Origin of the sequence: Lentzea sp. HUAS TT2 (assembly GCF_051853195.1) — a bacterium.
Taxonomy (GTDB): domain Bacteria; phylum Actinomycetota; class Actinomycetes; order Mycobacteriales; family Pseudonocardiaceae; genus Lentzea.
This window is the reverse complement of the sequence record NZ_CP196667.1, coordinates 7,123,287-7,179,586: the sequence shown is the minus strand read 5'-3', so window position 1 is coordinate 7,179,586 and position 56,300 is coordinate 7,123,287. Positions and strand designations below refer to the sequence as shown.

Genomic DNA, 56,300 nt, shown 5'->3' with positions numbered 1-56,300 from the left:
GGTGAGGAGATCTCCACCCACGCGGCGCCGTCGAGGTCGGGCAGGTGGTGCACGGAGACCTGCTGCGTGCGCGTCCCGTCCACGTCGAGCCGGAAGCGCAGCCAGGCGTCGGACTCCTCCAGCACCTCGTACCGCACCCGGACATAGTTGATCACTTCAACCCAGGACGTCACGCCCGGTTCCACCTCTCTCACGCCCGTTTCCATCTCCACCGTAATGCGGGAACAGGGCGTTCGTGTTGCTTTGGCGGTTCGTGTCGGGACCGGTGTCACAACGGTTCGGCCGTGCCAGTGCGCGAAACGGGTCACGCTCGGCATCTCGAAGGGCTGGGTGAGCCGGTCGAGGAGGGCCTGACCTACCCGAACTGGATGAGCAGCGACCCGGCCACGAGCAACGAGAGCCCGGTGACCCGAACGGAGGTCAGCGGCCTGACCGGCATCCGGAACAGTCCACAGTGGTCGATCACTGCCGACGCGAGCTGCTGCCCGGTGACGGTGAGCACGACCGTCGTCGCCGCGCCGATCTCCGGGATCAGCAGGAACGTCGCGATGACGTAGGCCGCCGCGCACCCGGCGCCGAGCCAGCCCCACCACGGCATGTCCTTGAGGGGCCCCGGTTTCGGCGCCGGTGTGCGGTTGAACAGCACCACCACCGAGATGGCCAGCGTCGCCACGGCGAAGCTGACCAGGGCGACTGTGATCGGCGCGTGCAGGTCGGCACGCAGCCGGGCGTTGATCGCCCCCTGCACGGGCAGCACCGCGCCCGCCACGATGCCGAGCGCGATCCAGCCGACGTTCTTCGTCTTCGGCCTCGCGATCACGGTGATGCCCGCCAGGACCGCCGCGGCACCGACCACGACCGCCGCGGAGAGCGGCTGCCGCGGCACGCCCAGCAGCCCGAACAGGTCGAGTGCCAGCGACGCGAACATCTGACCGGTCACGAAGAGCCCGACGGCTGCGAGCGCGCCCAGCCGCGGGAACAGCAGGATGCCGCTGGTGATGTAGAGCGGACTGGCCAGCCCGCCCACCAGATGCCACGGCTCGACGTCCGGCACCAGCGCCAGCGCTCCGATCGTGCCGGTCGCCGCCGCGAGCACCGCCAGCAGCACCGCGGCGAGGCCGAGCTGCAGCGCCGACGCCCCGTACGGCGAGCCGGCCGCCTTGGTCAGCTGCAGGTTCGCCGACGCCTGCACGGCGAGCAGACACCCGACGAGCAGCGCCGACGCCAGGAACACGAAGTACACGACAACAACCCCCAAGTAAGTGGACACAGTGTCCGCTAATGCAGCGTAGGCACGAAGTGGACGCGCCGTCCACTTGCTTGGTGATCGCGTACGATCCGTTCATGGTCATGAGCGAGCGGCCGCCGGCCAGGGAACGCGCCGACGCCGCACGCAACCGGGCACGGGTCCTGGCCGCCGCCGAGGAGCTGTTCGCGACCAAGGACGCCCGCCAGGTCACGATGGACGAGATCGCGCGCGCCGCCGGCGTCGGCCGCGCCACCCTCTACCGCCGCTACCCCGACCCGGCCTCCGTCGCCGCCGCGTTGCTGGACGAGCACGAACGCGTCCTGCAGGAACAACTGATGTCCGGCCCCCCACCGCTGGGCCCCGGCGCCCCGCCCGCCGAGCGGCTCGCGGCGTTCTACACGGCTATGGCGGGCCTGCTCGAACGCCACCTGCACCTGGTGCTCGGAGCGGAGACCGGTGACGCCCGGTTCGGCACGGGGGCCTACGGTTTCTGGCGGCTGCACGTGCTGACCCTGCTGCGCGAGGCGGCCGCACCGGATCCGGAAGGTCTGGTCGAGGTGCTGCTCGCACCGCTGGCTCCCAAGGTCTACCAGGAGCAACGGCGGCGCGGCCGGTCCCCGCACCAGATCACGGCCTCGCTGACGTGGCTCAGCCGGCTGCTGAACACCTGAGAACGAAGGCGGATTCACCGTGGCCACTGCCAATGAGAGCGCCGTCAAGCTGGCGGTGCTCATCGACGCGGACAACGCCCAGCCCTCGATCACCGAGGCACTGCTGGCCGAGATCGCCAAGTACGGCACCGCCCACGTCAAGCGCGCGTACGGCGACTGGACCGGCAACAACCTGAAGGGCTGGAAGGACCACCTGCTGGCCCAGTCGATCCAGCCCATCCAGCAGTTCGCCTACACGACGGGCAAGAACGCCACCGACGCGGCGATGGTCATCGACGCGATGGACCTGCTCTACTCCGACCGCTTCGACGGCTTCTGCATCGTCTCCAGCGACTCGGACTTCACCCGCCTCGCCGCCCGCCTGCGCGAGTCCGGCCTGACCGTGTACGGCTTCGGCGAACGCAAGACGCCCAAGCCGTTCGTCGCGGCCTGCGACAAGTTCATCTACGTGGAGAACCTCGCCTACCCCGAGGCCGAGGCCCCCGCCGAGACGCCGCTCGCGCGCAAGTCGACCACGTCGATCGCCCAGCTCAAGGGCGACACCACGCTCGTCAAGCTGCTGCGCAACGCCGTCGAGGCGGCGTCGGACGAGGACGGGTGGGCGTCACTCGCGGCGGTCGGCAGCATCATCACCAAGCAGCGGCCCGAGTTCGACTCGCGCACCTATGGCTACTCGAAGCTCAGCGACCTGATCACCGCCACGACGTTGTTCGAGGTCGATCGGCGCGTTCAGGGCAAGCAGTCGGCGGTCTACGTGCGGGACCGCCGCCGGTGATTCTTTTCGGTCAACACTGAAGCTATAGAGACCATCTACACCTGATCCCGTCCGGCGGCGAACGGGATCAGGTGTCCGACGTCAGCGCCAGCCCAGCGCCGGCGCCACATGCGTCAGGATGTTCTCCAGCACGTGCACGTTGAACTCGACGCCCAGCTGGTTGGGCACGGTCAGCAGCAGCGTGTCGGCCTCCGCGATCGCCTCGTCCTCGGCGAGCTGCTCGACCAGCACGTCCGGCTCCGCCGCGTAGGACCGGCCGAAGATCGCCTGCTTCGGGCCGTCGATGAAACCGATGCTGTCGGTGCTCTTGCCGTCGCCGCCGAAGTACATGCGGTCGAGGTCCGTGGTGAGCGCGAAGATGCTGCGCGACACCGAGACCCGCGGCTCGTGGGTGTGCCCGGCCTCGGTCCAGGCCTTGCGGAACGCCCTGATCTGGTCTGCCTGCTGCACGTGGAACGGCGCGCCGCCCTCGTCGAACTTCAGGGTCGAGCTCATCAGGTTCATGCCCTGCTCGGCGGCCCAGGCGGCGGTGGCGTTGGACGCCGCGCCCCACCAGATCCGGTCACGCAGACCCGGCGCGTGCGGTTCGATGCGCAGCAGGCCGGGCGGGTTCGGGAACATCGGGCGGGGATGCGGCTCCGCGAAGCCCCGGCCCTCCAGCACCTTCAGGAACAGCTCCGAGTGCAGGCGGGCCATGTCGGCGTCGGTCTGACCCTCGGACGGCTGGTAGCCGAAGTGCCGCCAGCCGTCGATGACCTGCTCGGGTGATCCCCTGGAGATGCCGAGCTGCAGCCTGCCGCCGGCGATGAGGTCCGCGGCACTCGCGTCCTCGGCCATGTACATCGGGTTCTCGTAACGCATGTCGATCACGCCGGTGCCGATCTCGATGCGGTCGGTCTTCGCGCCGATCGCGGCGAGCAGCGGGAACGGCGACGCGAGCTGACGGGCGAAGTGGTGCACGCGGAAGTAGGCGCCGTCCGCGCCCAGCTCCTCGGCGGCCACGGCCAGGTCGATCGACTGCAGCAACGTGTCGGCCGCCGACCTCGTCTGCGAGTGCGGGCTGTCCGTCCAGTGCCCGAACGACAGAAAACCGATCTTCTTCATGCCACCAAGATAGTTCAACTTTCAAGTAAACGCCCATGACGCTTGCGTCACGTGCTCACCGCTTCGGGCGGTTGTCCACGATCCGCTTCATCTTGCCGACGGACCGCTCGATCCCGCCGGGTGCGACGACGTCCACCGCCACGGTGACGCCGATCGAGTTCTTGACCAGGCGCTTCAGCGCGTCGCCCGCGTCAGCGGCCGCGGCGTCCTCGCGGTGTTCCACCAGGACGGTCAGGTCGTCGAGGTGGCCCGTGCGGCTGAGCACGCACTGGAAGTGCGGGGACAGCGCGGGGACCTGGAGGATCAGCTCCTCGATCTGCGTCGGGAAGAGGTTCACGCCGCGCAGGATGATCATGTCGTCGGTGCGGCCGGTGATCTTCTCGATCCTGCGCATGGTCCTGGCCGTGCCCGGCAGCAGGCGGGTCAGGTCGCGGGTGCGGTAGCGGAGGATCGGCATCGCCTGCTTGGTCAGCGAGGTGAAGACCAGCTCGCCCTCCTCGCCGTCGGGCAGCACCTCGCCGGTGACCGGGTCGACGACCTCCGGGTAGAAGTGGTCCTCCCAGACGTGCAGGCCGTCCTTGGTCTCCACGCACTCGCTGGCCACGCCCGGCCCGATCACCTCGGACAGCCCGTAGATGTCGACGGCGTGCATGTCGAGGCGCCGCTCCATCTCGTGCCGCATGTCGTTCGTCCACGGCTCCGCGCCGAAGATGCCGGCCTTCAACGACGTCGAGCGCGGGTCGACGCCCTGGCGCTCCATCTCGTCGATGATCGAGAGCATGTACGACGGCGTCACCATGATGATGTCCGGCTCGAAGTCGCGGATCAGCTGCACCTGGCGCTCGGTCATGCCGCCGGACACCGGGACGACCGTGCAGCCCAGCAGCTCCGCGCCCGCGTGCGCGCCGAGCCCGCCGGTGAACAGGCCGTAGCCGTAGGCGTTGTGCAGGACGTGCCCTGCCCGGCCGCCCGCCGCGCGGATGCTGCGCGCCACGACCGCCGCCCACGTGTCCAGATCGGCCTTCGTGTAGCCGACGACAGTGGGCTTGCCGGTCGTTCCCGACGAGGCGTGCACGCGGGCGACCTCTTCGCGCGGAACGGCGAACATGCCGAACGGGTAGTTGTCGCGCAGGTCGGCCTTGGTCGTGAACGGCAGCTTCGCCAGGTCCGCCAGCGACTTCACGTCGTCCGGGTGCACGCCGTGCGCGTCGAGGGAGGCGCGGTAGTGCGGCACGTTCTCGTACGCGTGCCGGACCGACCACCGCAGCCGTTCGAGCTGCAACGCCCGCAGCTCGTCGATCGAGGCGGTCTCGATGGGCTCCAGATCACCCGGCTGCGGGCTCAGGTCCAGCATCAGCCCACGGTAGAGGACGGCCCGTTCACCGTGCCTTGCGGATCAGCCGGTGCGTGCGCCGGACCGCCGCGAGGCGTTCGTCGCCGTTCATCGCGAGGGCGCGCACCACCGGGTCGTCGGGGCCCCGCCGCTGCCGGATCTCGGCCAGCCTGCCGTGCACCGTCGTCGGGTGACCGTCCGGACCGGTGCTCATGTCGCAGTACCAGAGCGCGTCCCGCAGACGGCCGCGGTGGTCGGGGAACTCCCCCAGGCCGCCCGCGAGCCCGACCAGCTCGGCCACCGCCGCCGCGCCGGAGTGGTGCGCCACCAGGCTGCAGATCCGCTCGGGGACACCCGCCCGGCGCAGGTAGCGCGCCCCGTCCAACGAGTGCAGGCCCGTGTCCTTCAGCTCGGCGGCGTAGCCGATGTCGTGCACCCAGGCCGCGGCGACGAGCAGTTCGCGTTCCTCTTCCGGCAGGACGTGAGCCACTTGTTCGGCACGACGCGCGACACCGGCCGTGTGCGCCCATCGGCGCGGTAACTCGGCGGCGAGCAGACGACGTGCCGTGTTCCGCGCCCATCCGGACAGGACCGTTCCCGCCGCCGCCTCCACCGGGAACGCACGCGCCGATGCCCGCACCTCACGGGCCACGAACAACGGCACGTAGTCCTGCAGCCGCGCACGCCCGAAGCGTGCCCGCGCCCGTTCGATCCACTCGTGCACGAGGCTCGGCGGCACGTCGCCGAACTCGCGCACCAGCTGCGATTCCAGCCGCCGGATCCGGGCGTCCGCCTGGGTCAGAACCTCCGCCGTGGTGGTCACGCCCTCCACCGTAAGCCTTCGCGCAGCGAGTGCGGAGTGGCCTGCCCGCGATGTGGACGGCTCTCAGGCGCTGCCTCGCAGAACGGTCTGGGCCCACTCGTCGAAACCGGTGAGCGGCAGGCCCAGCTCCCTGGCGTACTCCGGGCGTCCCACCATGCCCGTCTCGTTCATCCGGTCGTGCCCGGCGCCCATCTCGGGCATCCCGGCCGCGTAGGCCTGCTCCACGGTCATGTCCGGCGCGGTGAGCTCGACGCCCAGCGCGCGGGAGAGCACCTCGGCGATCTCCGTCATCGACAGGTGGTCGCTCGCCAGCTCCAGTTCCACCCGGTCGAACTTCTCCGGGTCCGCGACGGCGGCGGCGACGGCCGTGCCGATGTCCGCGACCGCGACCAGGGACAGGCGGGTGGCGGGCTTCAGCATGCTGACCAGGCCTCCCTCGACGCCGCGCGGGAACAGGTACGCCGACGACGGCAGGAAGTTCTCCATGAAGAAACCGGGCTTGAGCAGCGTCCACCGCGGGAAGCCGGCCGCGCGGACCCGGTCCTGGACGGCGGCCTTGGAGTTCATGGACGCCTCCCTGATCGGGAACCGATCGTCCACGATCCGCGGGCCCGCGCCGTCGACCGTCGTCTGGACGAACTGCGGCACGCCGGCCTCCAGCGCGGCCTCGATCAGGTTCGTGGCCTGGGCGAGCTCCCCCGCGAAGTCGAAGCCGTCGCCGGTGAACGCGGGCATCTGCACGGAGAACACCGCACGCGCCCCCTTGGCCGCGCCGACGAGCGAGTCGCGGTCGTCCAGGTCGCCGGTGACGAGCTCGACCCCCAGGGCCGTGGCGCGGTCGGACTCCGGATCGCGGACCAACGCGCGCACAGGAACCCCCGCCGCCTTCAACGCCGCAACGGCGGCGCCTCCCTGTTTTCCGGTGGCTCCGGTGACCAGCACTGGTGCGGACATGACTCTCCTAGGTGAGGAACAGCAAAACGGCGGGGCCCGCCGTTTACGTGTTCGCTACGATATGGCGGGGCCCGCCGTTTATCAACCACGAGGTGACCATGACCGATCGCCAGCGCGCCGACGCCCGGCGCAACCACGAGCGGATCCTCGCCGTGGCCGAGCAGGAGGTCGCGGTGCACGGCGCGGGAGCGTCGCTGGAACAGATCGCGCGCGTCGCCGGGGTCGGGTCGGCGACGGTGCGGCGGCACTTCCCCACCCGTCAGGCACTGCTGGAAGCCGTGCTGTGGCAACGGATCGAGGTGCTGTGCGAGCGGGCCCGCGAACAGGCGGGAGCCGCGGACGGCCGGGAGGCGTTGCTGGCGTGGCTGGGCGACGTCGTCACGTACTGCGTCGCCGCGAAGGGACTGGCGACCGCGCTGGCCTTCGAGGGCGACCCGGTCCAGGGGAACTCCTGCGCGGCCGCGATCGAGGAGGCGGCCGAACCGTTGCTGCGCAGGGCGATCGCGGACGGGGCCGTCGCGGCGGACGTCACGGTCGTCGAGCTGGTCACGCTGATCGTCGGCATCGTGACGGTGACGGAACACCACCGCGACCCTGGCCCGGCTGCCGAGCGGCTGTTCGCGCTGACCGTGGCCGGGATCAGTCCCGTGCGCTGATCAGGCCGCCCTGAGCTCCCGGATCAGTTCGCGGACCGCGAGGGAGTGCCTGGCGGCGCTCGTGGTGACGTGGACCAGTCTGCGGGTCGGGCGGTCCGGGCCGAGGTCCACGGTCTCCACGCCCGGCGGCGGCGAGAGCAGCGTCAGCCGCGGCAGGATCGCCATGCCGATGCCCTGCGCCACCATGGACAGCACCACACTGTCGTCGGCCACGTCCAGCCTCCTGGGCGGCAGCCAGTCCTGCGTCGCCCACCAGTGCCGGGTGTAGGACGAGCAGTTCTCCGGCCAGTCGAGCAACGGCAGGGCGCGCGGGTCCGGATGGCCCGCCGGGTGCGCGAGCAGGTAGGGCTCGGTGAACAGCTCGCCGTGGTGCAGGCCGGGCAGTTCCGCGTTGTCGTCGAGGGTAGCGATGGCGAGGTCCGCGCGGCCGTCCGCCACCTCGCCCGCGGCGCCCCGGCCCAGTTCGGGCACGACCAGGACCTGGGGTTTCAGCGCGGGGAAACGGCTGGTCAACCGGTCGAGCACCGGGGGCAGCAGGTGCGCGGCGGCGGTGCGGAACGTCGCGACGCGCACCGGTCCGGAGATCGACCCGGCCGCCGCGTCCCTGGCCTCCGTGCGCAGGAGCTCCAGCTGGCGCAGGATCTGCCGGGCGTGCACGAGCGCCCGTCCCCCCGCGGGCGTCGGCCGGGCACCCGATCGGCCGCGCTCGAACAGCACCGCGCCCACCCGGCGTTCGCACTCCCGCACGGCGTACGAGACCGCGGACTGCGTGAGGCCCACCTCCCGCCCCGCCGCGGTGAAGCTGCCGGTGCGGTCCACGGCGATCAGCAGGCGCAGGTCGGACGGGCTCAGATCCACGGCTCCACTATCCATGAACCCCGCTCATGGAACCCGAAGATCGATCAACTTCGCGGGCTGCCCGTACCGGCCTGATGATCCTTACGTTCTCGCCATGAGCACCTTCCTCGCCGTCCGCCAGGTCCGCCGCCCGTCAGGCGCTCCCACCTCGGACGACTTCACCGTCGTCTCCGCACCACTCCCCTCCCTCGCCGACGGGCAGGTGCTGGTCGAGAACGTCTACCTGTCGGTTGACCCGTACATGCGGCAGCTGATGGACACCGGCGAGGCAGGGCTCGAGGGCCGCGCGATCGGACGGGTCGTCGAGTCGCGGTCGGCGGAGTTCCCGACCGGCACGACCGTGTTCCACCGCGCGGGATGGGCGACGCACGCGGTGGTCGGCGCCGCGGAGATCCGGCGCGTGCACCAGGCCGACGGTGTGCCGTTGAGCGCGTACCTCGGCGTGCTGGGCGGGACCGGGCTGACCGCGTTCGTCGGGCTGACCAGGATCGCCCGGCTGCAGCCCGGCGAGGACCTCTTCATCTCCGCCGCGGCGGGCGGGGTGGGTGGCGCGGCCGGGCAGATCGCCAGGCTGATGGGCGCCGGCCGGATCATCGGCAGCACCGGGTCGGCGGCCAAGGTGGCGCACCTCAAGGAGATCGGGTTCGACGCGGCGTTCGACCACCGCGCGGGCCCGGTCGGCGAGCAGCTCGCTCAGGCCACCCCGGACGGCATCGACGTCTACCTCGACAACGTCGGCGGCGACCACCTCGACGCCCGCGAGCCGTTCGAACGCTTCCTGGTCCCGTACCTCCAGAACGGCTCGGTGCGCGTCGACGAGACCGTGGTGGACGGGTTCGGCAACCTCGTCGACGCGTTCCTCGGCGTGCTGCGCGGGGACAACATCGGGAAGATGCTGGTCCGCGTGCAGTCCTAGGCCTGTAACGCCCTGATCGCGAGCGCGGCGAAGCGCCGGGACGCGGCGGCGCGGGTGGCCGTCGAGGTGGCGTGGATGCCGTTGTTGGCCATCAGCACGAGGATCAGGTCGTCCAGCACGAAGTCCGGGCGCAGGTGGCCCGAGCGCTTCGCCTTGCGGGCGAGCTTCGCGACGGACCTCAGGGTGCGCTCACGCCGTGCCGCGAAGTCGCCCGCGTGGGGGAAGTTCGAGGTGAACGCCGCGGTGAACCCACGGTCGTGGGCGTGCAGCTCGCAGATCCTCTCGATCACCGACTGGAAGCCCTGCCACGGATCCGGGTTCGCGAGGGCCTCCTCCACGATGAGCTCGCACGCCCGCATCCGGTCGGCGAACGCCTCGGTGGCGAGGAGCTCCTTGGTCGGAAAGTGGCGGTAGAGCGTCGCGGGTCCGACTCCGGCGCGACGGGCCACCTCGCGCATCGGCGCGTTCAGGCCGTCGGCGGCGAACACCTCCCGGGCAGCGTCCAGGATGTGTTCGCGGTTGTACTGGGCATCGGAACGCACGGTCCGAGACAAACGGTCGGCCACGCTCTCACTTTAGCCAAACGGACGGGGGCGTCCGTCTAGCTTCGGCGCCATGAGAGCTGTTGTGGTGCAGAGGTTCGGCAGTCCTGACGGGATGGCGGTCGTCGACCTGGCGGCCCCGGTTCCCGCGCGGCGGCAGGTGCTGGTCGACGTCGCGGCGATCGGCGTCGGCGGTGTCGACGCCGTGATCCGGCGCGGCGATCTCGCCTCCTACGGTTTCCGGGACGGGCACGTTCCCGGCGGAGAGGTCGCGGGCACGGTGACGGCGGTGGGCGACGAGGTGGACCGCTCCTGGCTCGGCCGCCGGGTGTGGGCGCCCACCGGCACCGGCGGCGGGTACGCCGAGCAGGCGGTCGCGCCCGCCAGCGAGATCGTCGAGCTTCCCGGGGACCTGTCGGCTGTTGACGCGGTGGCGCTCGGGAGTGCAGGGGTGGTGGCGCACTTCGGCCTCGCCCACGCCCGCTTCTCCCCCGGCGAGTCGGTGCTGGTGCGGGGCGCGTCGGGCAGTCTCGGCATCACGGCCGTCCAGCTCGCGGCGCTCGGGGGCGCCGGTGCGGTCGCGGTCACCACCTCCTCGGCCGCGCGCGGCGACCGGCTGCGCGCACTCGGCGCGACGCACGTGCTGGACCGTTCCGGCGCGGGCCCGGACTCCCCCGCCGGCTACGACGTCATCATCGACGTCGTGGCCGGGAAGGATCTCCCGTCGTTCCTCGGGTTGTTGAAACCCAACGGGCGGCTCGTCGTGGTCGGGGCGGTCGGCGGCATGCCACCGGACGACTTCGGCACCGTGCTCATGGCCGCGTTCCAGAAGTCGTTGTCGTTCGGGACCTTCAGCGCCGCCACTGTGTCCGAACAGGACAGACGCGCGGTGCGCGCCGAACAGTTCGCCGCTTCCGTCCGCGGCGAGCTGCGAACCGTGGTGCACGAACAGCTGCCGCTGGAGAAGGCCGCGCTGGCGCACCACAAGATGGACGCGGGCGAGGTCTTCGGCCGGATCGTGCTGAAGACTGCGATGCGCGGCAACGACTCCGTTGAGACAATGCGGTGATGCGGATCAAACACCAGGTCATCACCTTCGACGCGGCCGATCTCGGCCGGCAGAGCCGGTTCTGGGCGGGTGTGCTCGGCGGCAAGGTCGAGGAGGACGGCGACTGGCACATGGTGATGGTCGACGGCGCACCGCGCGTCGGCGTGCAGCTCGCGCCCGACCACACGCCGCCGGAGTGGCCGGACGGGCCGACCGAGCAGCAGATCCACCTCGACCTGTGGGTGGACGACTTCGCCGAGGCGCACGAGCAGGTCGTGGCGCTGGGCGCGACGGTGCTGAGGAAGGCGGCCGGAAACACCAGCGGGGACGACTTCCAGGTGTACGCCGACCCCGCCGGCCATCCCTTCTGCCTGTGCTGGCTGGTCGCCGAGCAACGCGGATGACCCGTTGGCCGCAAGGTCGCTGCGGCAGAAGATCCAATTTCCGGGCGGTGACATCCCCAGAGCCGCCGCGTGCGTCTTCTAGGCACGAGAGGCCGCGCTGCAGCGGCCTGCGGAAAACTGGGGTTCTCATTTGCGTGCTTTGATCCTCGGTGCCGCGGTCGTGCTGACCGCGGTACTGGCACCGGGTGCCGCCCAGGCGGTGCCACCGTCCAACGACGACTTCGCCGGTGCCACCGCGATCACCTCCCTGCCCTATTCGTCCACTGTGGACACCAGCGACGGCACGGCGGCGGACGACGACCCGTTCACCTGCTCCTGGAGCACCAGCAGCGTCTGGTTCCGTTACACCGCTCCCACCGACGGTTTCGTCAGGATGACCACGGACCGGGCGAACGACCAGAAGCCGGCCATCTCCGCCTACACCGGCGAACGCGGCGCGCTGACGTGGACGCCGGGCGCCTGCCAGTACCCGCACGGCGGCGGCTCCAACACGTTCGCGGTCACGGCGGGCACCACCTACCACTTCCTGGTGCAGGACACGCGGTTCGCCGGGCCCGTCACGTTCGGTCTCGAGCTCGTGCCCAGGGCCACCAACGACGACCTCGCGTCGGCCGCGGACCTGCGCCTGGACACCGAGGTCGCGGCCGACACCGGCCCCGCCACCCTCGAGGCAGGCGAGGCGAGGCCGACGTGCGACCGGTCCTCCACCCGTTCGCTGTGGTACCGCTACACCGCGGGCAGCGCCCTGTTCGTCTCGGCGAAGGTCACCCAGAACCTCAGCACCGCCGGCGTGGCCGTGTTCCGCGGTGCCGCGCTGACCGAGGTGGCTGCCGGCAGACCGCCCACGACCCGGCGATCTTCGCCGCTGTTCCTGGTGAGACCTACTACGTCCGGGTCTCGGACGGCGTCTACGGCGCGTCACCGCTGACGTTGCTGCTGGCCGAGGCGCCGCAGATCAAGCCCACCGCGTGGTGGGTGAGCCCGCAGCGCCCCGGCGTGTTCGACGAGGTGCGGTTCAGCATCGACCCCGGTGACCCGGCCGGCCGCTGGCTCGCGGGTGGCGAGGTCCGCTTCGGCGACGGCGCGTCCGCCCCGATCCCGGCGGTGCACGGCACGGCGGACGTCTCACACCGGTACGCCGCCGACGGCGAGTACGAGGTCACGATCACCGGGTACACCGCAGACGGTCGTTCTGGCTCCACCACCCAGAAGCTGAAGGTCGAGACGCACGACGTGACGGTGTCGAACGTCGCCGCGCCCGCGACCGCGAAGGTCGGCGAGACCGGGCAGGTCGACGTGTCCGTCACCACCACCCGTTACGCCGAGGACATCGTCGTCGACCTGCTTCGTCGCAGGTCCGACGGCTACCACACGGTCGTCGGCACGGCTCGCGGCCAGGTGGCGAAGGACGGCACGGTGACCCTGCCGTTCACGTACACCTACACGGCGGACGACGCGGCACTCGGCAAGGCAACGCTCAAGGCGCGCGTGCGCATCGACGGGCACGAGGACAACAACGCCGCCGACAACGAGCGCGTCGCGGAGACAACGGTCCAGTAGTTCCTGCTCGTCAGAAGCCGCAGCCCTCCGGCGACCAGTCGCGGGCGCTCGCGTTGCTGCCGTCGGCGCGCACGACCCGCACCTCGACGCACAACGTGCCCGACGCGGGCAGCTCGACCGACGGCACGGTGACGGTCCCGGTCTTCAGCTCGTCGTTGGTGCGCCAGGCGAACGTGTCGCCGGGCTGCGGTGACGGGTAGGTCCACGAGAAGCGGAGTGTCTGCGGGTTCACACGGGTCGCGGTGACCGCCGCGTTGCCGGTGGGCCCGCGCTCCGCCGTGTTCTCCGGCTGCGCGCCGGCCGTCATCTGCTGAGAACTGTTGCCCCGCAAGAGAAGCGCGCTCGTGACACCGACCACGGCCACCGCTCCGGCCACCCCGACGTACAACGGCCAGCGAGACCTGCCACGTACCGACGGACCTTCCTCACCCGCCGGAACGACGAGGGCCGCCAGCGCCGCGGTGGGAGCCGTCTCCTCGTGGATCCTCCGCAGCAGCCGGGCGAACTCCCCCGCCGACGCCGGACGCGCGCCGGGATCGGCGGACATCGCCTGGCGCAGCAGGGTTTCCAGCGACTGGGGCGCCCGCCCCGACGGCCGCGAGGCGCCGAGCAACACCCGTTGCTCGATCGCCGTGCGGGTGTTGTCGCCACGCGGCACCACGAACGGCGAGTGGCCGACCAGCAGATGCCACAACGTCGCGCCGAGCGAGAACACGTCCGCACGAACGGAGTGCGCCCCACTGCTGATCACCTCAGGCGCCGTCCACAACAGCCGGTCGCCGCCGGTGGTGCCGAAGTCGGTCAGGTACACCTGCCCCTGCGCGTCGCGCAGAACGTTGGCGGGCTTGACATCCCGGTGCACGACACCGGCCTGGTGCGCGGCCTGCAGTGCGTCCGCGACACCGATCCCGATCTCCAGCACCCGCGCGAACGGCAACGGTGCTGCCGCGGCCAGGTCGCCGTCCGGGAAGTACCTCATCACCAGGTAGGGCAACCCCGCCCTGGTCCGTCCGGCGCGGTGCACGCTCACGATGCCGGGATGCCCCAGCCCGGCCACCGTCCTGATCTCGGCGGCCCTCGGCGGGTCCACGAGCAGCTTGACCGCGACCTCGCCGTCGGCGCCGCGGTACAGATGAACGTTCTTGCCTAGCGGTCGGGCGTACCGGAAGCCGGGGATCTCCGGTAACTCCTCTGTCATTCGCCACCTCGTAGCCGGCGGCGCGGTCAGGTGGCCCCGCCCACCCGGCCGCGCCGGACACTCTGCCAGGGTTGGAATATTCCACCCCTGGCCGGACTGTCAACCGTCAAACCACCAGTTGAGACGCGGCGGTCGCATCCACCGCGCGATCAGCGCAGGTGGAAGGCGTTCACCGAGGCGGTCGACGAAATGGCTCACACGGCGAAGACCGGCGTGAGGAAGCGTTGAACGGACGAAGTGACGGGCGCCCTGTCCGGGCGCCCGCCTTCACCTCAGTGCCGGCCCCAGCCAGGAACGGTGCCGTCGATCGCCACCTCGAACTGGTCGTACTTCGCCATCAGCGTGAGCAGCTCGTCCTCGGTGGGCTTGTTGCCGTCCGCGTACATCTCGGCGAGGCCACGGAAGTACTCCTCGCGGTTGAGCGCGGGGGTGAAGATGATGAGCATCGTGGCCTGGTCCTGGTACGGGTTGTGGAACCCGTGCGAGACGCCCATCGGGACGTTGACGTAGGTGCCCGGCGGCGCGGCGAACGACTTGCCGTCGAGGTGCAGCTCGACCATGCCGCTGAGGACGTAGAACGCCTCCAGCTGTTCGTTGTGGACGTGCGGCGAGGCGCCGGGTGCTCCCGCGGCCATGCGGTGCTCGTACAGACCGAGCCTGCCGTCCGTCTCGCTGCCCCTGGCCTTGAAGGTGGTGTGCGTGGTGGTACCGATCTGCACCGACTCGCCTTCGCCGGGAAGCAGGATGTTGGACACTTGCGTCATGTCTGTTCACTCCTCGTTGATGGCTGCGTGCGTCTCGCCGCTGTGAGTCGACGTGTCTTCCTGGTTGAACCACGAGAGGTACCGCTCGCCCGTGTCCGGGAAGACGGTGACCAGGTTCTTGCCCGCGTATTCCGGTCGTGCGGCCAGCACCCGGCAGGCGTGCGCGGCCGCGCCGGAGGAGACGCCGACCAGCAGCCCCGCCGTCCTGGCCAGCTCGCGTGCCGTGTTGTAGGCGTCGTCGTTGGACACCGTGAGGACCTCGTCGATCAGGTCGACGTCGGTGGTCGGCGCGACGAAACCGCCGTTGAGGCCGGGGATGCGGTGCAGGCCGCCCCATCCCTGGCTGAGCACGGGTGATCCCTCCGGCTCGACCGCGACCACGCGGACGGCCGGGTTGCGTTCCTTCAGGTACTTCGCGGTGCCGCTGAGCGTGCCGCCGGTGCCGACGCCGCAGACGAAGACGTCCACCTCGCCGTCGGTGTCGTTCCAGATCTCCGGGCCGGTGGTGGCGTAGTGCGCCGCCACGTTGTCGGGGTTCTCGTGCTGGCAGGCGAACCACGAGCCCGGCCGTTCGCGGTAGATCTCCTCGGCCTTGGCGATCGCGGCGACGTACCCCTCCTGGTAGGGCGTCAGCACGATCTCCGCGCCGAACGCGCGCAGCAGCTGGATGCGTTCGCTGGTCGCGCTGTCGGGCAGCACGATCACGCACTTGTAGCCGCGCGCGGCGGCGATGGCGGCCATGGAGATGCCCGTGTTGCCCGACGTCGCCTCGACGATGGTGCCCGAGCCCCTGGTGAGGTCGCCGCGTTCCTCCGCGCCGTTGATCATGTAGAGCGCGGCGCGGTCCTTGACGCTGGACAGGGGGTTGGCCATCTCCAGCTTGGCGTGGAGGTGCGCGGTCGTCACGCCGAGGTCGAGCCGGACGGTGGGTGTGCCGCCGATCAGGTCCACGAGCGACTGGGCGGGCGGTCGTTTGGTGAGGGGCTGACTGACTCGGGTGTTCACGCGCACTCCGATCGGTTAGTTGTCACCAGGTGGGGAACACGGCCTGAGCACCCTTGTGCCGCGGTGCGGGGATGGGGTGCCGGGCCCTGGCCGCCTTCACGACGCCGCGGGTGGACTTGAGCGCCGGCACGGAGAACGGCGCCAGCACCCGCGAGTCCGCAGGCACGTCCCTGATGACGAGCGCCTGGGCACCCACCACCGAGTCGTGGCCGATGGTGACCGGTCCGAGGATCGTCGCGTTGGCACCGACGACGACCCGGTCGCCGAGCTTCGGGTGCCGCCGGGAGCCCTCGGGCCGCTGGTTGTCGTGCCACCAGCCGACTGCGCCGAGCGTCACCTGGTGGAAGATCGTCACGTCGTCGCCGATGATCACCGTCTCGCCGATCACGACGCCGGCGCCGTGGTCGATGAAGAACCCGCGGCCGATCTTCGCGCCGGGATGGATCTCGATGCCGCCGGTCAGCAGCCTCGCGATGACCATGACGAACCGGGCGCTGCGCCGGTGACCCCGCAGGTGCAACCAGTGCGAGACTCGGTGTCCCCAGATCGCGATGACCGTCGGGTGCAGCAACGCCTCGCTTCGAGACGCGATCGACGGGTCGCGGTCGAGGACCATGTCCAGGTCGGCGGTGATCACGTGGAGCAGCGCCCTGGCGTTCACCGGACCGCTCCCGCGGTCTCCTTCTCCTTGCGCAGCTGCCCGACCCTGTTCTCCGCGTAGGCCACGCCGACGAGCACCACCAGGCCACCGGCCAGGAGGTTCCACGTCACGTGTTCACCGAGGAACAGCACGCTGACGAGCACCGCGAACACCGGCACCACGTAGTTGACCGCGGACGCCGTGGTGGCGCCGACGTCACCGATGAGGCGGAAGTACAGCACGTACGCCAACCCGGTGCTGAGCAGTCCGAGCAGCACGATGCTCAACGTCACCGGCGCGGTGAAGTCGGGCGTGCGCCAGGCGAGGAACGGCGTCACGAGCGCCTGCAGCACGGCGGCCGCCACGAGCTGCGACGCGGCCAGCGACAACGGCGCGAGGCCGAGCGGCGAGAGGTACTTGCGCACGTACACGAAGCCGATCGCGTAGCTGACGGCAGCGCCGAAGCAGGCCAGCCGCCCGCTGAGCGAGCCGAGCGACTCGTGCCACGGCCCGATCAGCAGCACCACGCCGATGAAGCCGAGCGCCAGTCCGACGGCCTTGCGTGAAGTAGCGCGTTCCGTTGGCAACGCGGCTGTCGCCAGTGCCAGCGTCAGCAGCGGTGTGGCGCCGATGAGCACGCCCGCGATGCCGGCCCCGGTGGTCTTCTCGCCGTAGGACAGCAGGAGGAACGGGATCACGTTGCCGAACAGGCCGGCGGCCGCGATGTGGCCCCACACCTGGACGGACCTCGGCAGCGCGACCTTGCGGATGGCCGCGATCGAGAGGAGCACGGCCGCGCCCAGGATGAGTCTGCTGAGTACGAGTTGTCCCGGTGTCAGGCCTTCGAGGGACACCTTGATGAAGGTGAAGCTGCTTCCCCACAGCAGCGCCAGCAGCAGGAAGCGCGCGACGGATGCCTTGTCCATTGCTTCTCGATTCGGGTCATCTGTCAGTAGTCGTTTGGATACTTCAGCAGGGTGTGCTCGGGGCGTACTAGAGCGAGACGCTCGCACGGGCAACCATTCGCGCCGCCCGACTGGTAGTAGCGGTGACGGACAGAGTTGAAAGGCCGTGAAGTGGTGCGTTCACCTGAGGGGTTCGAGGAGTTCGTGGCGGTCACGTCGCCACGGCTGCTGCGAATGGCTTTTCTGCTGACGCGGGACATGGGGCACGCGGAGGACCTGCTGCAGACGGCGCTCGCCAAGGCGTGGCGCGCGTGGCATCGCGTGGACGGCGATCCGGAGCCGTACGTGCGCCGGATCATCGTGACGTCCCACGCGACCTGGTGGCGGCGCAAGTGGAGAAGCGAGGAACCGTCAGGGGAGCTGCCGGAACGACCGGGCGAGTCGCCACAGGACGTGGTGGACGAGCGCGAGTGGCTCTGGCAGGCGCTGGGCCGGTTGCCCCGCAGGCAGCGCGCCGTGCTGGTGCTGCGGTTCTACGAGGACCTCACCGAGGCGCAGGTGGCCGGGCTGCTCGGCTGCTCCGTCGGCACGGTCAAGAGCCAGGCGAGCAAGGCGCTCGCGAAGCTGCGGCTCGACGACACGATCACGTTCGAAGGTGTGTGGCGATGAACCTGAGCGACCTCACCGAGGTGCTGCGCGACCGCGCCGAGCTCCCCGACTCCTCGCACGAGGCACGCATGGCCGGTGTGCGGGCGAGGGTGTCCGCCGCGAAACGCCGCCGGGCCGTCCTCGCCGTCGCGGGTGTCGTGCTCGCGCTCGTCGGCATCGTCTACGCGGTGCTCCCCCGCGTCGAGCAGCCCGAACCCGCCGTGCCGCCGCGCAGCCTGCCGGAGTACGTGGACGGCACGCGGATCATCGCCCAGGCGTGGGGCGACCTTCCGTCGACCAGCGTCACCACTCAGTTCGTGCCGAAGTCGCTGGACTTCGTGGTGTTCACCAGGTGCGAGACGGCGCCGGACGTCAGCGTGACCGTCTCCGTGTTCATCAACGGCCACCTGCTGACGGAGGACAACGGCTGCGGGGGCTGGACGAAGATGCAGGGCTGGAGCGGTTTCGAGATCGAGGCGGGGAAGCCGTCCGTCATCACCTTGAACGCGCGCGGAACCTCGCCGAGGGGCGCGTTCGCCGTCGGGATCGGTGAGCCGGTGCCGGTGAGCGAGTACCCTTTCCCGCCGCGCCCGCAGACGCTGGAGACGTTCCCCCCGGATTTCCCTCAGACGGTCAAGCTGCGGTCCGACCAGGCAGACCCGTTGCGGCAGAAGGACTTCACCATCGAATGGCCCGGCAGCACCGACATGCGGGCGCGGATGAACACTCCCGGCAGGATGCGGGTGCTCGTCAACGGCGTCCAGGTCCTCGACTTCTCGCACTGGACCTACGCGACGGACGGCATGCTGATCGCCCCCATGGACTGGAAGGACTACGGGGTCAACGCCGTGAAGGGGCAGACAGTCAAGATCACCGTCATCCCCGAGAGGGTCACGGGCGAGTGGGAGGTGGCGCTCACTCCTCGTCCTCGGTGAGGATCCGCGTCTGCTCGCGCAGCACGCCGATCGTGCTCGCCACCCAGTCGGCGATCACCGCCTGCTCGGCGGGCGTGTAGCGATCGGTCAGCTCGGCCATCGCCTTGGCCAGGCCCGCGAAGGTGTCGCCGAACGCGCCGGGGACCGCCGTGATCACCAGCCGGCGGCGGTCCTGCTCGTCCGGCTCGCGGCGGGCCAGCCCGGCGCGCGCGAGGCGGTCGACGACCCCCGTGACCGCGCCGGGGGTCAGGCCGATCTCCCTGGCCAGCTCCCCCGCGGACACCGAACCCGCGCCCATGATCACGGCCAGCGCGCGCTGGTCGACGGCCGTCACCCCGAGTCTCGCCCCCACTGCCTCGTGGAACGCCACCACAGCGGTGCTCAGTTCACGTCCGGCGTCTCGACCTTCCACGCCGCCACTTTATCTCAGTCGACATTTCAGTACACTGAACTAAATTGTTCAGTCAACTGAAGTATCGAGGGGGAACCATGAGCGAGCTGAAGCTGGCACTCGAGGTGCCGAGATGGACCTGGCGCTGCTACACCCGCCACCTCGCTCTGGTGGTGGGACTGTCGCTGGTCGCGTCGGTCCAGCGGCTGGTCACCGTGAACTGGACCGAGGAGATCGACCCCGTCCTCGCGACGGCCTCCGAGGTCGTCGTGCTCGCCGCCCGCCTCCTCCTGGTGGTGCTGGTGTGGAGGATCGCCGTGGCAGGCCTGACGCTGCGCTGGAGTGCCGGGCGCGAGTTCGCGCGCCGGCACTGGCGCAGCCTGGTGTGGCAGGCCGTCTTCCTCGGCGTGGCGTTCGCCGTGTTCGAGGTGCTGGCCGAACACGTGGTGTCGGCGCTGCTCCCCCAGTCCGCCAGGCAGACCTACCTGGCCGTCCTGCTGTTCCTGAAGAACCCCACCGTCGTGGCGCTGACGCTCATCTGGTGGATCGGGGTCGTCCGGCAGGTGTTCCGGTCGGACTCGCTGGTCACTGCGTGACGGCCATCCGCGCCCGTGCCACCGAACGCAGGGTGCGGCTGCGGCCGATCCCGGTGTGCTCGAAGGGAACCAGCATCATCTCGTCCGCGCCGAGGCGGTCCGCGAGGTCGTGCACGCCCTGCAGCACGGTCTCCGGGCCGCCGCGGATCACCTGGGCGTCGTCGAGCGCCTGCCCGGCGAGGTAGCGCAGGCGGGTCTCGATGACGTCGCCCTCGCGGCGCTGGACCTCGTGCAGGGCAACGGCCATCGCTTCTTCTTCCGCCAGCTCATCGGTCTCCGTGCAGACGACGTTGACCGAGGCGATGACGTACGGGCGTTCGCCCTGGAACTCCGCGCGGTAGCGGTCGACCGCGGCCGGGCGGGCCTTGGTGGCGCCGAGGTGGTGGCCGTAGACGAAGGGCAGGCCGCGTTCGGCGGCGATGCGGGCGCCGTTCTCGCTGGCGCCCAGCACGTACAGCTCGGGCGGGTCGCTGACGTGCGGCGACATCTCCAGCGACTCGAAGTCGTGGCCGGCTGGCCACTGGTGGTGCAGGAAGCCGGCGAGCTCGTCGATCAGGGCCGGGAAGTCGGCGGTGGCACGCGGCTGCCGGTGCAGTGCGCGGTCCAGCACGGTGCTCGCGGTGTTGCCGCCCGACGAACGGCCGACGCCCAGGTCGACGCGACCGTGGTGCAGGGCCTGCAGGACGGCGAACTGCTCGGCGACGACCAGCGGCGCGTGGTTGGGCAGCATGACCCCGCCGGAACCGATGCGCAACGAGGTGGTCGCGGCGGCGATGTAGGCCAGCAGGACCGCGGGGGAACTGCCCGCCGTCGCCGGCGCCGCGTGGTGCTCGGCCACCCAGAAGCGGTGGTAGCCGTGCTGTTCCGCGGTCCTGGCGACCTCGACGACGTCCCGCAGCGACTGTTCCGGCGTGCGGCCGGGGCCGACCACGGCCAGGTCGAGCACCGACAGTTCCATGTGTGGTCTCCCTGATGGTTAGTGAGTCGGCACGAGAAGGGTGAGCAGGGCGAGCGCACCGAGGCAGACGGCGAAGAGTCCCGCGGTGGCAGCGAAGCTGAGGTGGGCGAGCACGACGCCGGCCGCCAGCGGGCCGAGTGGCTGCAGGATCTGGGCGGCGAACCCGCTGGCCGCCGTCACCCTGCCGTAGATCTCCTCCGGCACGGCCTTCGCCATGATCGTGGCGAGCACCGCCCCGATCAGCGGGGTGAGCAGGCACAGGGCGGAGAACGCCGCGGCGAACGGGATGGTGCCGCCGCCCGACCAGGCGACGACGAGCAACGCCGTGGCGAGCACCGGGCCCACCATCAGCACGGCGCGCAACGACAACCTGCGGGCGGCGTACGGCACGACGAGCGATCCGGCCAGACCGGCGAGCGCGGCCGTGCTCATCGCGACACCGACGGCCGCCGCGCCACCCGGCTGCCCGGCCGCGCCGAGGATCACGGCGTAGCTGAGCGCGGAGAAGACCAGGTTCAGCAGTGCGAAGTAGACGGACGACATGCGCAGGAACCGGTCCCTGACAACGTATCGCCAGCCCGCCATCACCTCGGGCCAGAACTTCTCCCTGACCGGAGCGCTTGCCGGGGCCGGTGACCGCGCCAGCAGGAACACGCACCAGGCGGACACCGCGAACGTGAGTGCGTTGGCGGCGAAGGGGATCCACGGCGACACGGCGATCAGCACCCCGGCGACGGCGGGCGCCGCGATGCTCGCCCCGTACATCCGTGCCTGGTTCAGCGACACCGCGTGGCCGAGCTGGTCCGCGGGAACGACCCTGCGCACCACCTTGTTCTGCGCCGGCCGGAACGCCTCCACCGCCACGGCGGACACGACCACCACGATCAGCGCGACCCACAACGGCAACCGGCCCGCCAGCAGCCACGCGGTCGCGACGACGACCACCGCGAGCCTCGCGAGATCGCTCAGCAGCATCAGCGCCCGCGAGTCGTAGCGGTCCGCGAGATACCCGGACGGCACCCGGACGACCAGGCCGACCACCAGGATCACCGTGCCGATCAGGCCCGCCTCCGCCGGACCGTACCCGGCGGCCAGCAGGACCAGCGGCAACGCCAGTCCCGCCATCGCCGAGCCGAAGTCCGACAGCGCCTGCCCGACCCACAGCAACCGGAACTCCCGGTTGCGCCGCAACGGTGTCCCGACGGCCGGGTCCTCGACCGCGGTCATCGCGGATCCGCCAGCAGGTCGTCGAGCACGAAGTTCAGGTTGGTCCTGGCGCCGGGTGCCGTACGGCGGAACCGGTCGAGGAAGATCGCCACACCGGCCGAGCCCGAGGCGAGGTCACCGCTCTCCCGCAGGGTCTGCTCGCCGGGGAAGACCACGCCTTCAGGGCGTTCGGTGGCGCTGCACAACACCGCGACGGCCGCGCGTTCCGCGTCGCCGAGCAGCTCGGGGTCGCCGAGGAACTCGTAGGCGTCGAGCAGCGTGTTGCCCATGCCCGCGACGCCGTGGAAGAGCTGCGGGAAGACGACGTACTTGCGTCGCACGTCCGGCAGCAGCTGCTCGACGCGGTCCCGCCAGCGGCCGGTCACCTGCTGGTAGCGCAACGCCGTGGTGAGGATTCCGGCGGTGCCCTCGTCCCAGTAGCTGCGCAGGACCGTCGTCGGAGTGTCCTCTGTGGACACGACCGGCGGGAACGTGAACAGGCCGCTGGGCGTGTACTCGCCGTGCGACAGGTCGAACTCCAGCGCGGCCTCCCCCAGCGCCAGCACGGCCTCGTCTCCGGTGGCCGCGTGCAGCGCGAGCAGGAACATCGCCACGCCGGAAGCGCCGTAGCCGTAGCCGATCGGGATGTCGCCCTCCGGTCCCGGCCAGTGCGCGCGGTCGCCATCGCGCACGGCGGTCTCGGCGAGGTGCGCGCCGATGCTCACCGCGCGGTCCAGGAACTCCCCAAGACCGGTATCGCGCCACAACCTCAGCAGCGCCATGCCGTGCCCGGCCGCGCCGATCAGCACACCCGGTTCGGTGAGCAGCAACGGGTGGCCCGCGCTGCCGCGCATCGTGGCGACGGCGAGATCGCGGTAACCCATCGCGGACTGCGCCCAGGCGACCCCGGCCGTGCCGTAGTACAGCCCCGGCGGGATCGACGGGTGCGCGGTCGGGCGTTGCAGCGCCCAGCCGAGCAGATGGTCGGGGACGCTGCCGCGGATCGTGTGCAACGCGTACAGCGAGCCGTAGGCGCCGTGCGCCAACGAGAGCGGGTTGGTCTCGAAGACCAGCAGGTCCGCCGGGAACAGCCGGTCCTCGCGCTGCGGGGTCGCCGTGGTCAGCAGGTAGTCCGCGACGCCTTCGAGGGTCTCGTCGATCCGCTTGTGCAGCCGGGTGCTCGCGGCCTTCTCCGGCACCACCGGCACGGCCAGCGGGGGCGGCTGCCGCCATGCGGTGCCGAACGGCAGGTCCTCGATGCGCCGGCGCACCACCGCGGCGTCGGGCAGTTCGGCGTTCTCGTCGTACAGATCGCTGATCAGCGACACCAGCTCGGCGGGCAGGTCGAGGTCGGCCGCCGCCTCCGCGAACAGCCGCCGCGGCACGTCCTGCTCCATGACGTCGGCCTGCTGGCACATCAGCACGCAGGACAGGATCACGCCGCCCAGCGCGTAGTAGTCGGTCCTGCGGTCCCCGATGCGGCTGGTCAGGCTCCTGCGCGTGACCATGCCCGGCGTGCTCAGCCCGGCGCCGGAGTCGCGTCCCTCGTGGAACGCCGACTCCAGGTCGATGATCCGGATCCGGTCGCCGGGCATCACGATGATGTTCGTCGGTGACAGGTCGCCGAGCACGATGCCGCGCTCGTGGCAGGCCGCGATCGCGTCCGCGATCTGCACCCACAGATCGCGGAACCGCGAGTAGTAGTCGGTGAGCCTGCCGGGCGTCGGGTCGAGGCCGTAGACCGGGTTCTCGGTGATGCTCAGCCGGCCGATCGGCGTGCCGGGCAGGAACTCCTCGGCGAGGTACGCGTGCTCCCACTGGGTGAAGTACGAGATCGGGCGGACGAACAGGCCGGTGTCCGCGAGCTCGGTGAGCAGGTCGTACTCGTGGCGCAGCAGCTTCACGGCGTCGACACCGGCCGGGCCGACCTCGACGCCGGGACGTGCCTCGCGCAGCACGACGTCGGCACCCGTCTCGGTGTCGTAGCCCTTGTACACGCCGCCGCGGTTGCTCTGCAGCAGCGCGGTCTCCACGACGAACCGGCCGCCGGCCAGCGCGGTCTTCTTCTCGCCGCCCGGCTTGGCGGCGGGCTGCGGGAACGGGTCCGTCGCCCACTCCGGCACCGTCCAATAAGGATTGCGGATGTCCGGTACCCGCGTGCCGTCCGGAGCGTTGATCATCAGTTCCTGGATGCCGCTCACCCGCAACCGGAAGAAGCTGCGGAACCCGCCGTAGCGGTAGTACACGACCCTGGATCCGGGGAACCTGCGGTCGGACAGCAGGTACGGGCCGTCGAAGCCCGTGAGAGCGTCGGTCAGCGCCTGGCCGACCGCGTGGAACTCGGCGTCGTCGACCGGGTAGACCGTGATGAACTTCCCGCTGGAGCCGCGGGGGAACGACTTGCCGTTCGCCTCCTGCACCGCGGCCGGGTCCATCAGGAACTTGAACCTGACGCCCGCGTCCAGCAGCACCGGCAACGCCGCCCGCAGCACCTCGGCCGAGTTGCGCGAGGTCGCGGAGACGTGCAGTTTCCAGCCCTGGCCCGGCATCGGCACGTCCGGCGGCTCCGCGATGATCCAGTGCCCGCGCCGGCGCAGCTGCCAGTCACCGGGCATGACGGCGCGGTACTCGCGGAAGTGCTCCGCGGCCGGCGCGCGCTGGGTGAAGTCCTCGAACCACCGCGGGTGGTGCATCATGTAGGACACCACCGTCTCCCAGCCGACCTGCATCGCTCTCCTCCGTTCGAGTGGTGGGTCCTCGGGGATGCTGCGTGGCCCAGGACGCGCCCGGGCCACGCACGAAGCCGTACGTCAGCAGCTGGCGCCACCGCAGGAGCTGCAGCTGAAGGCGGGGCTGGTGTAGCCCAGCTGCGAGTCGGCCTCCAGGGACTGCAGGCCCAGCACGTCCGCGCTGTGGGCCTCGACCTCGTCGCTCTCGTTCTCCTCGGGCTGCGGGTTCGTGGTCTCGTCAGACATGGTGTCTCCCTGGTGTGAAAGGGGTTTCGGTGACGCCTGCCGCTCGGCGGTGGCGACGGGGTGAACGCTAGGAACGCCCGCCACACGCTCGGTATGCGAACGGTTAAACCGTTGCGGGAAAACGGGAAGAGGCCCTCGGCCGCTCCTCTACACCGTCCACAGTGGTCCGCGCGACCACTTCGGCCTGCGTTTATACCGAACGCAAACCGGGCGGTTGGCGGCCTGCGCACACTCGTAACCGGACGAGGAGGTGGGCGGATGCGGCTGGCCGAGATCATGACGCTGCGCCAGGACGTCTGCGCGGGTGTCCTGGTGACGTTGACCGAACGGTGCCCGTTGCACTGCGCACACTGCTCGTTCTCCGCTGGGCTGCGCGGACGGCACCTGGACGCGGACGCTTTGCTGCGGTTCGTCGGGACCTGCACTCCTCAACGCAGGCCGGACCTGCTGATGCTCACGGGCGGGGAACCGTTGCTGCGCCCGGCCCTGGTCGAGGCGACGGCACGGGCCGCGCGGGCGTCCGGCACCAGGACGGCGGTGCTCACGGGCGCCTTCTTCGCGCGAGGCGGTGAGATGCCGGGCCCGATCCGGCGGGCCGCACAGGCGGTGGACCACCTGTCTTTGAGCATCGACGTGTTCCACGAACGTGAAGTCGCCCGCGAGGACGTGTTCGGCGTGCTGCGCCTGCTGTTGCGCGACGGCATCGCGACCAGCCTGCACGTCACCGGGGCCGGCGCGGACGATCCGTACCTCGCCGAGGTGACGGCACAGGTGCACGCGGAGTTCGGAGCGGACGTGCCCATGCTGGTCAGCGGTGTCCAGCCGATCGGCCGGGCCGCCTCGTGGGCCAGTGCGACCCCGGTCGAGGGCGACGGAGCGGCACCCTGCGCGACCGCCGCGTGGCCGGTGATCGCCGTCGACGGTGCGATCCTCGCCTGCTGCAACCAGGACGTCGTGGACGCCCGCGCGCGTCCCGACCACCTGGTGCTGGGCGACATCACCACGACCTCCTGGCCGGAAGTGCACGAACAGGCACAGGCGCCGGTGCTGCGCATGATCCGCACGGTCGGGCCGGTGCACATCACGAACCGCGCGAACTCCCCCGCCCGCACCGGCTACTGCGGCACCTGCCACCACCTCGCCGACGTCCCCGGTGCCCTCGACTGGGCCGAACGCACCGGCTCCGGCCCGGTCGGCGAACTCCTCCAGGCAGCCGCCATCCGCCGCTCCGGCGGCCCGGAAGCGTTGCTGCGCAGGCATGGCATCAGCCGGTACGCGCACCTCGTCGGCGGTGACTCATGAGCACCGAACTCCAGTCGGTCCTGGACCTCGTCACGCCCGCCCTGCGTCACAGCGCCGCATCGGTGTGGCAGCCGGACGGACTGCGGGAGCGCTACAACCGCTACCTCTCCGAGATGTACGCGGTGATCCGCGCGTCCGTCCCGTTGATGGAACTGGCGGCCAGCCGGTGCGAGGGACCCGACCCGGTCAGCACGCGTCTGCGCGCCTACTTCCCCGCGCACGTCGAGGAAGAGCTCGGCCACGACGACTGGCTGCTCGACGACATGGTGGTCGCGGGCCTCGACCCGGCAGCCGAACGGCTCCGCCCGCCGTCTGTCCAGGTCGTCCGGCTCGTCGGGCCGCAGTACTACTGGGTCAACCACGGCCACCCGGTCGCCCTGCTCGGGTACATGGCCGTGCTGGAGGGCAACTCCCCCTCCCCCGGTCTCGCCGGGCTGCTCGCCGCACGAACCGGCCTGCCGCCAGAGGCGTTCCACACGCTCGACCACCACGCCGACGCCGATCCGCACCACAGCGGCGAGATCTTCGCCCTGCTCGCGGACCTGGAGCTCACCGCGGCCCAGCGCAGTGCGGTCCGCGCGAGTGCGTTGCACACCGCGGCCGCGTTGATCGACCTGTTCGACCACCTGACCCGGGAGGCCCGCAGTGAGCTCCGAGTTTGACACCAACCTCGACGCGTTGGCGGCAGCGGGTTTTCCCGTCGACTCGTGCACCGACGAGCAGCGCGCCGTGTTCGGCGAGCTGTCCGGGCAGGAACTGGAACTGATCCTCGACATCAAGCGCCGGCTCGACGAGGTCGAGCCCGAGGTGCAGGCCCACTCCGTCGTCGCCGGCGCGGCGCTCTTCTAGGGGAATGCCGTGGAACAGCGAAAACTCGTGACCGTCCTGTTCTGCGACCTCGTGGGGTCGACCGAACTGTCCGGTGTGCTGGAACCGGAGCTGCTGCGCTCGATCGTCCTGCGGTACTTCGACACCGCCCGCGAACGGATCGAGGCTCACGGCGGCACCGTGGAGAAGTTCATCGGCGACGCGGTGATGGCCGTCTTCGGCGTCCCGGTGGTGCACGAGGACGACGCCCGGCGCGGCACGGCCGCCGCACTGGACATCATCACCGGGCTGGCCGAGCTCAACGCCGACCTGGAGGAGAGCTTCGGCTGCCGGCTGGCCGTGCGGATCGGCGTCAACACGGGCGAGGTCGTCGCCACGTCCGCGGTGGGGGCCAACGAGAACCTCGTCGCCGGCGAGGTGGTCAACGTCGCCGCGCGGCTGGAGCAGAACGCCGGTCCAGGCCAGGTGCTGATCGGCCCGGTCACCCGTGCCCTGCTGGGCAGCGCCGCCGACGTCGAGGAGGTTGGCGCGCTGGCGTTGAAGGGGAAACGCGATCCGGTGACGGCGTACCGGGTGCACGCCATCCGCGCCGACAGCGCCCGCACCCTGCCGTCGGACGTGCCGTTCGTCGGCAGGGCTCGGGAGCTCGCGTTGCTCGCCGACCGCTGGGCCGAGGTGCTGGCCGGGCGCGGTCAGTGGATCACGATCAGCGGTGAGGCCGGGATCGGCAAGACCCGGCTGATCCAGGAGTGGTTGTCCGGCCTGCCTTCCGAGGTGCTGGTGGGTGCCGGCCGCTGCCACCCGTACCGCGACCGGGCCAGCCTCACGCCGCTCGCGCAGGCCCTCCGCCGGATCGTGGACGCGGCCGGGCGAGGCGAGGACCCCCGGCCGGCGCACCGGGTGCTGCAGTCCGGTCTGCTGCTCGACGGCGCTCCCGGCCACTCGGCGGACAGCACCTACACCGCGGTCGCCGCCGTGCTCGCCGACCTCGCGGCCGAACGGCCGGTCGTGCTGATCATCGACGACCTGCAGTGGGCGGAACGGATGCTGCTCGACGGCGTCGCCCGCCTCGCCGCCGCCGTGCGCACCTCCAGGGTGATGCTGATCTGCGCCGGTCGCGGCCTGACCGACGCGGACGTGACGCTGCACGTCACTCCCCTGTCGCCGGAGGAGTCGGCCCTGCTCGCGGCGGAGCTGGTCCCGGTGCAGGCGCACGGGGCGTCGTTGCTGGAGAAGGTGATCGACCGCGCCGAGGGCAACCCGCTCTACCTCGAACAGCTGGTGGCGATGCTCGACGACGGCGCCGACCCGGACACGCTGCCGGTGACCGTGACCGCCGTGCTGGCCGCGCGCATCGACGCGCTGGAGGCACCGGACCGGGTGCTGCTGGACGCCGCCGCGGTGGTCGGCCGGCAGTTCGGCGCCGGTGAGGCCTCCACTCTGGCGGAGTCGGACGCGTCGGTCACCGTGCCGGAGCTGATGCGGCGCGGCCTGGTCGAACCCGTGCTGGAGCAGGACTACCGGTTCCACAGCGGACTGCTGCGCGACGTGACGTACAACGGGATCAGCAAGCGCCGCCGGGCGGACTGGCACGAACAGCTCGCCGGGCAGGACCGCGCCGCCGCCGTCACCGGCCACCACCTGGAGCAGGCCTACCTGCACCGGCACGGGCTCGGCATGCGCGACGCCCACACCGGCGAGCTGCGCGGCCAGGCGGCCAAGGCCCTCACCAGTGCCGCACGGACGGCGCTCGCCCGTGCCGACCTGAGCTGGGCCGAGAACCTGGGCAGCCGGGCGCTGGCGCACTCCACCAAGGACGACCCGTGGTGGACGGCGGCCGCGCAGATCGTCGCCGAGACGTGGCTCGCGACCGGCCGCACCGACGACGGCGCCGCGCTGCTGAGGGACATCACCGAGATCGGTGACGAGGTGGCCACCGCCCACGCCCGGCTCCAACTGGCCACAGTGGACTCGCGGCCGGGGTCGCGAGCCGAGATCGCACGGCAGGTGCTGCCGGTGTTCGAGGCGGCCTCCGACCGCCTCGGCGGGGCCCGCTGCCTCATCCGGCTCGCCCAGGAGCAGCAGATCCTCGGCGCCCACGCGGCCGCCGAGCAGATGCTCACCGAGGCACTCCAGCACGCCGCCGCGGCCCAGGCCGCGCCCGAACACGCCATGGCGCTCGGCGCGATCGGCATCTCGTTGTGGCACGGCCCGGTCGCCGCACCCGAGGCGGTCCGCCGCTGCCGCGCGTTGCTGGCCGAACACGACCACGACGTCGTCGCCCTCACCCTCAGCTACCCGCTCGCGAACCTCCTTGCCCTGCAGGGCCTCGACGACGGGGCACGGGGCCGGCTCGCCGCGGCGGACCGGTTCGCCGCGGAGCTGGGGTACGCGGAGGCCGCGATCTTCGGACCGTTGTTCAGCGCCGGGGTGGAGGCGCTGGCGGGCCGGCTTCCCTCAGCCGAACGCCTGCTGCGCGAGACGCTGAGGCTGTGCCGGCAGGTCGGCGACCCCGGCCTGATCGCCACGGCGTCGCGTGATCTCGCCAGAGTGCTGCTGCGCCAGGGAAAGCCCGCGGAGTTCTCCCCGATCGAGGGACTGGCCGCGCCCGAGGCCGCCGACCAGCTGGGCATCCTCGCCCTCGCCGGCGACGACGCCGACCTCGCCCGGCAGGCCGTCGAACTCGCGGTGACCACCGAGTCGCCCATCACGCAGGCGACCGCGTACCTGGACCTGGCCACCGTCAGCGGGGATCAGGCCGCGGCCGAACGAGCAGCGGAGTTGTTCCGCGCCAAGGGACACGTCGTGGGCATGCGAGCCGCTGCCCGTTTCAGAGAGGCGGTGCGGTGACGCGGACACTGAGCTGGGGCCTGCGCAACCAGGGTCCAGAGGACATCGGGGTCGACGCGATCGCCCTGGACCGGGTGAGCCCCGAGTGGGCCTGGGGCGGGTCGACCGGGGCCGGGATCCGGGTGTGCGTGGTCGACAGCGGTGTCGACGGCGAGCACCCGCTGGTCGGCCCCGTCACCAGTTCGCACGAGGTGGTGGCGGGTGAGAACGGCCCTGTCGTCCAGCCCGCCGAGCACCGCGACACCTGCGGGCACGGCACGGCGTGCGCCGGGATCATCAGGCAGATCGCACCGGACTGCGAGCTGCACAGCGTGCGGGTGCTCGGCGAACGGTTCTCCGGCAGCGGCGACTTCCTGCTCACCGGCCTGCGCTGGGCGGTGGAGCAGGGCTTCGACGTGATCAACATGAGCCTGTCGACGACCCGCACCAAGTTCGCGCAGGACCTGCACGAGCTGGCGGACGAGGCCTACTTCCGGCGGGCCGCGATCGTCGCGTCGGCGCACAACACGCCGGTGGTGAGCTTCCCGTGGCGGTTCTGCTCGGTGCTGTCGGTCGGCAGCCACCAGGAGTCCGATCCCGACCTGTACCTGTACAACCCGGCGCCACCGGTGGAGTTCTTCGCCATGGGCCGGGACGTGGTGGTGGCGTGGCCGGGCGGCGGCACGGCGAGGACCACCGGCAACAGCTTCGCGACACCGCGGATCGCCGGGCTGGCGGCGCTGATCCTCGCCAAACACCCCCAGCTGACGATCTTCCAGCTCAAGACAGTGCTGTACCTGGCAGCGGCGAACGTCCGCACGGAGAAATGAGGTCTGGCCGTGACACTCGACGTCTCACCGGCGCCGGGCGGCACCCGCGCTCTGCTGCAGTCGATCGTGGAGGTCGCCAGGGCGATCTTCGGCGCGGCCGCGAGCTCGGTGTTCCTGCTCGACGACGACGCCGGCGAACTGGTCTTCGAGGCCGTCGCCGGTGAGGGGCAGGAGTTCCTGGTGGGCACCAGGATCCCGGCGAACCGCGGCATCGCGGGCTGGGTCGTCAGCTCGGGCCAGGCGATGATCGTCGACGACCTGGTGGACAACCGCACGTTCGCCCGCGACATCGCCGAGTCGACCCGGTACGTGCCGAACGCGATCATGGCGGCACCGCTGCTGGTCGGCGGCGAGGTGCTGGGCGTGCTGCAGGTGCTGGACCCGGCGGAGCAGAGCAGGTCGGACCTCGGTGACCTCGACCTGCTGGCCCTGTTCGCGAACCAGGCCGCGACCGCGCTGCGGGTGGCGAAGGGATGTGCGCACTGCGGGTCGCAGGACGACCCGCTGACGCACCTGGACAACGACGAGCTGGTGGACGTCTTCAGGGACTTCCTGCGGCATCGGCGTGGATGACGCTCGGACGCGGGAACGGCACCACGGCCGCTTCCCGCTCCGCCTTCTCCCGCAGCAGCCAGTAGGTGGCCGCGGGCATGTCGTAGCTGGCCTGGCAGGCGACCACCTCGGCGTCCGGCGCCGTGAGCACCCCCGCCTCCAGCAACGACTCCAGCACCAGGTCCTCCGATGTGGACAGTCCGGCGATCGCCGCGGTCAGCCGGCCGTGGTCGAACGGCGGCGGTGGCAGCTCGGCGATCCGGTGGCACGCGGCCCGTTGCTCGCCGGAAAGCCCCTGGTACCAGCGGGTGAGGCGGTCGCGCAGGGCCAGCCCGCCCACCGCCAGCTCGTCGAGCACGCGCTCCGGCTGCGCGAGCCGGTCGGCGAACTCCGCCAGGGTGAGGTGCCGCAGGCCGGCCAGTTTGGCGGCGGCGATCCGGAGTGCGAGCGGCGATCCCTCGCAGGCGTCGAGGATCCGCTTCACGGCCTCCCGGTCCGCGAGCACCCGGCTGGACCCGATGACCCTGCCGAGCAGCTCCCTGCTCTCGCCGTCGCCCAGCGGCCCGAGCGGGACCCTCAGCACGGATTCGAGGCCGCTCAGCCAGGCCCGGCTCGCCACGATCACGCCGCTCGCGCCGCAACCGGGCAGCACCGCGCGGACGACGTCCTCGTGCGCGGCGTTGTCCAGCACGATCAGCAGCCGGCGCCGGGCGACCCAGCGCCGCCAGCGGCCCAGCGGCTGCGGACCGGCGTCCTGGCCGGACAGGTCGAGCAGTTCGGCGAGCACGAGCTCCGCCGGTTTAGCGGTACCGTCGGCCGCGGCGAGGTCGACCAGCACCTGACCGTCCGGGAAGTTCTCCCGCAGCAGGTGCGCCACGTGCACGGCGAACGCGGTCTTGCCGCTGCCGACCGGGCCGGACACCAGCACCACGTCGAGCCCGTGCGGACTGGTGAGGTGCGCGAGCACCTGGCCGGACTCCGCCCGTCGTCCGACGAAGTCCGGCACGTCACGGGGAAGCTGGTTGCCGGGGGTGTGCGCGCCCTGCCGATGGACGGGCGCGGTGGCGCCGTCGAGCAACTGCCGGTGCACCATCGCGAGATCCGGGCTGGGATCCACGCCGAGCTCGTCGGCCAGCGTCCGCCGCACGTGGTCGTAGTGCGACAACGCCTCCTGCACGCGCCCGGCGGCGGCGAGCGCCCGGATCCAGGCCGCACCAAGGCGTTCGCGCAGCACGTGCGGCCGGACGTGGTCCCCCAGCCGGTCGAGCGCGGCCTGGTGGTCGCCCGCCGTCACCGCCAGCTCCGCCCAGTCCTCCAGCACGACCAGGAAGAGCTCCTGTCTTCGCCCGAGCTCGGCCGCGAGGCTCGGCTCGTCCCCGAACTCCGCCAGCGGCCGCTGCCACAAGGCGATCGCCTGACCCAGCAGGTCGGCGGCGGCCTCGGTGTCCGCGCCGCGCAGCAGTTGCCTGCCCTGCCGGGCGAGGTGCTCGAACCGCAGCAGGTCGCACTCGCCGGGCCCGAGCGCGAGCCGGTAGCCGTTCCCGGTGTGGCACAGCCGATCGCCGAAGATCCGGCGCAGCTTGGAGACGTACACCTGCAGGTTCTTCACGGCGGTGCGGGGCGGCGACCCCGTCCACAGCGCGTCGAGGAGTTCCTTGACGGAGACCACGCAGTTCGCCCGGCACAGCAGGTGGGCCAGCAGCAGCCGCTGCTTGGGCCCTCCGATGTCGACCGGGATGCCGTCGGCGCTGACGGTGAACTCGTCGAAGGTGCGGCACTCGATGGAACCCGGTGAACGAATCACGTCTCTGTCCCTTCTTCCCGGTAGAGGATCACGGGACGGGATTGGGAAGACGTTGGACTCGGATTGGGGTGGTCTCAGACCAGCTCGGCGAGCCTGGCCTCCGAACGCATCCGCCAGGTCACGCAGTCCATCTCGGCGTTGTGCACCACGGCTTTCCGCATCAGCTCGACGGCCAGGTCGCGCTGCCCGGCGGTGAGGGCGACCTCGGCCAGGAAGTGGTCGATCGAGCCCCAGCACACGATCGCCGACCCCGTGGTGACGCTGCGCCCGGAGAACCGCAGCAGTTCGTCCAGCGCGTACCGGCACGATTCGGCGTCACCGCACAGCGCCCAGGTGTACGCCCGCAGCACCATCTGGATCAGCCACAGCCAGTCCTTCGGCGGTTCCGGCAGCTCTCCGGCGGGCGGGCAACTCAGTCGTGCGCCGGCGAAGTCGCCCTGCAACGCCCGCAGCAGGCCGAGGTGCTCCGCGGACACCGGGCTGCCCGGTGCGGTGCCGCTGCCCAGGATCCGTTCCGCCTCCTCGTAACGGCCCTCGTCGATCAGCCACGACATGAGCTGGGCGGCGAGCGCCGGTTCCGACCCCCACACGGTCTGCTGGTGGAGCTCGAAGACCTCCTTCGACAACCGCACCGCGGCCTGCGTGTCTCCGGACAGGCCGGCGCGCATCGCCGTCCACCAGCGCAGGTGCACCTCGACCTCGGGCAGCTGCATCCGCTGGTTCGCCGCCATGCACGCGTCGATGTCGGCCTGCGCTGCCCGCATGTCGCCGCCCTCCAACGAGGTCAGGGCCCTGCGCAGCTTCACCCGCGGCACCCAGTCCGCGCTGATCTCCGGCCGTGCGGCGAGCGCGACCTGTTCCTCGAGGATCAGCTTGCGTTCGTCGAGCGTGTCCGCGTGCCGGATCGCCTGGTGTCTCAGGTGCAAGGCGCGCATCAGCAGCGTGGGATCGCCGAGTCTGCGGGCCATCGCGACCGCGATCGCCGAGGGCTGTTCCTCCACGTGCGCGTCCGGACCGGCCTCGAAGTACTGCTCCGTCGCCATCGCCGCGAGCGAGAGGCAGCGCAACGGCGAATCCTCCTGGGGCAACTGGCGCACCGCCGTGCGCAGCGCGTCCAGCACGGGGTGCTCGACGATCCGGTAGTCCCGCATCGACCAGAACGACTCGATGCTGTGCGTGGTGGCCGCCGTCGCGAGGGCCTCGGGATCACCCAGCCGCCCGGCGACACCGATCGCCCGGCGCAGCACGGCGGACGCCTGTTCCTGCAGTCCCGCCCGGCAGCTCGAGCGCCCCAGCCGCACCAGCACGTCGAACAACCTGCGGGTCTCCTCCGCCGAGCGGGGTGCCGCGTGGCGGTCGACGACGTCGACGACAGCGGTCAGCAACGTCGCCGCGCGCTGGTAGGCGTGCATGCGTTCCGCTCGTTCGGCGGCCGCCCGGCCCGACTCGACGGCCTCCTCCGCGTGCCCGGCGGACGCCGCCTCCAGCCAGTGGAACGCTGCGGCGTCGAGCGCGTCATCGCCTTGCGTCCGTTGGGAAAGCACTCTCGCGATGGTGGCGTGCCAGTGCGCCGACCGCAGCTGCGACACCGAGTAGCGCAAGGTGTCGCGCACCAGCGCGTGGCTGAACCGGTAGTGGCCCGGTGTGCCGCCCTCGGCCACCAGGTCCCACTTCAACGCCGCGTCCAGGGCGTCGAGCAACGGTCCGGCGGACATGCCGGTGACCTCCGCCAGCACGTCGGCGCGGAACTCCTCGCCGATCATCGCCGCGGCGACCAGCACCGTCGCGGCCTCACCCGGCACGCTGCGCAGGCGGTGCTGGATGAGGTCGCGCGTGCCGTGCGGCAGCACCTCGGCCAGCGACCCCGGCGCCACCTTCGGCAGCAGCCGAGCCAGTTCCACGACGTGGAAGGGGTTTCCGCCGGAACGCTGGTAGACGACCCTGGCCGCGTCCGGCTGGCGCGACTCCGGCCAGCCGGTGAGCACCTCGTCGACCTCGGCCTCCGTCAGGCGCCGCAACGGCCACCTGGTCGCCCAGCGCCCGGTCAGCTGCGCCACCAGCCCGGCGACCGGCCCGTCCAGGTCGGCGCCGTCCCTGCTGGTCGCGAGCAGCAGCAACGGCAGCTCGGGCAGCATCGTCGTGAGCACCCGCAGCACCACGACGGAGTCGGGGTCGGCCCAGTGCAGGTCGTCGAGGATCAGCAGCAACGGGCGGCGCCGCACGGCCTCCGCGACGACCTCGGCGATCGCGGCGTGCAGCCGGTTCTCCCGTGGCAGCGCGGCGGATCCGGAGTCGAGCAGCACGCCCAGCCCGACCCGGTCCGCGTGCGCCCGCAACCCCTTGTCGTCGTCCAGCAACGCCCGCAGCACCGAGACCCACGGCCAGAACGGCGGCGCGCCCTCGCTGTCCGGACATCGGCCGAGCACCACCCCGAAACCGAGGCCCTGCCCCATGGCGGCCGCTGCCTCGGCCACGCGGGTCTTGCCGATGCCGGGCTCACCGGTGACGAGGAACAGTTGCCCCTGCCCGATCTCCGCCGCCCTGAACGCCTGCCGCAACGACCGCAGCACGTCCCCGCGACCCGGCAGCTCCTCCTGCGCGACCACCCGCACCGGCGAGCTGATCAGGTCGAGAGCGGTGTCCTGGTTGAGGATCGCCTGCTCCAGGTGCCGCAGCGCCGCCATGGGTTCGATGCCGAGCTCCGAGACCAGCGAGCGCCGCGCGTCCCGCAACGCCGTCAGCGCGTCCGCCTGCCGTCCGCTGCGGTACAGCGCGAGGGCGAGCATCTCCCACCTGCGCTCCCGCAAGGGTTGCGCGGCCACCAGCAACCGCAGCCCGACCGCGGCCTTGGCCGGCAGCCCCACCGCCAGCTCGGCCTCGGCGTGGTCCTCCTGGGCCGCGAGCCGCAGCTCCTCCAGCTCGGCCGCCGCCGTCGCCGCGAACTCCTCCCCCGCGAACTCGCCGAACGCGGGGCCCTGCCACAACCTCAGCGCCTCGTCGAGGTCCCGCAGCGCGTCCACCGGCCTGCCCTGCGCCCGCGCGGCCGCCGCGGAGGCGACCAGTGCCCGGAACCGCGTCGCGTCGAACTGGCCCGCGTCGACCAGCAGCCGGTATCCCTCCGGGGAGCTGGCCAGCACGCTCTCCGTCGCCCGCGGTGCCCGGTCCGGCTCCAGCGCCCTGCGCAGGTTCGCCACGTACGCGCGGAGCGTGCCCACGGCCGTGGCGGGTGACGAAACACCCCACACGGCGTCGACCAGCCGGTGCACCGCGACGGCGGATCCCGGCTCGACGAGCAGCGCGGCCAGCACTCGCCGCTGCTTCGGGCCGCCGAGGTCGACGCCGCGGCCGTCCCGGTACGCCCCGACCACACCGAGCACCGTCCACCACATGATCACAACGATAGTCATGTGAACGAGCGCCGGGACTGGGCCAGAAAGAGGATCCCGCTGGCCGAATTCCCTAGTGCCGCACCGATCTCCGTCTCAATTCGCCGTGTTGCGACCCTCCCGCGGAAGTCGCCTGAGTCCACAGTGGACTTGATCCGCCACCTGGACCAACCTGGTCACAGCTCGGTGTTGATGATGGCCTCCACCAGCACCTCGCCGTCCTCGGTCAGCGAGACTCCCCCGTCGTCGACGCGGACGAGGCCGCGTTCGGCCAGCGACCCGAACCTCTCCCGCCACGGGCCGTCGTGCAGCGACCTGCCGTAGAGCGAGCGGTGCAGGTCGTCGCGCAGCGGTTGCAACGTCGACAGGGCCATCTTGACCGCCCTCGCCTCCTGCGCGCCGGCGTCGAACCCGGTCGCGGAGCCCAGTGGCACCCTGCCCTCGTCGACGGCCTGGGCGTACTGCTTCCAGTTCACGTCCGTGATCGCCTCGGAGGCGCGGCAACTGGAGCTGCCACCCAAGCCGATCGCGACCTCGGCCTCCTGCTTGTCCTGGTCCACCATGATGGACTTCCACTTCTCCGGACCGAGGCCGTCGCGGGCGAAGTACATCGTGGGGTGCTCGGTGTAGCCGGCGGCGCGCAGTCCGTCCGTCAGCACCTCGCGCATGCGGTACTGCTCCAGCAGCGTCGGCCAGAAGTGCCCGTCGTCGACCAGCTTCTGGCGGTACGTCGGCAGCTGCCACGGCGCGGGCTGCTCCCCCGCCACCCCGGTGCGGGTCTCGGCGTAGGACTTCAGGTGCAGCTTCGTGCACACCACGGCGGTGACCTCGTTCTCCAGCACCACGTCGAGGTCGCGTTTGACGCTGTCGACCGTCTGGTCCAGCAGGCCGTACATCAGGTCGATGCTGACCCACTCGAAGCCCGCGGCCTGGGCGTTGCGCACGAAGTCGACGCACATCTGCGCGCTGTGCTCCCGGCCGCACTCGCGCAGCACGTGGTCGTCGAACGACTGCACACCACTGGACAGCTTGGTGCAGCCCAGTTCCCGCAGCGCGGCGAGCTTCGCCGGGGTGAACGTGCTCGGGTCGCCCTCGAAGCGGATCGTCGTGTCCTCGGTGAACCCGAAGTTCTCCCGGTAGAAGTCGAGCAGCCGGCGGATGTCCCTCTCCGGCAGCAGCGACGGGGTGCCGCCGAAGACGTTGAACTCACCGATCGGCGCGGTCGCGAGCTCCGGCACCCGCTGCAGCCAGAGCTCGGCCTCCCGGATGTTCCAGTCCACCCACTGCGACAGCTTCTCCTCGTTGCGGCCGCCCTTGACCAGCACCACCGGGTACTGGCAGAAGCGGCACTTGTAGGCGCAGGTGGGGATGTACGACCACAGGTGGATCGGCGCGGTGCCGACGAGCTGGTCGCTCAGGTCGTCGAGGAAGTCACCGACGCCGTAGCCCTCCACGTTGCCGGGGAACACGTGCGCGCCGAACGGGTCCTCGGTGACGTAGTCGAGCAGGTGCGCGTTGGCGGGATCCTGCAGGGCCGCCCACACCCGAGGTTCGGAGTCGGTCAGAACACCGGTCATCAGAACACGCCTCCATTGCCGAAGTAGTTGTGCGCCTCCCCCGATTCGCGGTCCTCGCAGTAGTACTTCACGAACTCCGCGAACCGGCCCTCCGGCACGTCGTCGAAGCACTCCGGCAGCGGCGGCGGGAACCCGATGTCCTCACCGACCGTCGCGCGCAACCGGGCGAAGATCTCGTCGCGGAACTCCAGGTACAGCCGGTAGGTCGGCGTCTTGTAGGAGTGGATCGGGACGAAGTCGACCACGCTCATCTCGGCCTTGATCTCCGCGATGCGCGCTCCGAGCCTGCTCGCCAGCTCCTCGCCGAAGAACGCGACCACGGCGTCCTCGTCCAGAAAGGACGGTGTGAGCAGTACGGGCAGGATGGTGTTCTTCGGCGTGAAGTCCTTGATGGAGAACTCCCACGCCTGCACCGCCTCCGCCTCGGTGAGGTCGGCCGTGACCGGCGGCGCCTCCGGCCGGATGTCGCGCATGACGATGATGCCGTCGTTGCCGTACGCGCGGCCGGTGACGACCTCGTCGATCGCGTGGTTGACGCGGCGGGGGTTGATCTCGACCTTCGACCTCGGCGCGTAGGTGATGCTGTGGCCGAAGCCGGCGACCCTGATGCCGAAGTCCCAGTCGTCGGACAGGTGGTTCACGAACCTGCCGTTGTGCAGCTGGTAGAAGATCTCGATGCCGCCGACGTCCTCGTAGGCCTCGCGTTCGACCGCGAAGCCCTTGCCGTCCGGGAAGCCGCCGAACAGGGAGAACGTCACCGCACGGCAGCGCAACGTGCGCTGGATCGCGTCCCACAGTCGTGGTCTGCCGACGAAGTGGTCGGCGTTGTAGTAGTAGTCGCAGACGCCGATCGCGGCCTTGTCCTTCTCCATCGCCGCGAGCAGCTCGGTGAGCCAGCGGCGATCGACCCGGCAGTCCGCGTCGGCCGACATCAGGTAGAACCGCTCGCCGGGGTCCTTGCGGTTCCGGCTCCGCCGCACGGCGAACTCCATGCCCGCCCTGCGCGCACACGCGACGCCCTGCTCGCGTTCGCTGATCACGTGCAGGTCGAACCGCGACCGTTCGGCGAACGCGCGCGCGATCTCGACCGTGTCGTCGGTGGAGTTGTTGTCCACCAGCACGATCTCGTAGGCGCTGGGCTCGATGTCCTCCTGGTCCTCGAGACTGCGCAGCACCTCCTCGATGTTCGCGGCCTCGTTGTACACCGGCAGCACGACGCTGAGCCGGACGTCCGCGCCCATCGGCGGCGGGAACAACGTGCTCACGAGGTCGTCCGCGACCTCGCGGGTGTGCGTACCGAGCTTCCGGTTGTGCGCCACCACTTCCGCCCGCCTCTCCGCGTTCGTCATGAGTTCGTGCACCTGCCGGGCGAACTCCGGCGTCGGCAGGTCGTGTGCCAGCACGTCCAGCACGGGAGCCTCGAAGCCCGCGTACACCGTGTCGTACAAGGCATAACGGCTCGCGATGTACGGCACCCCGGCCGCGATCGCCTCGGCGATGGGGTTGCCGTAGCTCTCGTAGTCGTACGAGGTCAGGAACGACACGATCTCGGCGTGGGCCAGCAGGTCGCGCACCGAGAACTCCGGGCCGGTCGACTCGCACGGCGCCAGTACGCCGCCGAACACGACAGGGACCTGGAGCTCCTCCGCGAGCGCGCGGAGCTTGCCGGTCTCCGCCGGGTTCTCCTCCGTGTCCCCGGCGACGAACAGGCACGTGCCCGGGAGCTGGGCCACCAGGTGCAGGTCTCGGTCGATCCGCTTCTGCGGGATGATCCTGGTGAACCTGGCGATGATCTTCGTGTCGGGCGCGATGCCGTGGTGTGCGCGGAAGTCCGGCCGGCCGGGACGGGTCGGCGCGGTGAAGCTGTTCGGCAGCACGTCGAGGTTGCGCAGGTGCGGCATCCATTCCAGCGTGCGCCGCTTCGCTTCCTCGTGCAGTGCGAAGTAGTGGATGTGCGGCGAGTTCACCATCGGCGGCGTCGCGGGATACGGGAAACTGCCGTACTTGTCCGGTTCGCTCTGCCACATCAGGTCGTGATCACGCCACAGCACATAGCGGCCGAGATCGCGTTCGGCTCCGTACGTCTCGATCGCGCGGTACAACGCCTTGGTGTACGTGACGTTCTCCGGCAGCGTGCCGTTCTCGACGATCACGAGTGCGACATCGCGGTCCTCCCAGGTCCGCACGATCGCCTCGGCGAGTTCGCCGGTGATCCGCTCGACATCGGGAATCCGGTCGCGGCGCACGGATTCCAGCGTCGCCGCGACGAATTCCGGACCATATCCGGCAATGCGCCCGACGCCGTCGACGCGATCGAGTTCGACCCACTCCGGCACGCGTTCGTGCCGGTAGGCCTGAAAGAAACGTCCCTTGTCGGCCTTGATGTCGTACCCGAGGTCGAGATGAACGCGATAACCCTGGTCAGCGAAATGTCTGGAGGTCTTGAGAAACTCGACCACAACACCGGACATGGCCGTGGCATCGAACGAGACACCCCAAAGAGCCGGCATAGGCTGCTCCGTTTCGAGTGATTCACTCTCATTCGGAACGTAGCATGAAAGCGCTCTCCCATCAGATCGCGTCTCAATGGGCTGCGCACCGGTCTCGCCGGAAGGTCATCGCCGAGGGCGGCCGTACCTGCTCGGAGTCACCCCGAACCAGCGCCGGAACGCGTGGATGAAACTCGCCGCCTCGGCGAACCCGAGCCGTTCCGCGACGGCCTCCACCGACAGGTCACCGCGCGAGAGCAGCTCGACGGCCCGCTTCGACCTGACCTCGTCCAGCAACGCCTGGTAGCTCGTGCCGGAGGTGGCGAGCCTGCGGCGCAACGTGCGTGGACTGATGCTCAGCGCCCGCGCCACCTCGGGCATGCTCTCGGCGAACCTCTCCGACGACTCCAGCAGGCGCCGCACCTCCTGCGACGTCCCCGGGCTCTCCCTGCGGCGTTCGGCGAGGGCACGGCACTGCTCCTCGCACACCGCCGTCGTCTCGGGACTGGCCAGCCGCAACGCCTCCGCCAGCACCGAAACGTCCACAACGGACTGATCGGCGCCCGCGGCGAAGCGGGGCCGGACCCCGAAGACCTCCTCGTGCCCACGCACGTCCTCGGGTGCCGCGTGGGCGAAGTCGACCTCCAGCACCGGCACGGCGCCGGTCAGCAGTTCACCGACGACGGTGTGGATCGCCGCGAGGTCGCGTTCGACGAGGAACGCCGACACGTCGGACGGCAGCGAGGCGGTGTCGAGGGCCAGCACCAGCCGGTCACCGTCGATCACGGCGGACGGCGCGGTGAACGCGAAGCTGAGGTCGAGGTACCGCAGGGCGGTGGTGATCGCGTCCTGCAGAGTGGCCGCGCTGAGGAACGCGTAGCCCAGCACACCGAAGGTCGTGGCGTGGTAGCGCCTACCGACGGCGACGCCCGCGTGCGGCAGATGATGGGCGAGGTTGCGCACGACCGCGAGCTCCTGGCAGGCGGCGATCTCGGCGACCGGGTCGGCGAGCACCGCGGTGTCGATCTCGCTGCCGTCGAGCAGGCTGCTCAACGGGATCCCGTGCTCGGCGCCGAAGCGCAGGAGCAGTGCGACGCTCGCGATGCCGCGCGGGAAGTCCCAGTGCCGGACCGCCGGCTCGGCCAACGACTTCATGGCCGCGATTGTCAACCGCGCGGCCGGGGTTGTCCTGGTGCGAACGGGTGGTTGTTCCTACTTTGATCACGTGCGAACGAATCCCGAGGTGGTCGTCATCGGTGCCGGGTTCGGCGGGCTGGGCGTGGCGTTGTCCCTGCGCAGAGCCGGGTTCGACCGGTTCACCGTGCTGGAGCGGGCGGACGACGTCGGCGGCGTGTGGCGGGACAACACCTATCCGGGCGCGGCGTGCGACGTGCCGTCCTCGCTCTACTCGTACTCCTTCGCGCCCAGCACCACGTGGCCGCGCCGGTACGCGGCCCAGCCGGACATCCTGGGTTACCTCCGTGCCACGGCGGCCGAGGTCCGCGATCACATCAGGTTCGGTGCTGAGGCGGTGGCCGCGACGTTCGACGAGACGCGGAACCGGTGGCGGGTCGATCTCGCGGACGGCGGCACCGTCGAGGCGGACGTGCTGGTCAGCGCGGTGGGACAGCTCACGACGCCGGCGATCCCCGCACTGCCTGGACTCGACCGCTTCGCCGGGGAGGTGTTCCACAGCGCGGGCTGGCGGCACGACGTCGACCTGCGCGGCAAGCGGGTGGCGGTGGTCGGCACGGGCGCGAGCGCGGCGCAGTTCGTGCCGGAGATCGCTCCGGTGACGGGCCATCTGACGGTGTTCCAGCGATCGGCACCGCACGTGCTGCCGAAACCTGACGCCCGGCTGACCGGACGGTCGCACCCGGCGAGGTCGCGTGCCGCACGAGGCGGCGTGTGGCTCGCGGGCGAGGCGCTGACCGGGCTGATCAACGCCGGCCGGGTCTCGCGCGCACTGGTCTCCGCCGTCTCGTCCGCCCACCGGTGGCGCCAGGTCCGCGACCCCGCGCTGAGGGCGGCTCTGCGGCCCGCCACGCAACCGGGGTGCAAGCGGGTGCTGTTCAGCAACGACTGGTACCCGGCGCTCGCCAGGCAGGACGTGGACGTGGTGACCGAGCTGATCACCGAGGTCACCGAGCACGGCCTGCGCACCGCCGACGGCCGCGAGCACCCCGCGGACGTGCTGATCTGGGGCACCGGGTTCACGGTCGCCGGCTTCGGGTTCCCCGTGCGGATCACCGGCAGGGACGGCGAGGACCTCGCGGCGACGTGGGCCGGGCGCCCGCGCGCCCACCTGGGCCTGTCCGTCCCCGGTTTCCCGAACCTCTTCCTGATCTACGGCCCGAACACCAACCTCGGCGGCAACTCGGTGATCACCATGATCGAGGCGCAGTGCCGGTACGTGGTGGACGCGGTCCGCCACCTCGCGACGACCGGCGCGCCGACGCTGGAGGTGCGCCGCGAGGTCGCCGCCGCGTTCGACCGCGAGATGACCGAGAGGCTCGCTCAGGGCGTGTGGAGCACGTGCTCGTCCTGGTACCGCACCGCCGACGGGTCGATCACCACCAACTGGCCCGGCGGCACCTGGGAGTACCTGCGCCGCACCGCCCGACTGCGGCCCGCGGACTTCGAACCCGTCCGCACCGCGCTGGAGGTGTGACCGGTGGACTACGACGTGCTGGTGATCGGGTCCGGGTTCGGCGGCGCGGTGACGGCGTTGCGGCTCACCGAGAAGGGCTACCGGGTCGGCGTGCTGGAGGCAGGGCGGCGGTTCGCGGACGACGAGCTGCCCGAGACGTCCTGGCAGGTGCGCGACTACCTGTTCGCGCCGCGGCTCGGCTGCACCGGCATCCAGCGGATCACCGCGCTGCGCGACGTCGCCGTGCTCAGCGGGGCGGGGGTCGGCGGCGGTTCCCTGGTGTACGCCAACACCCTGTACCGGCCACCGGCGTCGTTCTTCCGCGACACCCCCTGGGGCCACATCACCGACTGGGAGGCGGAGCTCGCGCCGCACTACGACCAGGCGTCCCGGATGCTCGGCGTGACCGACAACCCGTGCCGCACGGCCAGCGACAGCCTGCTGCGGGACGTGGCGGTCGACCTGGGCGTCCCGGCGACCTTCCGCGCCTCCCGCGTCGGTGTCCACTTCGGACCCGGCGGCACGGATCCCTACTTCGGCGGTGCCGGTCCTGTGCGGGACACCTGTGTCGGCTGCGGTTCGTGCATGACGGGCTGCCGGCACAACGCGAAGAACACACTGCCGAAGAACTACCTCCACCTGGCCGAACGAGCGGGCGCACAGGTGTGGCCGTTGACCACGGTCGTCGACGTGCGGCGGCATCTGAGCGGGTACCAGGTCGTCGCCCGGCGCACCGGCGGGCGGGCGACGCGCACGTTCACCAGCCGTGAGGTGGTGTTCGCGGCGGCTTCCCTCGGCACACAACGCCTGCTGCACCGCATCCGCGACCGCGGCGGGCTGCCGGGCCTCTCGGAACGGCTGGGTTTCCTGTGCCGCACCAACTCCGAGGCCGTGGTGGCGGTGCGGGTGCCAGGTAGCAGGGTGGACCACTCGCGCGGCCTCGCCATCACGTCGTCGATCCACCCGGACCCCGACACGCACGTCGAGGTGGTCCGGTACGGCAGGGGCAGCAACCTGATGGGGCTGCTCATGACGACCCTCGTGGACGGCGGGCAGGGAAGGCTGCGGCGCGGTCTCGGCCGGCTCGTCCGCGAACGCGGCTCGTTCCTGCGTCTGCACTCACCCCGCACGTGGTCCGAGGAGACGATCGCCCTGCTGGTCATGCAAAGTCTCGACAACTCGCTCACCACCGTGACCCGGCGCGGGAGGATGACCACCAGGCAGGGCGAGGGCGCGCCGAACCCGTCCTGGATCCCCGCCGGGCACGACGTGGCGCGGCGCCTCGCGGCGAAGGCGGGCGGGGTCGCGCGCGGAGCGTGGACCGACCTGGCGAACATCCCGCTGACCGGCCACCTCATCGGCGGCTGCGTGATCGGCGACTCCCCCGCGACCGGCGTGGTCGACCCGTACCAGCGGGTGTACGGCTGTCCCGGCCTGCACGTCGTCGACGGGTCGGCGATCCCCGCGAACCTCGGTGTGAACCCGGCGCTGACCATCACCGCGCTGGCCGAACGGGCGATGTCGTTGTGGCCCAACAAGGGTGAGGTGGATCCCCGTCCCGCGCCGGGAGCCGCGTACCAGCGCGTGCGTGCCGTGGCACCCCGCAATCCCGCGGTGCCGGCTGATGCTCCCGCCGCGTTGCGCCTCCCGCTGGAGGTGAGTGATGCCGAGTGAGTGGCCTGCCGAGCCGTGGGACCTGCACGGACGGGGCTGGCTCACCGTGTGGACGGCACCACGTTCGGCCGTGCCCCTGCCACCGCCGGATGTGGTGCCGTTGACGCTGTTCGGGCGGGTGGTCGTGGTGTCGGCGTTCGTCGACTACCGGCCACCCGGTGTGCTGGCCTACCACGAGGTGATGGCGGCGGTCCTGGTGCGCAGGAAGGCCCGGTTCGGACTGTCCATTCTGGACATCCTGGTGGACGACAGCACCTCCCAGCGGGGTGCGCGGGCGATGTGGGGAATCCCGAAACTGCTGGCGGGCTTCACCTTCTCCACCGAACCGCACCTCGACGCGACCGCTCACGAGGACGGCGCCGTCATCGCTTCCGCTACTGAGACCCACAGGTCGTCACGGGCGTTTCCCGCCCGGTTGACCACCTCGGTCTGGCAGACCCTGCACGGCACAACACATCGCACGGAACTACGAACGTCCGCTCGTGTCAGCCTCACCCGCCTGCGCTGGCGCATCACGCCGGACAGCGAGCTCGGCTGGCTCCAAGCGGCGCGGCCACGCCTGCACCTGGCCGTCTCCACCCTGCACATGCGATTCGGATCTCCCTGACGATCTCATGAGGAGAAGCTGATGAGAGTTCTCGCGGTCACGCTCGCCCTGGTGGCCTCCACCCTGGCCACCCCGGCGTCCGCCGCACCACCGGACTACGGCCTGCCCGGCTCGTACCCGGTGGCGTACAGCGATGTCACCGCCGTCGCGGACGGCCGTTCGGTCCCTGCTCGGGTGCACTACCCGGCGACGGCCTCCGGGGTGAACCAGCCGGTCGCGACGGGCAGGTTCCCCGCGATCGCCTTCGGGCACGGGTTCTTCCAGGCCACGTCGAAGTACACGAGCACCAGCACGCACCTGGCGTCGTGGGGCTTCGTCGTGGTGGTGCCGACCACCCAGGGCGGCCTGAGCCCCAGCCACAGCGCGTTCGCCGACGACCTCAACACCGGTCTGGCCTGGCTCGTCGCGCAGGACGCCACCGCGGGTTCCCGGTTCCGCGAGCACATCACCACCACCGCACTGGGTGCCTCCGGGCATTCCATGGGTGGAGGTGCCGCCGTCCTCGCCGCCGCGCGCAACCCGAAGATCACGACGATCTCGACCTACGCCGCGGCCGAGACGAACCCGTCCGCCAAGGACGCGGCCGCGACGCTGCGGGCACCGGCGCAGTTCCTCGCCGGATCGCAGGACACGATCACCCCTCCCGGCGAGCACCAGCGGCCGATGTTCGCGGCGAAGGCACCGTCGAAGCAGCTCCGCACGATCACCGGCGGCTTCCACTGCGGCTTCATGGACTCGTCGGGACTGTTCTGCGACAACGGTTCCATCACCAGGGCGGCCCAGCTCGTCGCCGCGAAGAGGGTCATCACGTCGTGGTTCCGCCACTACCTCGCCGGCGACGCGGCGGCCCGTGACCTCGTGTGGGGCCAGCCCGCGCGCACCGACCCGGCCGTGACCTTCGAGGGAACGGAGTGATCAGCGGTTGAGGTAGGCGTCCAGACCGCCGAGCTCCTCGCCGGCGATGAAGACGGACCGCACGTGGATCAGGGCCTCCTCGACGTGGGCGGCGCAGCCCCAGGCCGCGTCGCCCCACGAGTCGGCGACCTTGATCTCGGCGGTCGCGCCGCACCCGGCCCTGCCGCCCAGCTGGCAGCGTTCCGGGCGTGGCGCCCTGGACTGCGTCGCCGCGGCGGCCCGCATCTGGGCGGCGAGTGCCGCGGCGGCGTCGGCACGTTGTTCGGCCTCGGCGCGCAGCTCCCGTTCGGCGCTCACCGCCTGGGCCAGGGCTTCGCGGGCCGACTCGGCGAGCGCCTCCGCCTTCTGCCTGGCCGACTCGCTGTGGTGGCGTTCGACGGCCAGCGCCGCAGTGCCGGCGAAGAGCTGGATGAGGGCGAGGTCGGTGTCCTGCGGAACGCGCGGGGTCCGGTGGTAGAGCGCGAACGTGCCCAGCAGGGCGCCGTCGCGCGCCAGGATCGGCGTGGACCAGCAGGCACCGAGCCCCGCCTGCTCGGCCAGATGGCGGAAGTCGTCCCAGAACGGGTCGGTCGCGATGTCGGTGACGATGACCGGTTCCCGCCGGTGGGCGGCCGTTCCGCAGGAGCCGACACCCTCGCCGGTCGCGATGCCGTCGATGGCCTCGTTGTAGAAGCCGGGCAGGCTGGGGGCCGCGCCGTGCCTCAGGTGCAGGCCGTCGGCGTCGGCGAGCAGCACGGACACGAGCAGTTCCTGCGGTGCCAGCTCCTCGATGCACCTGGCCATCCCGTCGAGCACCTCGGCCAGCGGTGCCTGCCGGGCGATCTGCTCCAGCAGCGCGCGGTGCTCGGCCATCAGGTGCTGGGCGTGCTTGACCTGGGTGGTCTCCACCCCGATCACGCGAACCCCGGACACGGCGCCCTTGGTGTCCCTGCGCGGCTCGAAGGTGAGGTCGAAGAACGCTTCCCGCTCGTGCGCACCGGTGCCGCGCACGACCACCACGTCGTTGCCGACCGCGGCCTCGCCCGTGCGGTGGACCTGGTCCAGCAGGGCGGTGAGACCGCGCCCCTCGCCGAACGCGGACGAGAACGCCGGGTTCGCCGACTCCACCTCGTGCTCGGGCCCCGCGAACTCCGCGAAGACGGCGGCGGACTGCCCGAAGAGGACCCGCAGGTCCTCACCTGCCCGTTCTCGCATGTCAGAACTGCTCATCGCGTGCCCTCTCGCCCTGCGTCACAGGCACGCTGCTCGACCTCGGACGCTGTTCCGTGTCCCGCTCCCCGGCGAGTCAGGGCAATCCTACGCACCGCGATCATCGGGCCCGATCAGGTGACCACCGCGTTCACCCCGCTCGCCTGTGTGCGCCAGTCCTGCTGGTTGGGGGTGCCGCCGGCCCAGCGCTGGCCGATCCGGTTCAGCGCGTCGCGGTCCGCCGTCCACACCGAGTCGGACTGCTGACGCGCGAACCGCTGGTACGTGGCGGAGCTCGTCGCTCTCGCGAGGTCGTTCAGGTACCGCACGAAGATGCCCTTGAACTGCTTCTGGTTGTCGTCGCAGGAGCTCGAGCCGACGTCGCAGGACTCGGTGAGCACACCGCCGCGCACGAGCACCGGGCTCGCGATGGCCGAGTCCGCGAGCCGTCGCGCGGTGTCGAGGTACCGGGTGTCGCCGGTCGCGCGCCACACCTCGGTGAACCCGCCGATCGCCAGTCCCTGGTTGTAGGTCCACACCGTCTGGCCGTTGTTGCGGCAGTCGCCGGTCAGCCCGTCGTTGACCAGGCCGCTCGCGCCCACCATCCCGCTGGCGAGGTACCAGTCCGCGGCGGTGCGGGCGCGCTGCAGCCACGTCGAGTCGCCCGGAGTGCGCCGGTGGATCGCCGCCGTCAGCCTCAGGTACTGCCCGTTCGTGACGGCGTTCTTGTAGGTGCGTTCCCGGTCCCACCAGACGCCACCACCGCACGTGCGCGTGTCCCAGTACTGGTGCACGTACGACGCGATGGTGGTCGCCATGGCGAGATAGCGCTGGTCGCCCGTGTGGTCGTAGGCGGCCACCCAGGTCAGCCCCCACCACGCGCTGTCGTCGATCGAGCGGCTGATGAAGTTGCCCTCGATCGGGTCCGTGCTGCGCTGTCCTGCCGCGAACGGGACGCGGTTGACGTCGAACGTGCGCGCCACAACCCAGTCGTAGTCCCGGATTCCGGTGTCCATCACCGCCGACAGCGTTGTCGCCGAGTTCCACCAGCTCGTCGGCCACCAGGCCGTGGAAGGGTCGTAGGAGTACATCAGCGCGTCGGTGGCGGCACGCGCCCGCGACGGCACCGGCCGCGCCCACGCCGTGCAGCTGCCTTCCTGATGGCCCGCCTCCCTGCCGCACGCGCGCACAGCCCCGCCGAAGTGACGGCCGCGCGGGTCCCTGGTGGCGAACATCCTGGTGCGCACTGTGTTGGCGCCGGTGGGCGTGGCGGTCCTCCCCAGCGACGAACCACCGGGCCAGCTGGCACCGCTGTCCCACGAGCGGTCGAGCCAGACCTCGTCACCGGGCCCGCCCGCCTCGATGCTCGCCCACGCCATCGCGTTCGCGTCGGTGTGCAACCGGATGACGCGGCCGTACAACGTCGTCGGCGGCACGGGCTGCACGGCACCGCTGGCCTGGCCCGCGTCAGTTCGGTCGCACAGCACGTCGCACACCGTCGGATAGATCCAGTCCGTGCACGTCACCGCAGCTGCGTCACCACACGCGCGGATCAGGCCGCGCCGGTGGTGGACGGGGTCGGTCACGTTGTACATCAACGTCCTGGTGCCCGACCACGTGCCGGGGATGCTCGCCCTGCCCAGCAGGCCCTCCCAGCTCGCGCCGCCGTCCCACGACCTGTCCAGCCAGACCGAGTCGCCGGTGACGCCGTTGTCGATGCTGCCCCAGGCCATGCCGTCGCGGTCGGACACGTGCAGGACCAGCCTGCGGCCGTTGATCTGCCTCTCCGGCACCGGGAAGGTCTCCTGGGCGGCGCGGGAGGGGTCGAGGGTGTCGCAGGACAGGACGCAGACGACGGCGGCCGCGACCATCGGCGGGGTGCTCGGCGGCGCACCGACTGGCGCGCTGCTGGGCGGTGGAACGCTCGGTGGCGGACTGCCTGACGGTGTGGACACCGGTGCCAGCAACACCAGGAAGGCCGTGAGGAAGTTCAGCACGCCACCACCCCGCATCCGTGGGAACGCTCTCATGGTCTTGGCGGCGACACGAGGCGGTCAACGGCGCGACCGGTACCTGTCCCGGACAGGATTTCGGTTTCCCTCCGCTCCAGGCGTGGAGCCAGGAGTTCTGTTCGAGACCGCACGGGCCTGGCTTGGTTGATGAGGGGAGCCTTCATCAACTGAACTGCGCCCCGAAAGTTGGACTGGCTAAGTAAAGGTTAGGCCGCGAGGGCCTGGGCTCGGTATTCGGCCGGGCTCAGGCCCTTGAGCGTGGTGGAGATGCGGCTGGTGTTGTACCAGTCGATGTAGTCGTGCAGTTCCGTGGTGAAGTCCTCGACGTTGTCGAACCTGTTGTGGTGAAACAGTTCTTCCTTCAGGTGGCCGAAGAAGTTCTCGGCGATGGCGTTGTCCAGGCAGGTGGCCCGCCGCGACATCGACTGGGTCAGGCCCGCGTCGTCCAGCATGGTGCGCCAGGAGGCGTGCTGGTACTGAAAGCCCTGGTCGGAGTGCACCAGCGGCGCGGCCCCCGCGGGCAAGGTGGCGATCGCCTCGCGCAGCGAGGAGTTCGTCAGCTCCAGCGACGGGGACAGACCGCAGGCGTAGGCCACCACGGACCGGTCGAACAGGTCGATCACCGGTGACAGGTAGAGCGTGCGACCCGCGATGCGGAACTCGGTCACGTCGGTGACCCACTTGGTGTCCGGTGCCGCCGCGGTGAACTCGCGGTTGAGCACGTTCTCGGCAGTCGTGCCAGGCTGCCCGAGCCAGGACCGGTACCGCCGCGCCCGCCGGACCTTGCAGACCAGGCCGAGGGCGTTCATCAGCGTGCGCACGGTCTTCTTGGCCACCCGCCAGCCCTGGCGGACCAGCAACGTGTGGATCCGCCGATGCCCGTAGCGGCCACGAGCCGCGTTGAACACCTCGGTGATCACGGCCTTGAGTCCAGCCTGCGGATCGGGCCGGGTGAGCCGGGCCCGGTGGTAGAAGTACGTCGACCGGGCAAGACCCGCGACCTCCAGCAGCACCGGCAGCGGGTAGTCGGCCTTGAGAGCGGCGATGACCTGGGTTTTCACCCTCGTCCCTGCTCCCTCAAGGCCCGCAATTTTTTTAGGTAGGCATTCTCCGCCGACAGCCGCAGGTTCTCGGCCCGCAGCTGTTCCAGCTCGCTTGGCCCAGCAGTGTCCGCGGCCTTCGCAGGCCGGCCTTTCGGCTTGGGCCGCAACGCTTCCTCGCCTTCACGCCGATACGCCCGTGCCCAGTTCACGACCAGTCTGGGCGAGGACAGCCCGTACTCCCGCGCCAGCTCGATCGCGGTCGCCTCCTCCGCGACGAACCGGCGCACGATCTCGAGCTTGAACTCGAACGTGAACGACCGCTTGCCCGTCATCGCCACCAACGCTCCTGGGCCTCGCAGCCTCCAACGATCATGCAAGCGTCGCACCGCCGTCGCAGACACACCCAGCCGGGTCACCACCACGGCTCTGCCGTATCCGGCCTCGAACAACGCCACAGCGGCCTCCCGCCGCTCCCACGACAACGAACTTGGTGGATGCACCACACCACTCCCCGAGAGTCGGAACTGGATTCCCAGTCCAACTTCCGGGGCGCAGTTCAAACCTCAGGTTCAGAAGGGCTCCCTCATCAACATCACCGTGGTGTCGAGGCACCGGCCGAGTTGCGGGACGCGGCGGCCGGGTTGCTCGACGGCAGTGCCATCGACGCGCCGCAGCATCACCTCGACGCAGGTCGACATCTCGTTCGGCGCCTGCTACGGCTGATCCAGACCGGTGAGGCGGACGACGGCCTGGAAGCCGTCGTCCGTGCCGGGCCAGTGGGCGCGGACCGCGTCGAGTCCCGCGCGCCGCACGACACCGCGCAGCACGGCCGTCACGATGATCGCGTCGTCGGCGTACCCGAGCACGGGGATGAAGTCCGGGATCAGGTCGATCGGGACGGCCAGGTAGACCATCAGCAACGCGAGCCGGATCCGGACCCCGCGCGGCAACGACCGGTCCGCGGCGAGCCGGCGCACCAGCCGCAGCACGTCGGGCAGCAGGCGCAACGCCTCGCGCAGCAACCCTCCGCGCGGGCGGACGACGACCAGCGCGACGAGCAACGCCGCCCAGGTCAGCACCAGGGCGGCCGCGACGCCGATCAGCAGGTCCCAGCCGGTCATGGTCAGGTCTGGTCGGCCATCCGCTCGACGTCGGTGACCTTCCCGGCGACGATCAGCACGTCGCCGCTGTTGATCACGGTGTCCGCGGTGGCGTAGGTGAAGCCCTCGCCCGGCCGCTTCACCCCCACGACCGTCACGCCGTACTTCCCCCGGAGCTTGCTCTGCCCGAGCGGCTTGCCGACCGCCTCGTGCGGCGGCCGGGCCTTGATCATCGCGTAGTCGTCCTCGAACTCGATGTAGTCGAGCATCCGGCCGGTGACGACGTGCGCCACGCGTTCGCCCATCTCGTGCTCGGGCAGCACGACGTGATGGGCGCCGATGCGTTCGAGGATGCGGCCGTGCTCCCGGCTGATCGCCTTCGCCCAGATGTCGGAGACGCCGAAGTCGACCAGCACGGCGGTGGTCAGGATGCTGGCCTCGAGGTTCGTGCCGATGCCGACGACAGCGCGCTGGAACTCGTCCACGCCCAGCTGGCGCATGACCTCGGCGTCGGTCGTGTCGGCCACGACGGCGTGGGTGAGGTCGTCTGCGTGGCGCTGGACGAGCTTCGGGTCCGAGTCGATCGCCATGACCTCGACGCCCTGGGCGACCAGCTCCAGCGCGAGCGAGCTGCCGAAGCGGCCCAGCCCGAGCACCACGACGCGAGACGCCTTGTTATCCGACAATGGGTCGCTCCTCGGGTAGTTCGTAGCGCCGCCGGCGTTCCCGCAGTGCGAGTGCCGAGACCAGGGTGATGGACCCGACCCTGCCGATGAACATCAGCACGATGATGACCAGCTGCCCGGAGACGGACAGCTGGGGTGTGATGCCGGTGGACATGCCGACGCCACCGAACGCCGACGTCGTCTCGACCAGCACGGCGTCGAGGCGGAACGAGGTGGTGGCGAGCAGGAACAGCGTCGCCACCATCACCACGCCCACCCCGAGCAGCGCGACCGTGACGGCCTGGCGCTGCACCTCGGCGCTGATCCGGCGGCCCATGACGTGCACGCTGGGCTCGGCGCGGACCTCCGCCACGAGCACGAACGCGAGCAGCGCGAACGTCGTGACCTTGATGCCGCCGGTGGTCCCCGCGCTGCCGCCGCCGATGAACATCAGCACGTCGCCGAAGAGCAACGTGGCGGGCTGCAGCTGGGACACGTCGACGGTGTTGAACCCGGCCGTACCCGGCATGACGCCGTGGAACAGTCCGATCAGGAGCTTGTCGCCGACCCCGTACGGCCCGAGCGTGCCGGCGCGGGCCCACTCGACGGCGAGCACGATCAGCGTGCCGAACGCCATCAGCCCCAGGTACACCGGCACGGTGATCTTGGTGTGCAGCGACCACCGCTTGCGGCGCCGGCGCAGGAACTCGAACAGCACCGGGAACCCCAGCCCGCCCGTCACCGCGAGCGCCACGATCGTCAGGCACACCCACGGATCCGTCGCGTACCGCATGAGGCTGTCGGGGTAGAGCGAGAGGCCGACGCTGTTGAACGCCGACACGGAGTGGAAGACCCCGGAGTACAGCGCGCTTCCGAACGAGTCGCCGTACCCGAGCCAGAACCGCAGCGCCAGCACCAGCGCGCCGACCGCCTCCACCACCAGGCTGATCGTGACCACACCCGCGACGACCCGGCGCACCTGGCCGAGGTTCAGCGTGTTGGTCTCGGTCTTCACGGTGAGCTGCATGTGCAGCCCGAGCCGATGCGAGATCAGCAACGCCAGCACCGACGCGAGCGTCATGATGCCGAACCCGCCCACCTGCCACAGCACCAGCAGCACGACCTCGCCGAACACCGACCAGTGCGACCCGGTGTCGACCACGGCGAGCCCGGTGCCGGTGATGCCCGAGACCGACGTGAACAGGGCGTGCATGAAGTCCGTGGGCCGGCCGGTCTCGGTGGCGACCGGCAGCATCAGCAGCGCGCTGCCGGCCGCGGTGGCCGCCAGGAAGGCGAGTACGACGAGGCGGGCGGGGTGCCGCCACCCGGTGATCACCGGGACAGCCTAGATCGTCCTCTCCGGACATGTCGGACTTGTCCGGAGAGGACGTGTCGTCACCTTCCCGCGGCCTGCCGGTCCAGCTGCTCCCGCACGCTGCGCGGCCGCATGTCGGTCCAGTTCTGGTTCACGTAGTCGAGGCAGGACTGGCGGCTCTCCTCGCCGTGGACCACGGTCCAGCCGTCGGGGACGGCGGCCAGCGTCGCCGGCCAGAGGGCGTGCTGGCCCTCGTCGTTGACGACCACGAAGAAGCGGCCGTCCTCATCGTCGAAAGGGCTCGTGCGCATGGCGGATTCCTGACTAGTAGATGGTGCGGTCATCGGCGGTGCGGCGGTGTGCCCGCGACTTGCGGAGGTCGCGGGCGATGTTCAGGCGGGTGAGCCAGCGGTCGGTGCCGTCGAAACGAGCCGTGAACGGCTCGCGGCCGTGGGTGCCGCGGTAGTTGTCCAGGAACAGCACCTCGCCGGGCTTCAGGGCGTAGCCCGCGATGTTGGCGTCGATCGCCTTGACGATCGTGTCCAGCGCGGCGACGGCCTCGGGGTCGGACGCCGGGACGTCCATGAAGTACGGGTCGAGGCGCAGGTACGGGTTCTCCTGCGGGCCGAACAGCACGGCGATCGGCTCCGGGTTCTCGTCCAGGCCGGTGATCCACTCGTAGCTGCGGTCGCGCAGGCGGCGCAGCTGCTCGTCGCCGTCGTTCTGGCGGTTGGCGGCGAGGTGGGAGCGGTCGGGGCGGATCGGGAAGCGCTCCTGGCGCAGCACCTCGACCACGTCGGCGGGCAGGTCGATGCCTTCCAGCGAGCCGTAGGTGGTGTTGACGCCGTCGGGGTTGCGCAGGCACATCAGGCCCACGTAGTCCGTGCGCATCGGGTGGAACGCGTCCTCGATGTGCCAGGTGAGCAGTTCCTCGCTGCCGGAGCCGAGCTGCTCGAACTGGTGCTCCTTGATGGGGAACACGTCGTGCAGCAGCCGGCCGTCCTGCTGGGTGGACCAGGCGATCGGGTCGCCGAGCAGCGACGCGCAGAGGTAGAAGAACAGGTCCTCCGCGAGCGTCGGCCTGCCCTCGCCGCCGCAGTCCTTCCAGTGCGCCGGGGTGAGGCCGATGCGCTCGTCGTCGATCTGGTAGCCGCCGACCACGCACAACGGGTGCGGCTCGGTGAGGCGGAACTCCAGCAGGCCCGCGCGCAGCGCTCGGGGCAGCTCGTGGGCGATGATCGTGGCCTCGCGCACGAACGCGGGGTCCTCGACGGTGCGGTACCGCTGTGCCAGCGAGGCGACCAGGGCGTCGGCCTCGGCGACGTCGGCTGCGGACAGGTCAATTCTGAACACGGGCCTTCTCCCCCATCAGTGCGAGCGTTTCGAGGCCTCGGGTGAACGAGGTCGCGGGACCGCCGTAGCCCAGCCGGACGCGGGTCGGGTCCCCGAAGCACGTCCCCGGGACGAGGAGCGTGCGGTGTTCACGGGCCAGTTCGTGGCAGAAATCGGTGGTGTCGGTGTGGCCGAGCAGCTGCGGGAACGTGCTGGCACCGCCCATCGGCTCCGGCAGTGAGATCAGGTCGGGACGGTCGGCTGCCCACTGGCGCAGCTGCGCCAGGTTGCGGCGGGCGTTGTCCATCCGCGGTCCGACCAGGAGGTCTGCGTTGCGGGCGACTCGGGTGGCGAGCAGCTCGACCAGCGGCGAGAGGTGCAGCGTCATGCGGTCGCGCAGGTCGAGGGTGCCGCGCAGGACGTCCTCGGGGCCGATCGCCCAGCCGACGCGCAGACCCGGCAGGCCGTAGCCCTTCGACAGCGTGCCGATGGAGATGGCCTTGGCGTAGTCGTGCACGGGGTCCACGAGCGGCTCGCCCTCGATGACCATCTCGCGGAAAGCCTGGTCCCACACCAGGTACGCGCCCGCCTCGGCGCAGATCGCGACGAACTCGTCGCGCTGGGCCGGGGTGAGCGACGCGCCGGTCGGGTTGTGCGGGAAGTTCACGACGACGGCCTTGGCGCCGTCGATCACCGCCCGCAGGTCGTCCAGGTCCGGGCGGAAGCCGTTCTCCGGGCGCAGCGGCCACACGCGCAGGTCGCAGCCCATGGACCGGGCGATCGACGTGTGCGTGTGATAGGTCGGCTCGGTAACGACGACGGAGTCGCCGGGGTCGAGCAACGTGCTGAGCACGAGGTAGATCGCCTCGCTGCCGCCGTGCGTGACCATGACCTTGTCCGGGTCGCCGGTCCCCCACTGCGCGGCGATGGCGGTGCGCACCTCCTCGCTGCCGAACGACGTGCTGTCGCGGAACACCACGGCGTCGAGCTCGTCGGTGGTGATGCCGAGCAACGTGCGCAGGTCGGCGAGCGAGTAGTCCTCGACCCCGCTGCTGCCGATGTCGTCGTCCACCGCGAAGTAGTACAGA

General features: G+C 70.8%; 54 protein-coding genes and 1 pseudogene (2 of these 55 cut by a window edge). 21 read left to right on the top strand and 34 right to left on the bottom strand.

Going from position 1 to position 56,300, the window contains the following annotated elements:
- Together ACSHWB_RS34335 and ACSHWB_RS34330 are read right to left on the bottom strand one after the other, a co-directional pair.
- On the bottom strand, positions 1 to 173 hold the start of the coding sequence (locus tag ACSHWB_RS34335) for a hypothetical protein (RefSeq protein ID WP_439664723.1). 220 nt of this gene lie to the left of the window's left edge; only the first 173 of its 393 coding nucleotides appear in the window; it begins with the start codon at positions 171 to 173; the stop codon falls past the left edge of the window.
- A 182-nt stretch (positions 174 to 355) separates the two neighbouring features.
- Positions 356 to 1,243 (bottom strand): DMT family transporter, encoded by an 888-nt coding sequence (locus ACSHWB_RS34330; RefSeq protein ID WP_439657445.1) that lies wholly within the window; start codon positions 1,241 to 1,243, stop codon positions 356 to 358.
- 101 nt (positions 1,244 to 1,344) lie between these two features.
- Here ACSHWB_RS34330 and ACSHWB_RS34325 point away from each other — a divergent pair, with 101 nt between their 5' ends.
- Together ACSHWB_RS34325 and ACSHWB_RS34320 are read left to right on the top strand one after the other, a co-directional pair.
- Complete coding sequence (locus ACSHWB_RS34325) at positions 1,345 to 1,920, top strand: TetR/AcrR family transcriptional regulator (RefSeq protein ID WP_439664722.1); 576 nt, start codon at positions 1,345 to 1,347, stop codon at positions 1,918 to 1,920.
- A 19-nt stretch (positions 1,921 to 1,939) separates the two neighbouring features.
- A complete protein-coding gene (locus ACSHWB_RS34320) occupies positions 1,940 to 2,695 on the top strand; it encodes an NYN domain-containing protein (RefSeq protein WP_439657444.1) in 756 nt (251 codons plus the stop codon).
- An 81-nt stretch (positions 2,696 to 2,776) separates the two neighbouring features.
- Here the strand turns inward: ACSHWB_RS34320 and ACSHWB_RS34315 are convergent, their stop codons facing one another.
- The 4 genes from ACSHWB_RS34315 to ACSHWB_RS34300 form a co-directional block, all read right to left on the bottom strand.
- Positions 2,777 to 3,799: an LLM class flavin-dependent oxidoreductase gene (locus ACSHWB_RS34315; RefSeq protein WP_439657443.1), complete on the bottom strand. Its 1,023-nt coding sequence runs from the start codon at positions 3,797 to 3,799 to the stop codon at positions 2,777 to 2,779.
- 55 nt (positions 3,800 to 3,854) lie between these two features.
- Complete coding sequence (gene paaK, locus ACSHWB_RS34310; protein ID WP_439657442.1) at positions 3,855 to 5,153, bottom strand: phenylacetate--CoA ligase PaaK; 1,299 nt, start codon at positions 5,151 to 5,153, stop codon at positions 3,855 to 3,857.
- Between the two features lie 25 nt (positions 5,154 to 5,178).
- Positions 5,179 to 5,955, bottom strand: coding sequence for an HD domain-containing protein (locus tag ACSHWB_RS34305; protein WP_439657441.1), 777 nt, complete (start codon positions 5,953 to 5,955; stop codon positions 5,179 to 5,181).
- A gap of 63 nt (positions 5,956 to 6,018) precedes the next feature.
- The gene (locus tag ACSHWB_RS34300; protein WP_439657440.1) at positions 6,019 to 6,909 is read right to left on the bottom strand and encodes an NmrA family NAD(P)-binding protein; all 891 of its coding nucleotides are present in this window, start codon (positions 6,907 to 6,909) and stop codon (positions 6,019 to 6,021) included.
- Between the two features lie 98 nt (positions 6,910 to 7,007).
- Between ACSHWB_RS34300 and ACSHWB_RS34295 the strand changes: the two genes are divergently transcribed.
- A complete protein-coding gene (locus ACSHWB_RS34295; RefSeq protein WP_439657439.1) occupies positions 7,008 to 7,565 on the top strand; it encodes a TetR/AcrR family transcriptional regulator in 558 nt (185 codons plus the stop codon).
- Here ACSHWB_RS34295 and ACSHWB_RS34290 read toward each other — a convergent pair whose 3' ends face one another.
- Complete coding sequence (locus tag ACSHWB_RS34290; protein WP_439657438.1) at positions 7,566 to 8,423, bottom strand: LysR family transcriptional regulator; 858 nt, start codon at positions 8,421 to 8,423, stop codon at positions 7,566 to 7,568.
- A 94-nt stretch (positions 8,424 to 8,517) separates the two neighbouring features.
- On the opposite strand from ACSHWB_RS34290, the gene ACSHWB_RS34285 reads away from it, so the two are divergent.
- On the top strand, positions 8,518 to 9,339 hold the full coding sequence (locus ACSHWB_RS34285; RefSeq protein WP_439657437.1) for a zinc-binding dehydrogenase: 822 nt from the start codon (positions 8,518 to 8,520) through the stop codon (positions 9,337 to 9,339).
- Here the strand turns inward: ACSHWB_RS34285 and ACSHWB_RS34280 are convergent.
- Positions 9,336 to 9,905 carry a TetR/AcrR family transcriptional regulator gene (locus ACSHWB_RS34280; RefSeq protein WP_439657436.1) on the bottom strand — a complete coding sequence of 190 codons (570 nt, stop codon included), beginning with the start codon at positions 9,903 to 9,905 and terminating at the stop codon, positions 9,336 to 9,338. The genes ACSHWB_RS34285 and ACSHWB_RS34280 overlap by 4 nt on opposite strands.
- Before the next feature lie 49 nt (positions 9,906 to 9,954).
- On the opposite strand from ACSHWB_RS34280, the gene ACSHWB_RS34275 reads away from it, so the two are divergent.
- The 4 genes from ACSHWB_RS34275 to ACSHWB_RS34260 all read left to right on the top strand — a co-directional run bounded on the left by ACSHWB_RS34275 (position 9,955) and on the right by ACSHWB_RS34260 (position 12,893).
- Positions 9,955 to 10,950, top strand: coding sequence for a zinc-binding dehydrogenase (locus ACSHWB_RS34275; protein ID WP_439657435.1), 996 nt, complete (start codon positions 9,955 to 9,957; stop codon positions 10,948 to 10,950).
- Positions 10,950 to 11,333: a VOC family protein gene (locus ACSHWB_RS34270; protein WP_439657434.1), complete on the top strand. Its 384-nt coding sequence runs from the start codon at positions 10,950 to 10,952 to the stop codon at positions 11,331 to 11,333. Before ACSHWB_RS34275 ends, ACSHWB_RS34270 begins: the two co-directional genes overlap by 1 nt.
- A 130-nt stretch (positions 11,334 to 11,463) precedes the next feature.
- Positions 11,464 to 12,261: a hypothetical protein gene (locus ACSHWB_RS34265; protein ID WP_439657433.1), complete on the top strand. Its 798-nt coding sequence runs from the start codon at positions 11,464 to 11,466 to the stop codon at positions 12,259 to 12,261.
- A gap of 2 nt (positions 12,262 to 12,263) precedes the next feature.
- Positions 12,264 to 12,893, top strand: coding sequence for a PKD domain-containing protein (locus tag ACSHWB_RS34260; protein WP_439657432.1), 630 nt, complete (start codon positions 12,264 to 12,266; stop codon positions 12,891 to 12,893).
- Positions 12,894 to 12,903: 10 nt separating this feature from the next.
- On the opposite strand, the gene ACSHWB_RS34255 is transcribed toward ACSHWB_RS34260, so the two are convergent.
- The 5 genes from ACSHWB_RS34255 to ACSHWB_RS34235 form a co-directional block, all read right to left on the bottom strand.
- Positions 12,904 to 14,091 carry a serine/threonine-protein kinase gene (locus tag ACSHWB_RS34255; RefSeq protein WP_439657431.1) on the bottom strand — a complete coding sequence of 396 codons (1,188 nt, stop codon included), beginning with the start codon at positions 14,089 to 14,091 and terminating at the stop codon, positions 12,904 to 12,906.
- A gap of 272 nt (positions 14,092 to 14,363) precedes the next feature.
- Complete coding sequence (locus ACSHWB_RS34250) at positions 14,364 to 14,855, bottom strand: cupin domain-containing protein (RefSeq protein ID WP_093601519.1); 492 nt, start codon at positions 14,853 to 14,855, stop codon at positions 14,364 to 14,366.
- 6 nt (positions 14,856 to 14,861) lie between these two features.
- Entirely contained in the window at positions 14,862 to 15,860 is a 999-nt protein-coding gene (cysK, locus tag ACSHWB_RS34245; RefSeq protein ID WP_439657430.1) for a cysteine synthase A, read from the bottom strand.
- Between the two features lie 22 nt (positions 15,861 to 15,882).
- A complete protein-coding gene (gene epsC, locus ACSHWB_RS34240; RefSeq protein WP_439657429.1) occupies positions 15,883 to 16,521 on the bottom strand; it encodes a serine O-acetyltransferase EpsC in 639 nt (212 codons plus the stop codon).
- Positions 16,518 to 17,426, bottom strand: a complete 909-nt coding sequence (locus ACSHWB_RS34235) for a DMT family transporter (protein ID WP_439657428.1) — start codon at positions 17,424 to 17,426, stop codon at positions 16,518 to 16,520. Before ACSHWB_RS34235 ends, epsC begins: the two co-directional genes overlap by 4 nt.
- 153 nt (positions 17,427 to 17,579) lie before the next feature.
- Here ACSHWB_RS34235 and ACSHWB_RS34230 point away from each other — a divergent pair, with 153 nt between their 5' ends.
- Positions 17,580 to 18,074 (top strand): SigE family RNA polymerase sigma factor, encoded by a 495-nt coding sequence (locus tag ACSHWB_RS34230; RefSeq protein WP_439657427.1) that lies wholly within the window; start codon positions 17,580 to 17,582, stop codon positions 18,072 to 18,074.
- Positions 18,071 to 18,988, top strand: coding sequence for a hypothetical protein (locus ACSHWB_RS34225; RefSeq protein ID WP_439657426.1), 918 nt, complete (start codon positions 18,071 to 18,073; stop codon positions 18,986 to 18,988). The genes ACSHWB_RS34230 and ACSHWB_RS34225 overlap by 4 nt, the downstream gene beginning before the upstream one ends.
- On the opposite strand, the gene ACSHWB_RS34220 is transcribed toward ACSHWB_RS34225, so the two are convergent.
- On the bottom strand, positions 18,969 to 19,400 hold the full coding sequence (locus ACSHWB_RS34220) for a MarR family winged helix-turn-helix transcriptional regulator (RefSeq protein ID WP_439657425.1): 432 nt from the start codon (positions 19,398 to 19,400) through the stop codon (positions 18,969 to 18,971). The genes ACSHWB_RS34225 and ACSHWB_RS34220 overlap by 20 nt on opposite strands.
- Positions 19,401 to 19,477: 77 nt before the next feature.
- Here ACSHWB_RS34220 and ACSHWB_RS34215 point away from each other — a divergent pair, with 77 nt between their 5' ends.
- Positions 19,478 to 19,975, top strand: coding sequence for a hypothetical protein (locus ACSHWB_RS34215; protein ID WP_439657424.1), 498 nt, complete (start codon positions 19,478 to 19,480; stop codon positions 19,973 to 19,975).
- On the opposite strand, the gene ACSHWB_RS34210 is transcribed toward ACSHWB_RS34215, so the two are convergent.
- From ACSHWB_RS34210 to ACSHWB_RS34195, 4 genes are all read right to left on the bottom strand, one after another.
- Positions 19,965 to 20,933, bottom strand: coding sequence for an MsnO8 family LLM class oxidoreductase (locus ACSHWB_RS34210; RefSeq protein WP_439657423.1), 969 nt, complete (start codon positions 20,931 to 20,933; stop codon positions 19,965 to 19,967). The two genes, ACSHWB_RS34215 and ACSHWB_RS34210, sit on opposite strands and share 11 nt — an antisense overlap.
- An 18-nt stretch (positions 20,934 to 20,951) precedes the next feature.
- Positions 20,952 to 22,160, bottom strand: coding sequence for an MFS transporter (locus tag ACSHWB_RS34205; RefSeq protein ID WP_439657422.1), 1,209 nt, complete (start codon positions 22,158 to 22,160; stop codon positions 20,952 to 20,954).
- Positions 22,157 to 24,868 (bottom strand): class III lanthionine synthetase LanKC, encoded by a 2,712-nt coding sequence (lanKC, locus tag ACSHWB_RS34200; protein WP_439657421.1) that lies wholly within the window; start codon positions 24,866 to 24,868, stop codon positions 22,157 to 22,159. Before lanKC ends, ACSHWB_RS34205 begins: the two co-directional genes overlap by 4 nt.
- An 81-nt stretch (positions 24,869 to 24,949) precedes the next feature.
- Positions 24,950 to 25,114 (bottom strand): hypothetical protein, encoded by a 165-nt coding sequence (locus ACSHWB_RS34195; protein WP_439657420.1) that lies wholly within the window; start codon positions 25,112 to 25,114, stop codon positions 24,950 to 24,952.
- Between the two features lie 258 nt (positions 25,115 to 25,372).
- Between ACSHWB_RS34195 and ACSHWB_RS34190 the strand changes: the two genes are divergently transcribed.
- From ACSHWB_RS34190 to ACSHWB_RS34165, 6 genes are read left to right on the top strand one after another with little or no spacing between them, the layout of a single operon-like run.
- The gene (locus ACSHWB_RS34190) at positions 25,373 to 26,416 is read left to right on the top strand and encodes a radical SAM protein (protein ID WP_439657419.1); all 1,044 of its coding nucleotides are present in this window, start codon (positions 25,373 to 25,375) and stop codon (positions 26,414 to 26,416) included.
- Complete coding sequence (locus ACSHWB_RS34185; protein ID WP_439657418.1) at positions 26,413 to 27,078, top strand: iron-containing redox enzyme family protein; 666 nt, start codon at positions 26,413 to 26,415, stop codon at positions 27,076 to 27,078. The genes ACSHWB_RS34190 and ACSHWB_RS34185 overlap by 4 nt, the downstream gene beginning before the upstream one ends.
- A complete protein-coding gene (locus ACSHWB_RS34180; RefSeq protein ID WP_382441806.1) occupies positions 27,062 to 27,265 on the top strand; it encodes an aroma-sacti cluster domain-containing protein in 204 nt (67 codons plus the stop codon). Before ACSHWB_RS34185 ends, ACSHWB_RS34180 begins: the two co-directional genes overlap by 17 nt.
- Before the next feature lie 9 nt (positions 27,266 to 27,274).
- The gene (locus ACSHWB_RS34175) at positions 27,275 to 30,094 is read left to right on the top strand and encodes an AAA family ATPase (protein ID WP_439657417.1); all 2,820 of its coding nucleotides are present in this window, start codon (positions 27,275 to 27,277) and stop codon (positions 30,092 to 30,094) included.
- Complete coding sequence (locus ACSHWB_RS34170) at positions 30,091 to 30,903, top strand: S8 family peptidase (RefSeq protein WP_439657416.1); 813 nt, start codon at positions 30,091 to 30,093, stop codon at positions 30,901 to 30,903. Before ACSHWB_RS34175 ends, ACSHWB_RS34170 begins: the two co-directional genes overlap by 4 nt.
- A gap of 9 nt (positions 30,904 to 30,912) precedes the next feature.
- A complete protein-coding gene (locus ACSHWB_RS34165; RefSeq protein ID WP_439657415.1) occupies positions 30,913 to 31,476 on the top strand; it encodes a GAF domain-containing protein in 564 nt (187 codons plus the stop codon).
- Here the strand turns inward: ACSHWB_RS34165 and ACSHWB_RS34160 are convergent.
- The 5 genes from ACSHWB_RS34160 to ACSHWB_RS34140 all read right to left on the bottom strand — a co-directional run bounded on the left by ACSHWB_RS34160 (position 31,445) and on the right by ACSHWB_RS34140 (position 41,866).
- Positions 31,445 to 33,259, bottom strand: a complete 1,815-nt coding sequence (locus ACSHWB_RS34160; RefSeq protein WP_439657414.1) for a BTAD domain-containing putative transcriptional regulator — start codon at positions 33,257 to 33,259, stop codon at positions 31,445 to 31,447. The two genes, ACSHWB_RS34165 and ACSHWB_RS34160, sit on opposite strands and share 32 nt — an antisense overlap.
- Before the next feature lie 74 nt (positions 33,260 to 33,333).
- Positions 33,334 to 36,648 (bottom strand): BTAD domain-containing putative transcriptional regulator, encoded by a 3,315-nt coding sequence (locus ACSHWB_RS34155; RefSeq protein WP_439657413.1) that lies wholly within the window; start codon positions 36,646 to 36,648, stop codon positions 33,334 to 33,336.
- 173 nt (positions 36,649 to 36,821) lie between these two features.
- On the bottom strand, positions 36,822 to 38,222 hold the full coding sequence (locus ACSHWB_RS34150; RefSeq protein WP_439657412.1) for a radical SAM protein: 1,401 nt from the start codon (positions 38,220 to 38,222) through the stop codon (positions 36,822 to 36,824).
- Positions 38,222 to 40,732: a glycosyltransferase gene (locus ACSHWB_RS34145; RefSeq protein WP_439657411.1), complete on the bottom strand. Its 2,511-nt coding sequence runs from the start codon at positions 40,730 to 40,732 to the stop codon at positions 38,222 to 38,224. Before ACSHWB_RS34145 ends, ACSHWB_RS34150 begins: the two co-directional genes overlap by 1 nt.
- A 105-nt stretch (positions 40,733 to 40,837) precedes the next feature.
- Positions 40,838 to 41,866, bottom strand: coding sequence for an AraC family transcriptional regulator (locus tag ACSHWB_RS34140; RefSeq protein ID WP_439657410.1), 1,029 nt, complete (start codon positions 41,864 to 41,866; stop codon positions 40,838 to 40,840).
- Between the two features lie 70 nt (positions 41,867 to 41,936).
- Here ACSHWB_RS34140 and ACSHWB_RS34135 point away from each other — a divergent pair, with 70 nt between their 5' ends.
- The 4 genes from ACSHWB_RS34135 to ACSHWB_RS34120 are packed head-to-tail and all read left to right on the top strand — an operon-like array spanning position 41,937 to position 46,557.
- On the top strand, positions 41,937 to 43,382 hold the full coding sequence (locus ACSHWB_RS34135) for a flavin-containing monooxygenase (RefSeq protein WP_439657409.1): 1,446 nt from the start codon (positions 41,937 to 41,939) through the stop codon (positions 43,380 to 43,382).
- A 3-nt stretch (positions 43,383 to 43,385) separates the two neighbouring features.
- Entirely contained in the window at positions 43,386 to 45,035 is a 1,650-nt protein-coding gene (locus ACSHWB_RS34130; protein WP_439657408.1) for a GMC oxidoreductase, read from the top strand.
- Positions 45,025 to 45,642: an acetoacetate decarboxylase family protein gene (locus ACSHWB_RS34125; RefSeq protein ID WP_439657407.1), complete on the top strand. Its 618-nt coding sequence runs from the start codon at positions 45,025 to 45,027 to the stop codon at positions 45,640 to 45,642. Before ACSHWB_RS34130 ends, ACSHWB_RS34125 begins: the two co-directional genes overlap by 11 nt.
- 21 nt (positions 45,643 to 45,663) lie before the next feature.
- Positions 45,664 to 46,557, top strand: a complete 894-nt coding sequence (locus ACSHWB_RS34120; protein ID WP_439657406.1) for an alpha/beta hydrolase family protein — start codon at positions 45,664 to 45,666, stop codon at positions 46,555 to 46,557.
- On the opposite strand, the gene ACSHWB_RS34115 is transcribed toward ACSHWB_RS34120, so the two are convergent.
- The 11 genes and pseudogenes from ACSHWB_RS34115 to vioD all read right to left on the bottom strand — a co-directional run.
- Positions 46,558 to 47,751: a GAF domain-containing protein gene (locus ACSHWB_RS34115; RefSeq protein WP_439657405.1), complete on the bottom strand. Its 1,194-nt coding sequence runs from the start codon at positions 47,749 to 47,751 to the stop codon at positions 46,558 to 46,560.
- A gap of 128 nt (positions 47,752 to 47,879) precedes the next feature.
- Entirely contained in the window at positions 47,880 to 49,742 is a 1,863-nt protein-coding gene (locus ACSHWB_RS34110; RefSeq protein ID WP_439657404.1) for a glycoside hydrolase family 76 protein, read from the bottom strand.
- Between the two features lie 221 nt (positions 49,743 to 49,963).
- Positions 49,964 to 50,818 carry an IS3 family transposase gene (locus tag ACSHWB_RS34105; RefSeq protein ID WP_439657403.1) on the bottom strand — a complete coding sequence of 285 codons (855 nt, stop codon included), beginning with the start codon at positions 50,816 to 50,818 and terminating at the stop codon, positions 49,964 to 49,966.
- The gene (locus ACSHWB_RS34100; protein ID WP_439664721.1) at positions 50,815 to 51,132 is read right to left on the bottom strand and encodes a transposase; all 318 of its coding nucleotides are present in this window, start codon (positions 51,130 to 51,132) and stop codon (positions 50,815 to 50,817) included. The genes ACSHWB_RS34105 and ACSHWB_RS34100 overlap by 4 nt, the downstream gene beginning before the upstream one ends.
- A gap of 18 nt (positions 51,133 to 51,150) precedes the next feature.
- Positions 51,151 to 51,300, bottom strand: a pseudogene (locus ACSHWB_RS34095) (helix-turn-helix domain-containing protein); the annotation flags it as partial.
- A gap of 213 nt (positions 51,301 to 51,513) precedes the next feature.
- Complete coding sequence (locus tag ACSHWB_RS34090; RefSeq protein ID WP_439657402.1) at positions 51,514 to 51,921, bottom strand: YkvA family protein; 408 nt, start codon at positions 51,919 to 51,921, stop codon at positions 51,514 to 51,516.
- A gap of 2 nt (positions 51,922 to 51,923) precedes the next feature.
- Positions 51,924 to 52,586 carry a potassium channel family protein gene (locus tag ACSHWB_RS34085; RefSeq protein ID WP_439657401.1) on the bottom strand — a complete coding sequence of 221 codons (663 nt, stop codon included), beginning with the start codon at positions 52,584 to 52,586 and terminating at the stop codon, positions 51,924 to 51,926.
- On the bottom strand, positions 52,576 to 53,901 hold the full coding sequence (locus ACSHWB_RS34080; RefSeq protein WP_439657400.1) for a TrkH family potassium uptake protein: 1,326 nt from the start codon (positions 53,899 to 53,901) through the stop codon (positions 52,576 to 52,578). Before ACSHWB_RS34080 ends, ACSHWB_RS34085 begins: the two co-directional genes overlap by 11 nt.
- Before the next feature lie 59 nt (positions 53,902 to 53,960).
- Complete coding sequence (locus tag ACSHWB_RS34075; RefSeq protein WP_439657399.1) at positions 53,961 to 54,191, bottom strand: MbtH family protein; 231 nt, start codon at positions 54,189 to 54,191, stop codon at positions 53,961 to 53,963.
- Positions 54,192 to 54,204: 13 nt separating this feature from the next.
- Positions 54,205 to 55,233 carry a guanitoxin biosynthesis L-enduracididine beta-hydroxylase GntD gene (gntD, locus tag ACSHWB_RS34070; protein ID WP_439657398.1) on the bottom strand — a complete coding sequence of 343 codons (1,029 nt, stop codon included), beginning with the start codon at positions 55,231 to 55,233 and terminating at the stop codon, positions 54,205 to 54,207.
- Positions 55,220 to 56,300 carry the 3' portion of a capreomycidine synthase gene (gene vioD / locus ACSHWB_RS34065; protein ID WP_439657397.1) on the bottom strand. Its footprint extends 38 nt past the window's final position, so the window shows 1,081 of its 1,119 coding nt (coding positions 39-1,119); its start codon lies beyond the right edge, outside the window — the gene reads right to left on this strand; the stop codon is at positions 55,220 to 55,222. The genes gntD and vioD overlap by 14 nt, the downstream gene beginning before the upstream one ends.

Bases quoted from the DNA above. Each gene is read 5' to 3' on its own strand.
- ACSHWB_RS34325 (WP_439664722.1), top strand. From the start codon at position 1,345: ATGGTCATGAGCGAGCGGCCGCCGGCCAGGGAACGCGCCGACGCCGCA.
- ACSHWB_RS34315 (WP_439657443.1), bottom strand. From the start codon at position 3,799: ATGAAGAAGATCGGTTTTCTGTCGTTCGGGCACTGGACGGACAGCCCG.
- paaK (WP_439657442.1), bottom strand. From the start codon at position 5,153: ATGCTGGACCTGAGCCCGCAGCCGGGTGATCTGGAGCCCATCGAGACC.
- ACSHWB_RS34300 (WP_439657440.1), bottom strand. From the start codon at position 6,909: ATGTCCGCACCAGTGCTGGTCACCGGAGCCACCGGAAAACAGGGAGGC.
- ACSHWB_RS34295 (WP_439657439.1), top strand. From the start codon at position 7,008: ATGACCGATCGCCAGCGCGCCGACGCCCGGCGCAACCACGAGCGGATC.
- ACSHWB_RS34285 (WP_439657437.1), top strand. From the start codon at position 8,518: ATGAGCACCTTCCTCGCCGTCCGCCAGGTCCGCCGCCCGTCAGGCGCT.
- ACSHWB_RS34275 (WP_439657435.1), top strand. From the start codon at position 9,955: ATGAGAGCTGTTGTGGTGCAGAGGTTCGGCAGTCCTGACGGGATGGCG.
- ACSHWB_RS34270 (WP_439657434.1), top strand. From the start codon at position 10,950: ATGCGGATCAAACACCAGGTCATCACCTTCGACGCGGCCGATCTCGGC.
- ACSHWB_RS34255 (WP_439657431.1), bottom strand. From the start codon at position 14,091: ATGACAGAGGAGTTACCGGAGATCCCCGGCTTCCGGTACGCCCGACCG.
- ACSHWB_RS34250 (WP_093601519.1), bottom strand. From the start codon at position 14,855: ATGACGCAAGTGTCCAACATCCTGCTTCCCGGCGAAGGCGAGTCGGTG.
- ACSHWB_RS34235 (WP_439657428.1), bottom strand. From the start codon at position 17,426: ATGGACAAGGCATCCGTCGCGCGCTTCCTGCTGCTGGCGCTGCTGTGG.
- ACSHWB_RS34225 (WP_439657426.1), top strand. From the start codon at position 18,071: ATGAACCTGAGCGACCTCACCGAGGTGCTGCGCGACCGCGCCGAGCTC.
- ACSHWB_RS34215 (WP_439657424.1), top strand. From the start codon at position 19,478: ATGAGCGAGCTGAAGCTGGCACTCGAGGTGCCGAGATGGACCTGGCGC.
- ACSHWB_RS34210 (WP_439657423.1), bottom strand. From the start codon at position 20,933: ATGGAACTGTCGGTGCTCGACCTGGCCGTGGTCGGCCCCGGCCGCACG.
- ACSHWB_RS34205 (WP_439657422.1), bottom strand. From the start codon at position 22,160: ATGACCGCGGTCGAGGACCCGGCCGTCGGGACACCGTTGCGGCGCAAC.
- lanKC (WP_439657421.1), bottom strand. From the start codon at position 24,868: ATGCAGGTCGGCTGGGAGACGGTGGTGTCCTACATGATGCACCACCCG.
- ACSHWB_RS34195 (WP_439657420.1), bottom strand. From the start codon at position 25,114: ATGTCTGACGAGACCACGAACCCGCAGCCCGAGGAGAACGAGAGCGAC.
- ACSHWB_RS34190 (WP_439657419.1), top strand. From the start codon at position 25,373: ATGCGGCTGGCCGAGATCATGACGCTGCGCCAGGACGTCTGCGCGGGT.
- ACSHWB_RS34185 (WP_439657418.1), top strand. From the start codon at position 26,413: ATGAGCACCGAACTCCAGTCGGTCCTGGACCTCGTCACGCCCGCCCTG.
- ACSHWB_RS34155 (WP_439657413.1), bottom strand. From the start codon at position 36,648: ATGTGGTGGACGGTGCTCGGTGTGGTCGGGGCGTACCGGGACGGCCGC.
- ACSHWB_RS34150 (WP_439657412.1), bottom strand. From the start codon at position 38,222: ATGACCGGTGTTCTGACCGACTCCGAACCTCGGGTGTGGGCGGCCCTG.
- ACSHWB_RS34145 (WP_439657411.1), bottom strand. From the start codon at position 40,732: ATGCCGGCTCTTTGGGGTGTCTCGTTCGATGCCACGGCCATGTCCGGT.
- ACSHWB_RS34140 (WP_439657410.1), bottom strand. From the start codon at position 41,866: ATGAAGTCGTTGGCCGAGCCGGCGGTCCGGCACTGGGACTTCCCGCGC.
- ACSHWB_RS34125 (WP_439657407.1), top strand. From the start codon at position 45,025: ATGCCGAGTGAGTGGCCTGCCGAGCCGTGGGACCTGCACGGACGGGGC.
- ACSHWB_RS34120 (WP_439657406.1), top strand. From the start codon at position 45,664: ATGAGAGTTCTCGCGGTCACGCTCGCCCTGGTGGCCTCCACCCTGGCC.
- ACSHWB_RS34115 (WP_439657405.1), bottom strand. From the start codon at position 47,751: ATGCGAGAACGGGCAGGTGAGGACCTGCGGGTCCTCTTCGGGCAGTCC.
- ACSHWB_RS34100 (WP_439664721.1), bottom strand. From the start codon at position 51,132: ATGACGGGCAAGCGGTCGTTCACGTTCGAGTTCAAGCTCGAGATCGTG.
- ACSHWB_RS34090 (WP_439657402.1), bottom strand. From the start codon at position 51,921: ATGACCGGCTGGGACCTGCTGATCGGCGTCGCGGCCGCCCTGGTGCTG.
- ACSHWB_RS34075 (WP_439657399.1), bottom strand. From the start codon at position 54,191: ATGCGCACGAGCCCTTTCGACGATGAGGACGGCCGCTTCTTCGTGGTC.